Annotated in this window: 16 protein-coding genes (1 of these 16 only partly in view); 2 read left to right on the top strand and 14 right to left on the bottom strand. The window is 63.7% G+C overall.

What is annotated here, in order from left to right; genetic code table 11:
* Positions 1-266: 266 nt before the first annotated feature.
* On the top strand, positions 267-728 hold the full coding sequence (locus U862_RS0103530) for a DUF3574 domain-containing protein (RefSeq protein WP_025109128.1): 462 nt from the start codon (positions 267-269) through the stop codon (positions 726-728).
* On the opposite strand, the gene U862_RS0103525 is transcribed toward U862_RS0103530, so the two are convergent.
* From U862_RS0103525 to ycaC, 10 genes are all read right to left on the bottom strand, one after another.
* Positions 725-2089: an APC family permease gene (locus U862_RS0103525; protein ID WP_025109127.1), complete on the bottom strand. Its 1365-nt coding sequence runs from the start codon at positions 2087-2089 to the stop codon at positions 725-727. The two genes, U862_RS0103530 and U862_RS0103525, sit on opposite strands and share 4 nt — an antisense overlap.
* Positions 2090-2130: 41 nt before the next feature.
* The gene (locus tag U862_RS0103520; RefSeq protein ID WP_025109126.1) at positions 2131-4518 is read right to left on the bottom strand and encodes a TonB-dependent siderophore receptor; all 2388 of its coding nucleotides are present in this window, start codon (positions 4516-4518) and stop codon (positions 2131-2133) included.
* An 851-nt stretch (positions 4519-5369) separates the two neighbouring features.
* The gene (locus U862_RS0103515; protein ID WP_025109125.1) at positions 5370-6425 is read right to left on the bottom strand and encodes a substrate-binding domain-containing protein; all 1056 of its coding nucleotides are present in this window, start codon (positions 6423-6425) and stop codon (positions 5370-5372) included.
* Positions 6426-6450: 25 nt separating this feature from the next.
* Entirely contained in the window at positions 6451-7476 is a 1026-nt protein-coding gene (locus U862_RS0103510; RefSeq protein ID WP_025109124.1) for an ABC transporter permease, read from the bottom strand.
* Positions 7469-9019: a sugar ABC transporter ATP-binding protein gene (locus U862_RS0103505; RefSeq protein ID WP_025109123.1), complete on the bottom strand. Its 1551-nt coding sequence runs from the start codon at positions 9017-9019 to the stop codon at positions 7469-7471. Before U862_RS0103505 ends, U862_RS0103510 begins: the two co-directional genes overlap by 8 nt.
* A gap of 8 nt (positions 9020-9027) precedes the next feature.
* Entirely contained in the window at positions 9028-9699 is a 672-nt protein-coding gene (locus tag U862_RS0103500; protein ID WP_025109129.1) for a methionine ABC transporter permease, read from the bottom strand.
* A complete protein-coding gene (locus U862_RS0103495) occupies positions 9696-10496 on the bottom strand; it encodes a methionine ABC transporter ATP-binding protein (RefSeq protein ID WP_115675146.1) in 801 nt (266 codons plus the stop codon). Before U862_RS0103495 ends, U862_RS0103500 begins: the two co-directional genes overlap by 4 nt.
* Positions 10493-11302 (bottom strand): MetQ/NlpA family ABC transporter substrate-binding protein, encoded by an 810-nt coding sequence (locus U862_RS0103490; protein WP_025109122.1) that lies wholly within the window; start codon positions 11300-11302, stop codon positions 10493-10495. The genes U862_RS0103495 and U862_RS0103490 overlap by 4 nt, the downstream gene beginning before the upstream one ends.
* A 27-nt stretch (positions 11303-11329) precedes the next feature.
* Positions 11330-12382, bottom strand: a complete 1053-nt coding sequence (locus U862_RS0103485; protein WP_025109121.1) for an isopenicillin N synthase family oxygenase — start codon at positions 12380-12382, stop codon at positions 11330-11332.
* Between the two features lie 243 nt (positions 12383-12625).
* On the bottom strand, positions 12626-13258 hold the full coding sequence (gene ycaC / locus U862_RS0103480) for an isochorismate family cysteine hydrolase YcaC (RefSeq protein ID WP_025109120.1): 633 nt from the start codon (positions 13256-13258) through the stop codon (positions 12626-12628).
* Between the two features lie 318 nt (positions 13259-13576).
* Here ycaC and U862_RS0103475 point away from each other — a divergent pair, with 318 nt between their 5' ends.
* Complete coding sequence (locus U862_RS0103475; RefSeq protein WP_025109119.1) at positions 13577-14335, top strand: helix-turn-helix transcriptional regulator; 759 nt, start codon at positions 13577-13579, stop codon at positions 14333-14335.
* Positions 14336-14396: 61 nt separating this feature from the next.
* Here the strand turns inward: U862_RS0103475 and U862_RS0103470 are convergent, their stop codons facing one another.
* The 4 genes from U862_RS0103470 to U862_RS0103455 form a co-directional block, all read right to left on the bottom strand.
* Entirely contained in the window at positions 14397-16355 is a 1959-nt protein-coding gene (locus U862_RS0103470; RefSeq protein ID WP_025109118.1) for a MacB family efflux pump subunit, read from the bottom strand.
* 2 nt (positions 16356-16357) lie between these two features.
* Positions 16358-17506, bottom strand: a complete 1149-nt coding sequence (gene macA, locus U862_RS0103465) for a macrolide transporter subunit MacA (protein WP_025109117.1) — start codon at positions 17504-17506, stop codon at positions 16358-16360.
* A gap of 66 nt (positions 17507-17572) precedes the next feature.
* On the bottom strand, positions 17573-35410 hold the full coding sequence (locus U862_RS0103460) for a non-ribosomal peptide synthase/polyketide synthase (RefSeq protein ID WP_025109116.1): 17838 nt from the start codon (positions 35408-35410) through the stop codon (positions 17573-17575).
* Positions 35407-42099: the 3' portion of a non-ribosomal peptide synthetase gene (locus U862_RS0103455; protein WP_025109115.1), read on the bottom strand. Its footprint extends 6366 nt past the window's final position; 6693 of the gene's 13059 nt are visible here — the last part of the coding sequence; its start codon lies off the right edge, out of view; the stop codon is at positions 35407-35409. The genes U862_RS0103460 and U862_RS0103455 overlap by 4 nt, the downstream gene beginning before the upstream one ends.

The following is a 42099-nucleotide window of genomic DNA, read 5'->3' as shown; positions in this document are numbered from 1 at the left end:
CGTCGGCACATCCGGCATCGTGTTGACTGACCCGGCGCTTTCGCGAGCAAGCCCGCTCCCACAGTGTTCGTGTCGGTCGCCAGACTTGTGTTCGCAGTGAATCGCTTGGAAGCCGCGATTCTGGAACAAGGTATCGCTCAAGCCCGGACAGATGACTTTTCTTATTCCAGAAATCGAGCACAGAACCATTTTTTAATCTTTTATCGCTATTAACCTCGCCTTCTATAATTGCGCGTCGGCACTCAACTCATCAAAAGGGATGTTCCATGCAAAGACGCCTGTTATTGGCTGCGCTGTTCCTCGCTGTCGCCGGGTGCGCCAGTCCTCCTGCGGTTTCCGTGCACACCAAAGACCCCGTCAGTTCGACCCTGCAAGGCGACGCCACGCGTCCGGCGCAGGCACAGTGGATTCGCACCGAGTTGTACTTCTCGGTGGGCACGGTGGATGGCAAGGAAGGTGCGGTCAGCCCCGCGCGCTGGCGCGAGTTTCTCGATAAGGAAGTCACCTCGAGGTTTCCCGACGGGTTCACCGTCTTCGATGCCTACGGACAGTGGCGCGATCATGGGGCAAAGGAGCCTGAGCGCCTGAGCACCAAGGTCATCGTGATTTTGCACGAAAACAATCCGCAGAATGACGGCAATATCGAGGCGATTCGGCTGGCGTACAAACGCATTACCGGAGACTTGTCGGTACTGCGCCTGTCGCAACCGGCGCACGTTTCGTTTTAATCAGCGACAGGTCCAAGAGCTTGCCGAGGCGTCGACGCCAGGCGGCTCAATCCCGCCAACAGCAACGCGCCCACCAGCAACACGCCAATCCCCAGAAACGCGCCCCAGCCCACCACTGTCACGCTCGAATAGAGCATGTACAGGCACAGACCGAAAAACAGCAGCGGCAACAGCGGATACAACGGCACCCGAACCGGCCGCGGCACCTCGGGAAAGCGCCGCCGCAAAATGATCAAGGCCAGGCTGCTCAAGCTGAGAAACAGCCAGTACACCGGTGTCAGGTACTCGACCATGGTGTTGAAACCGCTCTGGGTGAAACTGCCGAACAGCACCAGCAACAACGCGACTGCGCCCTCCGCCAGCAAAGCCTTGCGCGGCACGCCGTCGCGTTCATTCCACTCGCCGAAGCGGCGCAATTGCGGTACATCGCGGGCGGCGGCGTAGGTGGTGCGGGCGCCGACCAGCAAGGTCGAATTGATAGTGGCGATGGCCGCGATACCGACCATCAGCAGAATCAACAGCACGCCCGGCGCACCGAACGCCCGGTTCAGCAGTTCCACCGCGGGCGCGTTGCTCGCGGCCAGTCCGGCAAAACCCAGGCCTTGGACAAACGCCCAGTTCAGCGCCAGGTAGATCGCCATCAGCACCGTCAGTGCACCGAGCATCGCAATGAATATGCCGCGTCGACCGTCGCGCACTTCCGCCGACAACGTTGCCGCATCGCTCCAGCCGCCGAATGCGAGAAACACGAAAATCATCGCCGCCGATAACCCGGCCATGCCAGTGTTTTCCGGCGTGACCGATACGCTCGGAGCCGCTGCTTCGATCCCCTGCCACGCCAGCCACACACCTGCGCTGGCAATGCTCAAAAAGCCCAGGGCCAACAAGCCCACCAGCAAGGTCTGAGTGATGAACCCGATGTGTTTGCCGGTGAGATTGAGCAGCACCAGCGCCGCTATTATTCCACCGGCAAACAGTCCCGGGCCGTATCGACCGAGCGGCACCACGGCGTTGAAGTAATCGGCAAACATGAACGCCGACAAGGCAATCCACCCGGTGTGCATCACCGAAAAACGCGACCAGGCGAACAGGAGCCCCATGCGCTCGCCATAGGCGGTGCGCAGAAAGTGATAGTCGCCACCCGGATGCGGAAAGGCCGTGGCCATTTCGGCGAAGCACAAGGCTCCGGCCATCGACGCCAGACCGCCGAGGACCCAGACCCAGTAAAAACAGGAAGGCCCGACGTTCAGTGCCACGGTCGGCGCAGTCTTGAGGATGTCGGTAGTGATCACCATGCCCAGCGTGATCAACAACGCCTGCAACACCGGCAAATGGCGCTTGGGGCCGTTCGAGTGGCTCATAAACAGTCCTGCAGAAAATCCGCCGTCCATGGCGGTTCGGCTCAGAAGCCGTAGGTGGCGCTGGCGTAGTAATAAGCACCGTTGGTGCCGATCGGCGACAGCACGTCATACGGCAGGTTGCCACCGTAGTTGATCGCCGAGCCGGAGCGTTCCGGGTAATTGTCGGTGAGGTTGTTGCCGCCCAGCGCCACGCTGAATTTCGGGGTGAATTTGTAGGTCACCTCGGCGTCCAGTTGCCACACCGCGCCATAGGTCTGCTCCGGTTGCGAGTCACCGAAATCGAACACCCGGGTGGTCTCGCCCTGACGGGTCAGACGACCGAGCAGGCCCCAGTGTTCGCTGGCCCAGTTGGCCGTGAACACGAAACGATCCTTGGGCGCGGCGTCGGTCAGGGTGTTGGTTTCTTCGACGCCGACCAGAGCGTCGCCACCGATGCCCAACGCGCTGAGCTGCGACGGCGTGCCTTTGGTGTGGGTGACGCTGGTGTGGTTATAGGTGTATGCGGTGGTCAAGCCGAGTTGTCCGTCATACAGCGGCTGGTGGTAGTTGAGCACCAGTTCGGCGCCGTGGGTGCTGGTGTCGGCGGCGTTGGTGAAGAAATTGACGTCGTGCACCCCCGGCACGCCGAAGGTGTCATTGATGTATTGCTCCATGGCGTCGCTGCCGATGCGCTGCGACAGGGTGATGCGGTCCTTGACGTCGATGCGGAACACGTCGAGCGAGGCGTCGAAACGTTCGTTCAACTGGAAGGTCAGGCCGAGGCTGAAGTTCTTCGAGGTTTCCGGATCGAGCTTTTGCGCCCCCAGCGCACGGGCGATCGGGTCGTTGACCGAGAGCACGCGAATGTCAGTCAGGGTGCCGCCTTCGCCGAAATTACTGGTGGTGTTCTGGAAACCGCTTTGGGCCAGCGACGGCGCGCGGAAGTTGTTCGACACCGCGCCGCGCAACGCCCACTGTTCGGTCAGTTTGTAGCGGCCACTGAGCTTGCCGGTGAGTTTGCTGCCGGCATCGTCGTAATGTTCCCAGCGAGTTGCGGCGTCGACGAAGAAGCGGTCAGTGAGATCACCCGAGACCTCGGCGTAAGTGGCAAACACGTTGCGGTCCAGGTCCGACTCTTCGCTGGGGCGCAAGCCATTCGCGCCGTCAGCGCCGGAGCCGATGTAAGAGGCTTCGTCGCCGGCGTAGGTCAGGTAGTTTTCGTAGCGGTATTCGCCGCCCAGAGCCAACACAAACGAGCGCCCGCCGAGGCGCAATTCTCGGCTGAAGTCGAGGTTGGTGGTGGTTTGGCGCAGCTCGTAATCGCCAGTGTCGAACTTCGTCGGCGAATCTTCTCCGAGGCTGACGTTGAGGGTGCGGCGGGTGGACCCGTCAAACCGGTTGCGGCCATGGGTGACGCTGCTGTCGAAATCCCAGTCTTCGCCGATCATGCCTTTGAAACCGGCCGTGGCGGAGATGTCCTTGTTGTCGCCCAGCGACTGCGGCAGATAGCCGTTGGGATAGAATTGCGGCTGCTCGTAGGGGTAGCGATAGAACTCGGCGCCGGTGGTATGGCGCTGGTTGTAGGTGCCGAAGCTGTAAGCCTTGCCGCCGGCCAGCGGTACCTCGCTGTTGAACCACAGGTTGACGTCCCGCGCCAGACCGTCACCCATCACGTAGTTGCGCTGCTCGGGGGTATCGGCGAAACCGTCGAAACCGGCGCGGTTGGTCGGGTTGCGGTTTTTGTACTCGGTGCCGCCGCGAATGAAACCGCCCTCTTCGCCCAGGCGCGTGCCGATCTTGGCGGTGGTCACGCTGTTCTGGCCGTCGGTGGTGGTGCGGCCGATCGCATCCTGATGGGTGTGATAGGCACCGTAACTGGTGGACACTTCACCACCTTCGGGGGCGTCGTCGAGGATGATGTTGATCACCCCGGCAATCGCATCGGAGCCGTACTGCGCCCCGGCACCGTCGCGCAGTACTTCGATGCGTTTGATCGCGCTGATGGGGATTGAGTTGAAGTCCACCGGCGCCGTGCCGCGGCCGATTTTTGATGAGTCGTTGACCACCGCCGAAGTGTGGCGGCGCTTGCCATTGACCAGCACCAGAACTTGATCCGGGCTCATGCCACGCAGCTGCGCGGCGCGCACATGGTCAGCGCCACCGGAGTTGGACTGACGCGGCATGCTGAAGGACGGCAGCAACGTCTGCAGCGCCTGGCCCAGCTCACCGTCGGCAGCGCCAGTGGACTTGAGGTCGGCGGCGGTCAACACGTCCACCGGCACCGGTGAGTCCAGCACCGTGCGCGCAGTGCCACGGGTGCCGGTGACCAGCACGGTACCCAGCCGTGTGTCATCGTCAACACGCGTGGACGTGTCCTCGGCTTGCGCCGGAAGTTGCCAGATCGCACCGACAACCGCGATGGCGAGTAATGAACGGGAACGCTGATGCATGTTACGGCTCCTTTATCGCAGCTAATACCCGGCCGTTGCCGACAATAAGAGTTCGGCAATCAATGCGCGGCAATGTCTGCTGTAGTTTTAGAAATCAGGAAGGCGGTGAAGGCTGTTTTAACGTGGTTAGTGGGTGAAACGCAGAATCCCCAAAGTAAGTCATTCCCCCTTGAATGCTGATGCTAGACGAGCCGCTGCCGGGCGCAAAAGAACCAATAACACTTAGGTTAGATCAGCGCAGTTAGTTGTTTTAAGGGCAACACAAGTGTTGCCAGAACAACAGCAATTCAACTAACCAACAACTAACTCAAGCATAACCACCACACCTGTGGGAGCGAGCCTGCTCGCGAAAGCGGTGTATCAGTCTCCGAATATGCCGACTGGACTGGCCTCTTCGCGAGCAGGCTCGCTCCCACAGTTTTTATTGGGGGGGAACACAGATTATCCGTACGACATAGATCCAATGTGGGAGCGAGCCTGCTCGCGAAAGCGGTGTGTCAGTCTCCGAATATGCCGCCTGGAATGGCCTCTTCGCGAGCAGGCTCGCTCCCACAGTTTTTATTGGGGGGAACACAAATTATCCGTACGACATAGATCCAATGTGGGAGCGAGCCTGCTCGCGAAAGCGGTGTGTCAGTCAGTGAATATGCCGACTGGAATGGCCTCTTCGCGAGCAGGCTCGCTCCCACAGTTTTTATTGGGGGGGAACACAGATTATCCGTACGACATAGATCCAATGTGGGAGCGAGCCTGCTCGCGAAAGCGGTGTATCAGTCACTGAAGATGTTGACTGGAATGGCCTCTTCGCGAGCAGGCTCGCTCCCACGGAATCTGTCGTTGGATGATAGTTTTCAGTTGGCCACAGGTATCCACTCGGCCCGCGCCACATTGGCGGTATCACCGAAGGCCGGGAGTTTCTGCGCCAGGTCGCGGACGTTTTTCACGTCCAGGTCCAGCAACTGCTGACGGGTGATCAAGGTCGGTGGCACCAGCACCTGATGCCCCGGATTTTCGCCGGCAATCAACATCGCCAGACTGCGCACGCTGATCGCCCCCGCTACTTGCGGATTGACCGCCGCGGTCGCCGCCCAGGCGCTGTCCGGTTCTTTCATGATCTGGATGTCGGCGGTGGAAATGTCGGCGCTGTAGATCTTCACCTTGCGCCCCAACCCGGCCTCGTCGACAGCAATCTTCGCGCCTTTGGCAAACTCGTCGAACGGCGCGAAGATCACGCTGATCCCCGGATTGGCGCGTAACACCGCGCTGGCCTGATCCGCCACCGAGTTGGCAATCGGCGGGTTGAGCGTGCCGAATCGCGCCTTTTCAATGATGCCCGGATTAGCCTTCTTCACCTGACTCCAGATCTCGTCGCGACGCTCCATCGGCGTGAAGCCGCTGATGTACACGTAACCGGCGTCGAACCGTGTGCCGTTGTCCTTCACCGCCTGCTCCAGCGCCAGTCGCGCCAGCGCGTGGTGATCCTGCTCGACCTGCGTCACTTGCGGGCTGTTCAGGTCGACGTCGAACGCCACCACCTTGATGCCTTTGGCGATCGCCCGGTCAATCGGTCCCTTGAGGGTTTCCGCCAACCCCAGTTGCACAATGATCCCGTCGACCCCGAGATCGATCGCCTGATCGATCATCTCGCCCTGACTCGCCGCCTGCTGCCGCGCATCGAATACCCGCAGGTTGGCTCCCAGCGCTTCGGTCTGTTTCTCCACGCCGCGCAGATACGCCTCGGGAAAGTCCCCGGAAAACAGATAACCGACCAGAGCGATCTGCACCTGGCCCTTGTCAAACGGTGCCGGCGCACCCGGTAAGGCCTTGGCCTGAGCGCTCAAGGCCAACGCCGAGAGCATGGCGCCGGCGAGGCAATGGCGCGCGAACTGTTTGAGTGAACCATGCATACGACTTTCCTTGAACGATGTCGACTCAGCGCGCCCGATGCGCGAGGCCGAAGGTGAACATCAGGGCCAGCACCAGCACCAGTCCCTTGACGAAATCCTGCGCGTAATACGGCGCGTTGAGCATGGTCAGGCCATTGAGCAGCGAGGCCACCAGCAATGCCCCGACCAGCGTGCCGAAAGCGTTTGGCTTCTTCGCGCCAAGCACGGCAAAACCGATCAGCGCCGCACCGAGCGCGTCCAGCACCAGACCATTGCCGGAGCTGACGTCGCCCCGACCCAAACGAGCAGCCAACAACAAACCGCCGAGCGATGCGAGCAGCGCCGACAGCACGTAAGCGAGCAACTTGAAGCGCTGCACCGGTGCCCCCGCCAGCCGCGCCGCCTGCTCATTACCGCCGATCGCATAAAACAAACGCCCGACGCGCGTGCGCTCGAGAAACAACCACACCGCCAGCGCCACCAGCGCAGTGATCAACACCGGCACCGGCACCACCTCCCACAGCCGTCCGCGACCCAGGGCGAGAAACGCCGCACTGAAGGCCCCTTCAGTTTCCTCGCCACTGGGCAAAGTCATGCCCACCGCAATCGAGCGCCCACCGGTGGGAATCAGTTGCACCCCGATCACCAGAAACATGCTGCCCAGCGTCGCGAGAATGTCCGGCACCCGCAGCTTGACGATCAGCCAGCCATTGAGCAGTCCGACCAATGCGCCGCCGGCCAGACTGATCAGCACCGCCGGCACCGCACCCCAACCGAGCACCACCATGACGTAGCTGGCGATCATCAGGCTCATCGCAGCCACCGCACCGATCGACAAATCCAGCCCGCCAACGGCCATGGTCAACGTCACACCAAGCGCCAGCAGCGCAACAATCGATACCGACTGCAAGATGCTGAACAGGTTGCCAACGCGTAAAAACGCTGGCTCCGCGACGCTGAAAAACACCACGATCAGCGCCAGCAGCCACAACAGGCCATAGCGGATCAACGCTTGCAGCAAGCGCTCGGCGGGTGCCGCTGCGCTCGATAACAGTGAACTCGAATCAGGCACTCGCTCTGCTCCTTGGCGTGGCATGAAAGGGATGTTCGATCACCTCGGTGCCGGCCAGCGCGGCGACCAGCGTGGCGCGTTGCAGACCGGCGCGCGGGAAGTCGGCGACCACCGCGTGATCACGCAACAAAAGAATTCGATCAGCGATTTCCAGGGCTTCGTCGACATCCGCGCAAATCACCAGCGTCGCCCGGCCGACGGCACTGTCGCGCAGCAGTTGGCCGATCTCACGGCGGGCCCGGACATCAACGCCCTGAAACGGCTCGTCGAGAATCAACACCCGCCCTGCCCCAAGCAACCAGCGACCCAGCACGACCTTCTGTTGATTGCCGCCGGACAGCGCGCTCATCGGCACTTCGATTCCAGCGGTCTTGATCCCCAGCGCCGCAACTTGCGCCTCGACCGCCGCTGCTTCAGCGCGGTTGCGAATGAAACCGGCGCGGGTGAAGCGCTGCAGAAACGGCAGCGTCAGTGTGCGGCGCAAAGAAAAATCAGGCACCAGCGACTGGCTGGCCCGGTCCTGCGCCGCGAGAAACACGCCGCGATGAATGGCTTCCCTTGGCGAGTTCGGCTGCCAGTCCACGCCATCCAGTTGCAGGCTGCCAGCCACAGCTTCACGCAGGCCGAACAACACTTCGGCAATCTCGCTTTTGCCGGCGCCGAGCAACCCGGTCAGCACCACCACCTCACCTTCGTGCAGGTCGAAATCGAACCGTTGCGAGCGTGGCAAAATCTGCAGGCCGCGCACACCCAGGACTTTTCGCCCCACAGTCCCTGGCCTGTAGACATGCCCGTCAAGCGCCTGCCCGAGCATCGCGTGCACCGCTTCGGGCAACTGCCGCGCGCTGAACTCCCCGGCCAGACGCCCGTCACGCAAGACAATGGCGCGATCCGCCACTCGTTGCAGATCGGACAGGCGATGAGAGATGTAGATGATCGCCACTCCACGGCTGCGCAAGGTGTCGATCAGACCGAACAGGCGCTGCGCCTCGGCGTCGGACAACGCCGCCGTCGGCTCATCCAGGATCAGCAGGCGCGGCTGCAAGGCAAAGGCCCGTGCCAGCACCACCAACTGCCGTTCGGCCTGGCCCAGATGATCAATGGTTTGCTCCAGCGGCAACACCAGCCCGAGCCCGGCGGCGATGCTCGCAGCGCGTTCCAGCAGGCGCTTGCGATTGAGCCAGAAGTCGGCGTCGGGTTTGCACAACTCATCGAGCAGCAGGTTTTCCGCCACACTCAAACCGGGGGCAATGCCCTCGTTGATCTGTTGATGCACCGCGACAATTCCCACCCGCCGCGCCGACAGCGGCGAGCTGAACTGCCGGAGCTGCCCATCAACATGAATCGCGCCAGCATCGGCACGTTGGCTGCCGGCCAGAATCTTCACCAGCGTCGATTTGCCCGCACCGTTGGCACCGAGCAACGCCACCACTTCGGCAGGATGAATCTGCAGGCTGACGCTATCCAGCGCGCGGTTCGAACCGAAGGTCTTGCTCAGTTCGCGCACTTGAATCAGCGGCTTTTGAGCCACGACGACACTCATACGATTCCTTAACGTCGATGGGCCAGCGACCGCACCAGCCGGTCTCCGAGGCTTTGCACGCCCTGAACCAGAATGACCAGCACCACCACGGTGGCGACCATCACTTCATTGTTGAAACGCTGGTAGCCATAACGGATCGCCAGATCGCCCAGACCACCACCGCCAATCACCCCGGCCATGGAAGAAAAACCGATCAGCATCACCAGCGTCAGGGTGATCCCCGCCAGCAACGCAGGCAGCGCTTCGGGCAGCAACACTTTGCAAATCACGTGGCGGATGTCGCCGCCCATAGCGAGGATCGCTTCGATCCGGCCCTTGTCAACTTCATCCAGCGCGTTCTCGACGATCCGCGCAAAAAACGGAAACGCGCCAATGGTGATCGGCACCACCGCCGCCGTGCTGCCCAGTGTCGTACCGACCACCAGCCGGGTCAGCGGAATCAGCGCGATCAGCATCACCACGAACGGCAGCGAGCGCCCCAGGTTGACCAGCGAACCCAGTGCCGCATTCAGCCGTGGCAGCGGCCACAGTCCGTCGCGCCGGCTGACAAACAGCAACACCCCCAGCGGCAGACCGATCAGCAGCGTGAACAGCCCGGCGAGCAGCACCATGTACAGGGTTTCGCCGGTGGCGTTGAACACCAGTTGCAGGATTTCATCCCAATTGATTGTGCGGTTCATGACTGGGCCGCCCGTACGCCGTATTGCTTGAGGAAGCTCAGCCCCGGCGCGGCATGCCCCAACGGCAGGCCACAGGTCGGACGCAGCGAGGCGCCCAGCAGCGACTGCGGATCCGCCAGCAGTCGCGGCACCGGCCCGGCCTCGACCAGTCGCCCGCCAGCCATGGAGGCGGCGTGATCACAGATCGATTTGACCACGTCCAGCTCATGGGTGATCAGCACGATGGTCAAGCCCAGTTGCCGATTGATGTCGCGCAACAGGTCGAGAATCGATGCGGTGGTGTCCGGGTCCAGCGCGCTGGTGGCTTCGTCCGACAGCAGATACGCCGGCTCTGCTGCCAGCGCGCGGGCAATCCCCACGCGTTGCTTCTGGCCACCGGACAACTGCGAGGGAAAGGCTTGCGCCTTGTCACTCAAGCCGACCAGTTCCAGCAGTTCGCGCACCCGTACATGGCGCCACGGTTTGCCGACGTTGGCGATCTCCAGCGGCACCGCAATGTTGTCGAACACGGTGCGCGAGTGCAGCAGGTTGAAGCCCTGGAAAATCATGCCGATGCGCTGACGCTGGCGGCGCAGGTCGCTGGCGGACAGCGTCAGCAAGTCCACGCCGTCGATCAGGATGCGTCCGCTGTCCGGGCGTTCGAGCAGATTAAGGCAACGCAGCAGGGTCGATTTGCCCGCACCGCTACGCCCGAGAATGCCGTAGATCGCGCCGTCGGGAATGTTCAGCGACACCTGATCGAGTGCCGGCGCGGTGGAGGCCGGATACGTTTTGCTGACCTGCTCGACGACGATCATGGCGTGGCATCCACCACTGGGATCACCGAGCCATTGAAGGTGTCGGTGATGTATTTCGCCACTTGCGGCGAAGTCAGGTCCCTGGCCAGTTGCGCGATCCGTGGATCGTTCTGCAATTTCGGCGTGGTTACCAGAATGTTGGCGTACGGATTGTGCTCAGCCTTCTCCAGCCCCAGCGCATCCCTGGCCGGCACCAGCCCGGCTTCCAGCGCGTAGTTGCCGTTGATCACGGCGAGGTCGACATCGTCCAGCGCCCGGGGAATCTGCGGCGATTCGATTTCAAGGATCTTCAGCTGTTTGGGGTTCTCGGCGATGTCCTTGGGCGTCGCCTGATCGGCCGCCGGGTCCTTGAAACCGGGCTTGAGTTTGATCAGGCCGTTGTCCTGCAAAAGGTACAGCGCACGGCTCAGGTTGGTGACGTTGTTGGGGACGGCCACGGTGCCTTTTTCCGGCACTTGGGCGAAGTTTTTGTGCCGGCGTGAATAAATCCCCAACGGCTCGATATGCACCGTGGCCGCCACCGCCAGTTGCTGCCCCAGCGCCTGCTCCTGGGATTTGAGGTACGGCAGATGCTGGAAGTAATTGGCATCGACATCGCCGTGCACCAGCAACTCGTTGGAGTTCACGCCGTTGGGGATCTCGATGACCTTGAGGTTGAGTTGCGGATCGATCTTCTGGATGTAGGCGAGGATCTGCGCGTGCGGCACCGGGTCCGCCGCCACCCGCAATGGCTCCAGCGCCTGAGCGCCAAACGAAGTCACCAGCGCGCCAAGCACGGCCAGGGTCAAACCTGCTTGTTTCAACATGGGCGTAATCCTTGAGCGAGTGATGAATCAGGCGTTGGCGGTCTTGCGAACCGGTGCAGCGGGCATCAGTGCGTCGGCATAAAAGCGTCGGGCGACGTCGGGATGCGAGCGCAACCGGCCCTTGAGGTAGTTCCAGCCGACATCGCGAAACAACGGATTGAGCGGATCACTCGCCGGGCCGCGTGCTTCACGCAGCAGCACGGTGGGCAAGGGATACAGCGGCACCACGGCGTCGAGTTGCGCGCCGAGGAAAAACGCGATGGACAGACGTTCGCTGCCTTCAGGTGGCGACACCACCCGATGCACGGTGGCGCGCAGATAACCGTTGGTGGCCAGCTCCAGCAGTTCGCCGATGTTCACCACCAGCGTGTTGTCTCGGGGCAGCGCATCGATCCAGCGCCCCTCCTCGACTTCCACTTGCAGCCCCGCCTGCTGGTCTTGCAGCAAAAAGCTCAGGAACCCCGAATCCTTATGCGCGCCAACCCCCTGATGACTGGCCTCACGTGCCTGCCCCGGATAGCGCATCAGCTTGATGTGTTCGTTGGGCTTGTCGCCGTACAAGCGGTCGAAGGCATCGGCCGGCAGCGACAGCGCCTCGGCAAACGCCCGCAACAGACGCAGCGACATACGCGTCATCGCCTGCTGCCAGTCGAGCAGCAACGGCTTGAGTTGCGGCAGGGCCTGCGGCCATTGGTTGGGCCCCTGCAACCGCGTCCAGAAAGGGCTGTCCGGCGACCACGGCAACGCTTCGCGCTCGGCACCAAGATCGAACTGCTCGCGCAGGTCAGGTTGCCCGCGAGTGATTTCGGAAGCGGCACGGTTGTAACCACGAAAGTGCGGCGAATTGATCATGCCGACAGCGGCTTTATCGCTTTGCGGCAAGGCAAAGAACTGCCGCGCCTGATCCTGGACCTGCCTGAGCAAGGCACCGTCGATGCCATGCCCGGCCAGGTAAAAGAACCCGACGTCACGGGCGGCATGGCGCAGGTCTTCGAGAAATTGCCGGCGCTGCTGCGCCGAGCCGTCGAGCAGCGAAAGATCAAGAATAGGCAGCGTGTTGATGACTGATGCGTGCGGCATGATTCACTCCCGTGTGAATCAAACCTGAAGAGCCTGTGATCGATTCAGCGTGTGCCGTCATGGCAATCGGGAGGTCTATCGGTTTGATGCTTTGGTTCGTCTGTGAGCCAAAACTAAACGATATTAAAAACACCGAACAAATATCTTTTTTGCATTAGCTTAGCGCTGGGGATGATCAGCGCTGCGGGTGTCGAAAAAACAAAAGCCTGCTCTCCAAAGCAGGCTTTAGTCTGGCACCAACGCTTACTTCTGCGCTGCGGTAATCGCCGAGTAACTGTTCATCAGGTTGCGATAGTTCGGGATCCGCTGCGACAGCAGATTGCCCAGCCCTTCGATGTCGTTGCGCCAGTCGCGGTGCAGTTCGCAGGCGACCGAGAACCAGTTCATCATTTGTGCGCCGGCCTGGGTCATGCGGTTCCAGGCGGCTTGCTGGACGGTGGTGTTGAAGGTGCCGGAGGCGTCGGTGACAACGAATACGTCGAAGCCTTCCGCCAGTGCCGACAGGGTCGGGAACGCTACGCAGACGTCGGTCACGACCCCGGCGATGATGATCTGTTTGCGGCCGGTAGCCTTGATCGCCTTGACGAAGTCTTCGTTGTCCCAGGCGTTGATCTGGCCTGGGCGGGCGATGTACGGTGCGTCGGGGAACATTTCCTTGAGTTCCGGGACCAGCGGGCCGTTGGGGCCTTGTTCGAAACTGGTGGTGAGGATGGTCGGCAGGTTGAAGAATTTTGCCAGGTCGGCCAAGGCCAGAACGTTGTTCTTGAACTCGTTCGGCGAGAAGTCCTGAACCAGAGAAATCAGGCCAGTCTGGTGGTCGACCAACAGGACTACGGCGTCGTCTTTGTTCAGGCGGTTGTAGGTTGCAGTGCTCATGGTTGAATCCCTTTTCTTGGTTGTGATGGTTGGGGTTGCGTTGAACATGGGCACAGATTACGGACACGACCTGATCGGATAAATCTGTTGAAACGCGTTTTACTGTCAACTCAAAAGGGACAATCGGGCAAAGAGATGCAGGCGCTGCCTACAAAAATCCCGAGGGTCGGCGGTTATGAGCTAATAACACCTTCATTAAACCGTCTTCCAAACGTTGTACTAGGATAGGATCCAATTCCTGAAGTTTGCCTCGGCCAAGGAATACGGTCGACGCAGGCCAGGAATGGATTGTTTCACCTGTAATCATGGATGACGCTTATGAACTCACACCTGTTCCCCCACATCGGTAAAGTCATCGCCAGCACCGGCAGCCGGCACTTTCCGCGGATGCTGCATGACCTGATCCAGACCCAACTGGCGGTGGACGCCACGCATATTCGCCAGGTGCGCGTTGAGCCGGTGGGCCGCACCGCAAGTCACAATCAGCCGGACATCGGCAAAGACCCGGCCCTGCTGGCCGAGACAGTGTTCTCCGAACACAGTGCCGCACGCTCCGCTGAGCCGGCCGCCGCATTACCGGCGGCCAGTACCGACGCCTCGCAACTGCACCTCACCCGGCGCAAGGACGGCTACCGCTATGTGATCTCGGTGTATCGCAACGATCAGTCGCAGCGCTTCTCGGCCCAGGAGCGAAGTTTGTTGCAGGATATTTCCCCAGTGCTGTTACCGATGGTGGAAAAACACATCCATGCGCTGCAACCGGTACGGCCCGGCGCAGACGATCAATTGATCCACGCCGACGGCACGCAACCGGGCCTGGAAAACCTGCGCCAACGCTTTGCCGAGCGCCTCGAGCAACTGGGTCTGAGCCTGTCCAATCGCGAAACCGAGGTGTGCATCGGTCTGCTTGCCGGGCGCACCGCACCGGAGCTGGCCGGGCAGTTGCAGTTGAAGGTCAATACGGTGGAAAGCTATCTCAAGCGCGCCGCGATCAAATTGGGCATCAGCGGCCGGCATTCGTTGATGCGCTGGATGTATTCACCCGAGGACACCAGCCACGCCACCACGGCGGCCTGAGCCCTCGACCGAACGCAAAAACCGCCGCCCTCCCCGGGCAGCGGTTTTTTTCGGGCGTCGTTCAGTCCCGGGCCAGCGCCTCGATCGGATCAAGACGCGAGGCGTTGCGCGCCGGTACGAAGCCGAAAACGATGCCGATCAAGGTCGAGCAGATCACCGCCGTGATCACCGAGGCCAGCGAGAAGACCATTTCCCACTCCTTGATGAACACCGAAAACAGGTGCCCGATGGCGTACGACAGGGAAATGCCGATCGCCCCGCCCAGCAGGCAGACCATCACCGCCTCCACCAGAAACTGCTGGCGAATGTCCGACTGACGCGCACCGACCGCCATGCGAATGCCGATCTCCCGCGTGCGCTCGGTGACCGACACCAGCATGATGTTCATCACCCCGATGCCACCGACCACCAGCGAAATCACCGCGATCAGCGACAGCAGCAACGCCAGCGAGCGGCTGGTTTTCTGCACGGTCTGCATCACGCTGTCGAGATTGTTGGTGTAGAAGTCCTTAATACCGTGGCGTTGCAGCATGAGTCGGTTGACGTGCTCTTCCACCACTTTGCTCGACTGACCGTCCTTCATCCGCACGCTGATGCTGTCGAGAAACCGCTGGCCCAACAGGCGCCCGGCGGCGGTTTCGTAAGGCACCCAGACGTTCAGGGTCTTGCCCGAGGCAAACAGGTTTTTATTCTCCGCCGCGACCCCGATCACCGTGCACGGCAGGTTGCCGATCAGGATCACCTGGCCCAGCGGATCGACGCCCTCGGCAAACAACCGATGCCGGGTGTTGTAATCGATCACCACCACCTGCGCCTGACGTCGGGCATCGTTTTCACTGAAGGTGATGCCCGCCTCCAGCTTGATCCCGCGTACCTGGAAATACTGGTCGCTGACACCGTTGATCTGTGCGTCGAGGTCGATGTTGCGATAACGCAGGAGCATACTGCGGCCGACCACCGGGGTGGCGCTGTCGACGTAATACAGCTGATTCAGCGCGGTAACGTCGGCCGGCACCAGCGTCTCGATCGAGGCCGCGCGCTTGTCGCCGAAACTGGTGCCGGAATAGATATCGATGGTGTTGCTGCCGATCGCCGAAATGTCCTTGAGCACGTAGCGTTTGGCGCCCTCGCCGATGGCCGAAATCGACACCACCGAAGTGATGCCGATGACAATCCCGAGCATGGTCAGCAAGGTGCGCATGCGGTGCGACACCAGCGCCACCCAAGCCATGTTGAACGCCTCCTTGAACAGGCCCAGGCTGGCCACCAGCCGGCGGGTCGCCGGTGGTTTCGGCGCGACGTCCTCTTCGCTCGGCAGTTGCCCGCTGTCGCGCACGTTGAGGCGGTCACTGAGGATTTCGCCGTCGCTGACCTCGATGATGCGTTCGGCGTTGGCCGCGACTTTCGGGTCGTGGGTCACCAGAATCACCGTGTGCCCCGCCGCATGCAGCTCCAGCAGGATGCGCATCACTTCCTTGCCGCTGGCCGTGTCGAGGGCGCCGGTGGGTTCGTCGGCGAGGATCACTTCACCGCCGTTCATCAAGGCCCGGGCGATACTCACCCGTTGCTGTTGGCCCCCGGAGAGCTGACTTGGACGGTGCGTCAGGTGCCCCTCCAGCCCCAGCCGCGCCAGCAACTCGCGAGCGCGGGCGTGACGCTGCGGTGCAGGCGTGCCGGCGTAGATTGCCGGCATCTCGACGTTGTGCATCGCGCTCAGGTGCGGCAGCAAGTGATAACGCTGGAAGATGAAGCCGAAGTAATCGCGGCGCAGTTCGGCCAGCGCCTGATCGTCGAGGTCGCGGGTCTCCTGACCGTTGATCTTGTAGCTGCCAGCGGTGGCGTAATCGAGGCAACCAAGGATGTTCATCAAGGTCGATTTGCCGGAACCGGAAGCACCGATAATCGCCACCATTTCTCCGGCTTCGATCGTCAGATTGATGTTTTTCAGCGCCAGGAACTCGCGATCGCCAGCGGTGAAACTGCGGGTGATGCCGGTCAGTTGCAGCAGCGGTTGCGTCATGCTCAAGCCCCCGCCACGGCAGGTAACGGATCACCGATCACGACCCGGTCGCCTTCACTCAGGCCCTGATTGATCTGCACTTTGACGTTGTTGTTGATCCCGGTCTGCACGTTGCGCGACTGCGCCTGGCCCCTGGCATCCAGGACCCGCACCGTAAAGCTGCCATCGGCATTGCGCGGCCCGAGCGCCGCCACCGGCACCGTCAGCACCGATTGCGCGGTGTCGAGGACGATGCGCACCTGCGCGGTCATCGAAATGCGCAAGCGGTGGTCGGGGTTGGGCACCTCAAACAACGCGTTGTAGAACACTGCGCTGTTTTGTTTCGGCGTACCGGCCGGCGGCGTTTCGAGGAAATTCTGCGGCGCCGGTTCAGTGCCGCGCAGCTTGCCGTAATAGCGTTTGTCCTCCCCCAGAATGGTGAAATACACCGCCTGCCCCGGCGCGATGTGAATCACATCGGCTTCCGATACCTGAGCCTTGATGGTCATGGTGTCCAGGTCCGCCAGTTTCAGCAGGATCGGCGCCAACTGGTTCGCGATCACCGTCTGGCCTTCCTGAGTGACGATCCCGACCACGTCGCCATCGATCGGCGCGACAATCCGCGTATACGCAAGGTTGACCTTGGCGGTGTCGATCTGGATGTGTGCGCTCTTGATCTGCGCGTCCAGTGACAACAGGTTGGCCTGCTGCACTTCGTAGTTCGATTGCGCGGTTTCGAAATCCTGACGCGAGATCGACGCGTCTTCCTGCAGGTTCTGATAGCGCTCGTAGATCGCCTTGGTCTGCCTGAGCTGAGCCTGTGTCGCGCGCTTTTGCGCCTGCAGGTTTTCCTCATCGACCTGCGCTTGTCGCAGGGTGTTCTGCAGTACCAGCGGATCGATTTCCGCCAGCCACTGGCCCTTCTTCACCTTGTCACCGACCTTGACCTTGAGCGACTTCAACTGCCCCGACACCTGAGCGCCGACGTCCACCTGCTTGATGCCCTCCAGCAAGCCGGTGGCGAGTACGGTGTTTTCGATGTCCGTACGCTCGACCGGCGCCGTCTGGTATTTCGGTGCCTCGGCGGGGGCCTGCACCGTGTACAGCACCAATCCGGCCACCGCCGCCAACGCCAACCCCATACCGACTTTGCGCAACTTCGACTTTTCCATAAATAACCACAAGTCCGTTCAGGGATGAACCCGGCCAGCGGCCGGGTCTTGATAGAAAAACACCATTCAGGACAGCACTTGGCCGACCGCGACCGACAGGCCGTCGTGCCACCACGCCGCGAAACTGAAGACGTTGGGCGCCTTGAGAATCGTGAAGTGGTTGCCCGGTCCGTACCACACCGCCAGATCGTCGACCTGACGCTGCCAGCCCTCGAGCACCGCCGCCTGTTCGCGCTGATTGCCCCACTCGTCCAGCGTCGGGTCATCGACCAGTACCAGCCGCACCGGCCCGGTATAGGCCAGACGCGGTTGATAGACCGTGCGCAAGGCGCTGGAGAAGGTGCGTACCGGGCCGTGCATCGCGTTGGGCGCCGCCCGCTCCGACAACACCCCGGCGCGCACCATGCCTTCGTGCAGCAAGCGCAATTGCGTGGTGTCATCGGCGTTGGCGAACAGTGCAGGATCGATGCCCAGCGATTTGCCGCAGGACAACTGCAGTGTGTCGATCAGCCGTTGCAGCGCGGCAGTGGCCGTGTACGGTTTGCCGGCCGTGCCGTCGCCGCCCGGCGCCTCGCTGTCGATCAACGTCAGCGAAGCCACCTCACGTCCTGCCGCCTGCAACTGCGCGGCCATTGCATGCGCCACCCAGCCACCGAAGGAATGGCCGATCAGATGCACCGGCCCTTGCGGGTAGATCTGCGCGATCGCCTGCAGGTAGAACGCCGCGGCCGCCTCCACTTCGCTGTGCGGCACACTGACGCCGTCCAGCCCCCGGGGTTGCAGGCCGATGATCGGCCATTCCGGGCCGATGGCTTCGGTCAGGTGAATGAACCCGGTGACACTGTCACCCGCCCCCGGCACACAGAAAATCGGCGCATGCCCTACGTGTCCGGTCTGGATCGTCAGCAGCGGTTGATACGGCGTCGGCTCCGGCGCCACCAGAGTTTCCAGCGCCTGGGTAATCGCCTGACCGAGGGCCTGGATATGCGGCTGTTTCATCATCGTGCGGTGATCGCCGGGGATGTCGATGCAACGCAGCAACGTCGGGTCGAAACGCTCTTCCCAGCCACGGGTCGGGCTCGGCAAGGACTGCCCGTCCATCAACGCCTGGGCGCGGAACAGGTGGATCGTCTGGCTCGCCGGGCTGACCCGGTAATGTGCCAGCGCCAGGCGATGCGCCGCTTCGCGGTCAAAGTAGTGCCAGGCATCCGCCGCGCTGACCGTCGCCAGTTCCGGGTCGGTCAGTTGTTGCGCCTGGCAACGCTGGAACAGCTCAATGAAATCCAGCTGTTCGACCTGCGCTTCCAGCGCTTGCACTGCCGCCAGTGCCGCCTCGCCTTCGGCACCGAGCATCATCGAACGCCCACGGCAATGGCCGAGCAACTGACGTTTGTCCAGCCCTTCACCGCTCCACATCGCCTTGTCCTGGGCCAGCGGATTGGGTGCATAGCTGTCGAGCATGCCGATGAACGCCACCGGTTCATCGAGGCCAAGCAATTGCTGCGCGACCTCATGCGCCAGCACGCCGCCAAACGACCAGCCGGCCAGACGATACGGCCCGTGCGGCTGCACCGCGCGGATGATCCCGACCATGCGCTGCGCCATGCACTCGAGGGTGCGCAATTGCGCTTGCCCAAGGGGAACGCCGGGCAAGCCGTAGATCGGGAACTCGCCGCCAATGTGCTGGGCCAGCGTCGGGAAATACACGTCGCGGCCGCTGAACTCATGCATCAGGAACAACGGCGTACCGTGCTCCCCGGCGCGCACCACGACCAGCCCGTCCGGCTGCCCGCCCGCCTCGTCCTGACTCAGCAGCGTGGCGGCAGATTCGACGCTCGGATGCTGGAACAGCTCGGCCAACGACAGTTTCAGCCCGGCCCTTTGCATCAGATTGACCAGCCGCACCGCCAGCAACGAATGGCCCCCGAGTTCGAAGAAGTTGTCGTGCCGCCCGACCTGTTCAACACCGAGCACCTCGCCCCAGATCTGCGCCAGCGTGGTTTCGACGTCACCCTGCGGCGCCACGTAAGGCCGGTTGATCACCGCGTCCGCCCCCGGTTCCGGCAGGGCCTTGCGGTCGATCTTGTCGTTTGGTGTCAGCGGCAAGGCGTCGAGCCGCACGAACGCACCGGGCACCATGTACTCCGGCAAACGCTCCAGCACGTGGGCGCGCAAGGTCTCCAGGCTGGGTTCATCTACGCCAGAGCGCACGCTGTACCAGGCCACCAGACGTTCGTCGCGCACCATCACCACCGCTTCGCGAATTGCCGGATGCTCGATCAGCCGCGCCTCGATTTCTCCTGGCTCCAGACGCAAGCCACGCAGCTTGATCTGGAAGTCGTTGCGGCCGAGAAACTCTAGATTTCCGTCGTTGTTGTAACGCACCAGATCGCCGGTGCGGTACAGCCGATCACCCGCTACAAACGGGCTGTCGATGAAACGCTCGGCCTGCATCTCGGGCAAGCCGTGATAACCGCGCGCCACGCCGACACCGCCAATGTGCAACTGACCGCTGACGCCTTGCGGCACCGGTTGGTCGTAAGCATCGAGCACGTACAGGCGCGTGTTGCTCAACGCTTTGCCAATCGGCACCACGCTGTCCGGCACCGGCATTGCCGGTTCCAGCGTCCAGCCGGTGCTGTCGACCGTGGTTTCGGTCGGGCCATAGACGTTGTGCAAACGCACCCACGGCAGCCGCGCGCGCACCTGCCGCGCCAGTGCGGCACTGAGTTCGCCGCCGCCATTAAGCACGTCGGTGAGGCTGGTGCATTGCTCGACACCCTCCTGCTCGATGAACTGCTGCAGCAACGCCGGGACGAACTTGACCACCGTCACCTGTTGCTGGCGGATGGTCTGCACCACGTACGCCGAATCGCGGTTGCCGTCGGGCCGCGCCAACACCAGACGCATGCCGGAGCACAGCGGCCAGAAGATCTCCCACACCGAACTGTCGAAGCTGAACGGCGCCTTTTGCAGCAGTGCGCCGTGTTCGGTTGGCGGACTGAGCTGCGAACCCCAGTGCACCATGTTGCAGGCGCTGCGGTGCTCGATCATCACGCCCTTCGGCAGGCCCGTAGAACCCGAGGTGTAGATCATGTAAGCGAGGTTCGAAGCGCTCAGGCCCGGCACCTGCGAGTCAAGCTCCGGCAGGGTCTGCCAGGTGCTGTGGTCAAGGTCGATCAGCGTGGCTGCCGCGTTATCGAACAACCCGCGAGTCGCCGTCTGCACCAGCACCGCCGTCGGCGCGCTGTCCTTGAGCATGTAGGCCAGACGCTCCGTCGGGTAGCTCGGGTCCAACGGCACATAGGCGCCGCCCGCCTTGAGGATGCCGAGCAGACCGACCACCAGATCCAGCCCGCGCTCGACGCAGATCGCCACTCGCGCGTCCGGCTGCACACCAAGTTCGCGCAGGTGATGGGCCAGGCGGTTGGCGCGTTCGTTGAGTTCGCGATAGCTCAGGCGCTGTTCCGCCGTCTGCACGGCGACCGCGTCAGGTCGGCGCCGCACTTGTGCTTCGAACATCACATGCAGCGGTTGCTCCAGCGGGCACTCGACTTGCGTCGCATTGAAGTCCACCAACAAGCGCTGACGCTCGTCCGCCGCCAGCAACGGTACTTGCGCCAGCACAACCTGATCATCGTTGACCAGCGTCGCCAGCAGTTGCTGGAAGTAGCCGACAAAGCGGCGAATGGTCGCTTCGTCGAACAGCGCCGTGGCGTAGTTCAGCGCCCCGCGAATCCCGCTCGGGTGCTCACCGAGGGTCAACGACAGGTCGAATTTGACGAATCGGCTCGGCCCGGCCACGCCTTCAAGGCTCAGTTCACCCAGGGTCAGGGCCGGCCCGTCGTTGTTGTCCCAACTGAGCAGCGTCTGGAACAACGCGCTGTGGGACAGGCTGCGCAGCGGCTTACAGATTTCCACCACCTGTTCGAACGGCAAGTCCTGATGCGCCTGCGCTTGCAGGGTTTGCGCCTTGACCCGCGCCAGCAACGCCTCGCCGCTCGGCTCGTCCGAGGTGTCGATGCGCAAGGCCAGGGTGTTGACGAACATGCCGATCAAGCCTTCGATCTCGGCGCGAGTGCGGTTGGCCACCGGCGAACCGATCACCACCTCGGGCTGGCCGGACAGGCGACTGAGGGTCATCGCCCACGCGCTCATGATCACCATGTACGGCGTGACTGCGCGGCGCTGACACAGGGTCTTGAGCCCGGCACTCAGCTGTTCGCCCAGCTGTATTTCGACACTGCCACCACTGTGGTCCTGCTGCGCCGGACGCGGTCGGTCGGTGGGCAGGGTCAGCAACGCCGGCGCGCCGGCCAGGGCCTGTTGCCAGTAATCGCTCTGGCGTTGCAGCACCTCGCCGCTGAGCCAGCGGCGTTGCCACACCGCGTAGTCGGTGTATTGCAGCGCCAGTGGCGGCAACGGATCGGGCTGGCCGTGACTGAACGCCTGATACAACGCCGCCAGTTCACGGGTCAGCACGCCCATCGACCAGCCGTCGGAGACGATGTGGTGCAGGGTCAGCAACAGCACGTGGTGATCGTCCGCCAGCCGCACCAGACGACCGCGCATCAACGGATCGTCCTGCAAATTGAACGGCGCGCAGGCCTCGGCCTCGGCCAGTCTGTGCAGGGCCTCGTCGGCCTGCGGATAGCCACGCAAGTCTTCGACACGCAGGACCACACCGGTGTCCACCGGCAGGATCTGCACTTGGGCCTCATCGTCAAGCTGATGGAAACGGCTGCGCAGGGTTTCGTGGCGCGCAACGATCCGCGCCAGCGCCCGTTGCAGCGCGTCTTCGTCCAGCCGGCCGCGCAGGCGCAAGCCGACCGGGATGTTGTAGGCGCTATTACCGCCACCCATCTGCGCCAGGAACCACAGGCGTTGCTGAGCGAACGACAGCGGCAGCACTTGATCACGCGGCGCCGGCAGGATATCCGGCAGCGTGCTGCGTCCGGCACGGCTGAGCACGTCCGCCACGGCGGCCAGTTCCGGGTTGGCGAACAGCTCACCCAGCGCCAGCTCGATCCCCAGTTGTTGGCGCACCTGCGACAACATGCGCATCGCCAGCAGCGAATGCCCACCCAGTTCAAAGAAGTTGTCGTGACGACCGACCTGCGCAACCTGCAACACCTCGGCCCAGACCCGGGCCAGACTGGCTTCCAGCGCCGTGACCGGGGCCTCGTAAGCGCGACTGAGCAGCGCATCCTCGGTCGGCGCGGGCAACGCTTTGCGATCGACCTTGCCGTTGTTGTTCAGCGGCAACGTCGCAAGTTGCACCCAGGCACTCGGCACCATGTATTCCGGCAACCGCGCCTGCAATTGCGCGTGCAGGTCGGCGCTGTCCAGCGGCTGATCGTGCACGGTGTAATAGGCCACCAGACGCGGGGTTGCCTGGCCGTCGCGACGTGCCAGCACCACCGCTTCCTTGACCCCGGCGCAACTGAGCAAGCGGCTCTCGATTTCTCCCAGTTCGATGCGGAAACCCCGGATCTTCACCTGATCGTCATTGCGCCCGATGCAATCGAGTTGCCCCGGCGCCAGCCAGCGTGCGAGGTCGCCGGTGCGATAGAGCAACGCGCCAGGCCGGTCGCTGAACGGATCGCGCAGGAACTTCTCGGCGGTCAGGTCCGGGCGGTTCAGGTAACCCAGCGCCACGCCCTGCCCGCCAATGTACAACTCGCCGGTCACACCCATCGGCACCGGTTGCTGGTGCGCGTCGAGCACATACACCTGGGTGTTGGAAATCGGCCCGCCAATCGGCACGCTCTCGGCGTTTTCAGCCACCTCAAGCACCTCGAAGGTGGTGGCGTAGGTGGTGGTTTCGGTCGGGCCGTAGCAATGCACGATACGTAGTAGCGGCGCAGCAGCCCGCAGCGTGCGGAACGCCGCCGGTTCACCGCGCTCACCACCGCACAGCAGGATGCGCAAGCCTTTGAGCGCCTGCGGAATCAGTTGCACGTACTGGTTGAACAGCGCGGTGGTGACGAACAGGATCGTCGCCCCGGAGTTGCTCAGTTCGCGGCCAAAAGCGTTCGGATCGAGCAAGGTCTGGTGATCGATCACCACCACGCGCCCGCCGTTGAGCAACGGGCCCCAGATGTCCATGGTGCTGGCGTCGAACGCCGGGTTGGAAGCGAACACCACACGGTCCTGCGCGTTGAAATCGGCATAACCGTTGTTCAGCAACAGACGCCCGATGCCACGGTGCGGAACCATCACGCCTTTCGGGGTGCCGGTGGAGCCGGAGGTGTACATGATGTACGCCAGCGCCTCCGAGCTTTGCGCCAGGTTCGGGTTGTGCGTCGGCTGGCCGCTGAGCTTGAGCCGGTCAAGGTCGATGCGTGGCGCGGCGTAATCGATGGTTTCACTGCTGAGGGTCAGCAACGCCACTGCGCGGCAGTCCTCGACCATGAACGCCTGACGCTCGCTCGGCGCATTGATGTCCAGCGGCACATAGGCCGCCGCGCACTTGGCAATCGCCAGTTGCGCCACCAGCAGTTCCAGCGAGCGCGGCAACAGGATCGCCACGTGGTCGCCCGGCTGCACGCCTTGGCCGATCAAGTGATGCGCCAGGCGGTTGGCCTGGGCGTTCAGTTCAAAGTAGCTCAGCGAATGCTCGCCATGCACCGCCGCCACAGCCTTTGGATGCGCTGCGGCCTGCTGCTGGAATACCCCGTGCACGGTCAGCGTCTGCGGGTACTCGCGCGCGGTGGCGTTGAACCCGCACAGCAAGCGCTGACGCTCATCCTCGGCGAGTAACTGCACCCGCTCCAGCACCGCCTGATCATCACTGACCATCGCCGCCAGCAAGCACTGCAAGTAGCCGACATAACGCTGGATGGTCGACTGATCGAACAACGCCGTGGCGTATTCCAGCGAACCGCGAATCACCCCGTTGGCTTCGCCCAGGGTCAGGGTCAAATCAAACTTGGCGACCTGCCCCGGGGCGGCCACACCTTCGAGGCTCAGGTCGCCCAGTGCGAGGTTCGGTCCGACGCTGCTGTCCCAGCTCAGTGTGGTCTGAAACAGCGGGCTATGCGCCAGGCTACGTACCGGTCGTGCGATTTCCACCACCTGTTCGAACGGCAAGTCCTGATGCGCCTGGGCTTGCAGGGTTTGCGCCTTGACCCGCGCCAGCAGCGTGGCCACACTCGGCTCACCCGAGGTGTCGATGCGCAAGGCCAGGGTGTTGACGAACATGCCGATCAGACCTTCGATCTCGGCCCGGGTACGGTTGGCCACCGGCGAGCCGATCACCACATCGGACTGCCCGGACAGGCGACTCAGCAGCAGCGACCAGGCACTCATCACGGTCATGAACAGGGTCACGCCGTGACGCTGACTCAAGGCTTTGAGCCCGGCGCTCAGACGTTCGTCCAGCAGCACCTCGACCGTGCTGCCGGCGTAATCCTGTTGCACCGGACGCGGACGGTCGGTGGGCAGGGTCAGCAAGGCCGGCGCACCGTCGAGGGTCTGTTGCCAGTATTGGCTTTGGCGCTGCAGCACTTCACCGCTGAGCCAGCGCCGTTGCCACACGGCGTAGTCGCCGTATTGCAGCGCCAGCGGTGGCAACGGATCGGGCTGGCCCTGACTGAAGGCCTGGTACAACGCCATCAGTTCGCGGGTCAGAACGCCCATCGACCAGCCGTCGGCGACAATGTGATGCACCGTCAGCAACAGCACATGGTGTTCGTCGGCCAGTTTTACCAGCCGCCCGCGGATCAGCGGGTCGTGCTGCAGGTCGAACGCCGTCGCGGCTTCTTGCGCAAGCAGCGCCTGCAACGTCGCTTCGGCCTGAGGGTCTTGGCGCAGGTCTTCCACCTGCAACAGCAGGCCGCTATCAACCGGCGCAATCGTCACCTGCGCCTGATCGTCAAGGCTGATGAAACGGCTGCGCAAGGTTTCGTGTCGCGCCACGATCTGCCCCAGCGAGTGTTGCAGCGCTTCGCCATTGAGCCGCCCGCGCAGGCGCAGGCCAATCGGAATGTTGTACGCCGAGTTGCCGCCAGCCATTTGCGCCAGGAACCACAGGCGCTGCTGGGCGAACGACAGCGGCAGCGCCTGATCACGCGGTGCCGGCACAATCTCCGGCAGCGTGCTGCGCCCGGCGCGGTTCAGCACTTCGGCCACCGCGCTCAGGTGCGGATCGGCAAACAATTCACTCAAAGGCAGCTCGACGCCCAGACGCTGGCGCACCTGCGACAGCATGCGCATCGCCAGCAACGAATGCCCGCCGAGTTCGAAGAAGTTGTCATGCCGCCCGACCTGCCCGGTTTGCAGGACCTCGGCCCAGATCTGCGCCAGTGCAATTTCCAGCTCGCCCTGCGGCGCAGCATATTCGCGGGTGAACAGCGCCGCCTCATCCGGTTTGGGCAAGGCTTTGCGATCGACCTTGCCGTTGTTGTTCAACGGCAGGCTGTCGAGGGCCACCCACGCACTCGGCACCATGTACTCCGGCAGCCGCGCCTGCAAATGCTCGCGCAGAGTGGCAATGTCCACAGCGCCATCGTGGGCGGTGTAGTAAGCCACCAGCCGCAGCGGCTCCTGAGCATCACGGCGCGCCAGCACCACGGCTTCCTTGATGCCCGGATAGCCCAGCAGACGGCTCTCGATTTCCCCCAGTTCGATGCGAAAACCCCGGATCTTCACCTGATCGTCATTGCGCCCGATGCAATCGAGTTGCCCCGGTGCCAGCCAGCGTGCGAGGTCGCCGGTGCGATAGAGCAACGCGCCAGGCCGGTCGCTGAACGGATCGCGCAGGAACTTCTCGGCGGTCAGGTCCGGGCGGTTCAGGTAACCCAGCGCCACGCCCTGTCCGCCAATGTACAACTCGCCGGTCACGCCCATCGGCACCGGTTGCTGGTGCGCGTCGAGCACATACACCTGGGTGTTGGAAATCGGCCCGCCAATCGGCACGCTCTCGGCGTTTTCAGCCACCTCAAGAACCTCGAAGGTGGTGGCGTAGGTAGTGGTTTCGGTCGGGCCGTAGCAATGCACGATGCGTAGTTGCGGCGCAGCAGCCCGCAGCGTGCGGAACGCCGCCGGATCACCGCGCTCACCACCGCACAGCAGGATGCGCAAGCCTTTGAGCGCCTGCGGAATCAGTTGCACGTACTGGTTGAACAGCGCGGTGGTGACGAACAGGATCGTCGCCCCGGAGTTGCTCAGTTCGCGGCCAAAAGCGTTCGGATCGAGCAAGGTCTGGTGATCGATCACCACCACGCGCCCGCCGTTGAGCAGCGGGCCCCAGATGTCCATGGTGCTGGCGTCGAACGCCGGGTTGGAAGCGAACACCACACGGTCCTGCGCGTTGAAATCGGCATAACCGTTGTTCAGCACCAGACGCCCGATGCCACGGTGCGGAACCATCACGCCTTTCGGGGTGCCGGTGGAGCCGGAGGTGTACATGATGTACGCCAGCGCCTCCGAGCTTTGCGCCAGGTTCGGGTTGTGCGTCGGCTGGCCGCTGAGCTTGAGCCGGTCAAGGTCGATGCGTGGCGCGGCGTAATAGATGGTTTCACTGCTGAGGGTCAGCAGCGCCACTGCGCGGCAGTCCTCGACCATGAACGCCTGACGCTCGCTCGGCGCATTGATGTCCAGCGGCACATAGGTCGCCGCGCACTTGGCAATCGCCAGTTGCGCCACCAGCAGTTCCAGCGAGCGCGGCAACAGGATCGCCACGTGGTCGCCCGGCTGCACGCCTTGGCCGATCAAGTGATGCGCCAGGCGGTTGGCCTGGGCGTTCAGTTCGCCATAACTCAAGGTTTGTCCGCCATGCACGGCGGCGATGGCTTGTGGGTCGGCCAGCACTTGCCTTTCGAACAGGGCATGTACGGTCAGCGTCTGCGGGTATTCACGCGTGCTGGCGTTGAACTCGACCAGCAGTTGCCGGCGCTCGTCCTGCGACAGAATCGACAGCTGATCAACGCTCGACTGCGGCGCCTGTTCCAGCGCGCGCAACAGATTGCCCACGGCCAGTTGCATGTACTCGCAGATGCGCCCGGCGTCGATGCCGTCGCCGGCCATTGCGGTGAAACTGAAGCCTTCGCCCAGGTCATCGACACTCAGGCTCAGCCGGTAGTTGGTGCGTTCCTCGGCATTGAGCAACTGCATGCCTTGCCACGCGCTTGCTGCAGCCCGGGAAGACGCGCCGGCAGTCGCGCTGTGGCGATAGTTGAACAAGGTGCTGAACAACGGCGTGCCGGCAGGCATGGCGCTGCAATGTTGGGCCAGAGCCAATTGCGCATGCTCGTGTTGCAGCAGCGCGTTCAATCGTTGGTGGGTGGCGAGCGCGGCGTCCTTGACCGAGCGCTGGCCCAGATCAATGCGCAATGGCAAGGTGTTGATGAACACCCCCAGCGCCCGCTCGGCGCCCTCGCCCGCTTGCAAGCGGCCCAGCAGCACGGTGCCGAACACCACCGTTTCACCCCCGGACAGTTGTCCCAGCACCTGCGCCCAGGCCAAATGCATCAGGCTCGCCGCACTGATGCCCAGACGCCGGGCCTTGGCCCTGACGCGCTGACTCAGGTCCAGGTCGAGCGAGCGCCGGGCTTCTTCACCGAGACCTTGCGCAACACTGCTTTGGCCATACGGCACGCTCGGTTCGCTGACGTCTCCAAGCATTTCGCGGAAGAAACTTTCGTGCGCCTGAGCGCTCAACCCGGCACGGGTGTGCGCCACATAATTGCGGTACGCCACCGGTTCGGCCAGACGCTGCGCCTGACCAAGCAGGAACGCCTGCATTTCGTGTTGCAGCACTTCCAGTGCCACGTGGTCCATCACCAGGTGATGGAACAGCAGGATCGCCACCACACGCTGATTGACCGTGTCCGGCGCGTGGACCACACGCAACAGCGGTGCCTGATCGATCGGCATCCGATAGTGACCGGCGTCAAAGCGGCTGCGCAGTTGCTCCAGCGCATCAGCATTCGCCGCGTCCAGCAGCACGCCCTCACACGCCAGCGGCGCGTGGCGCCAGACCACCTGCACCGGCTCCTCCAGCCCGTCCCAGAACAGCGAAGTACGCAGAATGTCGTGACGCTCGATCACCTGCTGCAAAGCCTGGATGAAGGCTTCAAGACGTTGCTCGTCGGCGAAGGCAAACTGCGCTTGCAGCACATAAGGGTCGCCCTGAGGCGCCGACAGGTGATGGAAAAAGATCCCCGCCTGCAGCGGGGCCAACGGATAAATGTCCTGCACGTTGGTGACGCCGCCCGGGATGCTGGCGACGATGCGGTCAATGGCGGCCTGGTCGAGTGCCACCAGCGGCAGCAGCTCGGGGGTGATGCGCGGGCAATCCGCCGCAATGCGGTTGGCCGGCACGTCAGCCTGCGGCTCGCCACCGACAGCCGCGGCCAGTGCAGACAGGGTCGGCTGGTTGAACAACACGCGAACGTCTGCCGTCAGCCCTGCACGACGCATTTTCGCCACCAGGTTGACCGCCAGCAGCGAATGCCCGCCCAGTTCAAAGAAATGATCGTGGCGCCCTACGCGCTCGACGTTGAGCAGCTCGGCCCAAAGCGCGGCGAGCACGGTTTCCACGTCACCGACCGGTGCTTCGTATGCGCGACCCGGTAGCGACGCCAGATCCGGCACAGGCAGTGCCTTGCGGTCGAGTTTGCCATTGGGGCTCAGTGGCAATGTGTCGAGGTGCACGAACACGGCAGGCACCATGTAATCCGGCAACTGCTCCAACAGATGGCTGCGCAACGCGTCGATGTCCAACGGCTCACCGGTGTAGTACGCCACCAGACGCTTGTCACCGGGCACGTCTTCGCGGGCCAGCACAGCGGCTTCCTGCACGCCGTCGAGCTGGGTCAGGCGTGCCTGGATTTCACCCAGTTCGATGCGCAGGCCACGGATCTTCACCTGATCGTCGTTGCGCCCCAGGTACTCGATGTTGCCGTCGGCCAGATAGCGCGCGACGTCGCCGGTGCGGTACAGGCGCCCATTGGCCTGGAAAGGATCGTCGAGGAAGCGTTCGACGTTCAGTTCCGGGCGGTTCAGATAACCGCGGGCCACCTGCACACCACCGATGTACAGCTCGCCGACCACGCCGTGCGGCACCGGTTGCTGCTGTGCGTCGAGGATGTACAGACGGGTGTTGGCAATCGGTTTGCCGATCGGTGTGTTGTCCGGGGTCTGCTCCAGCGGCCCGGCGCAGTTCCACGCGGTCACGTCTACGGCGGCTTCGGTCGGGCCGTAGAGGTTATGCAATTCGCTGCCCGGCAATTGCCGTTTGAAACGCCGCACTACACTGCCCGGCAACGCTTCGCCGCTGCACATCACCTGACGCAAGCCACCGCAGCGTACGGTGTCGGCGTGGGCGAGGAACACGTCGAGCATCGACGGTACAAAGTGCAGCGTGGTGATGTGTTCACGCTCGATGATTTCGCTCAGATACTGCGGGTCCTTGTGCCCGCCCGGCTGCGCCATGACCAGTCGCGCACCGGTCATCAACGGCCAGAAGAACTCCCACACCGACACGTCAAAGCTGAACGGGGTTTTCTGCAGAACGGTATCGGCCGCTGTCAGTTGATAGGCGTCCTGCATCCACAGCAGGCGGTTGACCACCCCGCTATGCTCGTTGATCACGCCTTTCGGCTGACCGGTGGAGCCGGAGGTGTAGATGACGTAGGCGGTGTGCTGCGGGGTCAGTCGAGCGACCGCGAGATTATCCGTCGGCAGCAACTGCCAGTGCGGCTGATCCAGATCGATCAGCGGCACCGCGCCCTCGCCCAGCAATGCGCGGGTCGAACCCTGCACCAGCACCGCCAATGGCGCGCTGTCCTCCAGCATGTAGGCCAGGCGCTCCAGCGGGTACGCCGGATCCAGCGGTACGTAGCCGCCGCCGGCCTTGAGGATCGCCAACAGCCCGACCACCATGTCCAGACCACGCTCGACGCAGATTCCGACCCGTGAATCCGGCTGCACACCCAATCCACGCAGGTGCCGCGCCAGTTGATTGGCCCGGGCATTGAGCTCGGCAAAACTCAGGCGCAACTGATCACTTTGCAACGCGATGGCCTGCGGCGTGCGTGCCACTTGCGCCTCGAACAGACCATGAATGGTCTGTTCGAGGTTGTAATCCACCGCCGTGGCATTGAACCCCTCCAGCAAACGCTGCTGCTCTTCCTGCGCCAGCAGCGGCGCATGTTCCAGCACGGCCTGATCGTTGGCGACCATTGCCTGCAACAGGCGCTGGAAGTAACCGACAAAACGCTGCACGGTTGCCTCGTCGAACAGCGCCGTGGCGTACTCCAGCGAGCCACGAATCGCCCCGCTGGATTCGCCCAGACTCAGCGACAGGTCGAACTTGGCAAAGTGGCTCGGTTCGGCCACGCCTTCCAGTGTCAGTTCACCAAGGGCCAGTGCCGGGCTTTCGAGGCCGTCCCAGCTCAGCAACGTCTGAAACACCGGGCTGTGCGCCAGGCTGCGCACCGGCCGGGTGATTTCCACCACCTGCTCGAACGGCAGGTCCTGATGCGCCTGCGCTTGCAGGGTTTGCGCCTTGACCCGCGCCAGCAGCGCTTCGACGCTGAGGTCGCCCGACGTATCGATGCGCAGGGCCAGGGTGTTGACGAACATGCCGATCAGGCCTTCGATCTCGGCGCGGGTGCGATTGGCCACTGGCGAGCCGATGACCACGTCCGACTGCCCGGACAAGCGGCTGAGCAACATCGCCCAGGCACTCATCAGCGTCATGTACAAGGTCACGCCATGGCGCTGGCCCAAGGCCTTGAGCGCGGCGCTCAAACGCTCATCGAGCAGCACTTCGACGCTGCTGCCGGCATAGTCCTGCTGCGCCGGACGCGCACGGTCGGTCGGCAGCATCAGCAGCGCCGGAGCGCCGGCGAGCGTCTGTTGCCAGTACTCGCTCTGACGTTGCAGCACTTCGCCGCTGAGCCAGCGCCGCTGCCATACCGCGTAGTCGGTGTATTGCAGCGCCAGTGGCGGCAACGGGTCCGGCTGACCGTGACTGAACGCCTGATACAGCGCCATCAGTTCGCGGGTCAGTACCCCCATCGACCAGCCATCGGAGATGATGTGGTGCAGGGTCAGCAACAGCACATGGTGATCGTCGGCCAACCGCACCAGCCGTCCGCGAATCAGCGGATCGTCCTGCAAGTCGAACGGCCCTGAGGCTTCGCCCTGAATCAGTGCTTGCAGGGTTTCGTCGGGCTGCGGGTGCTGGCGCAGGTCTTCGACCCGCAGCAGCAGGCCGGTATCCACCGGGGCGATCAGCACCTGGGCTTCGTCGTTGAATTGGGCGAAGCGGCTGCGCAGGGTTTCGTGGCGGGCGACGATGCGCGCCAGTGCGCGTTGCAGCGCCGCGTCGTCGAGACGGCCACGCAGGCGCAGGGCCACGGGAATGTTGTAGGCGGTGTTGGCGCCTTCCATTTGTGCGAGGAACCACAAGCGCTGCTGGGCGAACGACAACGGCAAGGCGCCGTCACGCGGTACCGGCAGGATCTGCGGTTGCGCACAGCGTCCGGCCTCGCTCAGCACAGAAGCGACCGCCGCCAGTTCGGCGTTGGCAAACAGATCACTCAGTGCCAACTCGACACCCAGCCGTTGCCGCACCTGCGAGACCATGCGCATCGCCAGCAGCGAGTGGCCGCCCAGTTCGAAAAAGTGATCCTGACGCCCCACCCGCTCGACCTGCAGCACATCAGCCCAGATCTGCGCCAGCGCGGTTTCCACCTCGCCTTCGGGCGCCACGTACTCGCGGGTGAACAACGCTGCCAGATCGGGCGCCGGCAAGGCCCGGCGATCAACCTTGCCATTGGCGGTCAGCGGCAGCGCGGCAAGTTTGACGAACGCTGCCGGCACCATGTATTCCGGCAACCGGCTGAGCAATTGCGCACGCAACTCGCCCACCGGCAGCGCCTCGACCTGCGCCTGTTCGGTGAAATACGCCACCAGTCGCGGCTGCCCGGGCTGGTCTTCGCGGGCCAGCAGCACCGCTTCCTGAATCCCCGGCAACTGGTTGAGGCAGGTTTCGATTTCCCCCAGTTCGATGCGCACGCCACGGATTTTCACCTGATCGTCGTTGCGCCCCAGGTACTCGATCGTGCCGTCTTCGCGCCAGCGCGCGAGGTCACCCGTGCGGTACATCCGCGCGTTGGCAGCCGTACTGAACGGGTCGTGCAGGAAGCGCTCGGCGGTCATTTCCGGGCGGTTCAGGTAGCCACGGGCGACGCCGGCACCGCCGACGTACAACTCACCGGCAACGCCGATCGGCACCGGGCGTTGCTGCTCGTCGAGCAGGTACACCGTGGCGTTGCTCACCGGTTTGCCGATGTGCAGCGCATCGCCACTTTCCACCAGGCCCGAGGTCGCGACCACCGTAGCCTCGGTCGGGCCGTAATTGTTGATCACGTCGAAATGCTGGTGGCGGTTGAACTGCCGCAAGCGATCGCCGCCGATCAGCAGCGTGCGCAAGGTCGGGTGTTCGAGGTGCTGGCTGAAGGCGTATTCGGCCACCGGCGTTGGCAGGAAGCTCACGTCCAGTGGCTGCGCGCACCACCAGGCCAGCAGCGCGTCGATGTCTTCAACGCCCTCGTGGGTCGGCGCCAGATGCAGGGTCGCGCCCGCGCACAGCGCCGGCCAGACTTCCCAGGCCATGGCGTCGAAACCGAAACCGGCCAGGCTCGAGGTGTGGCGCCCGGCACACAGGTCGAACGCTGTGCAGTGCCAATCGACCAGATTACTCAAGGTGTGATGCTCGACCATCACGCCCTTGGGCAAGCCGGTGGAGCCGGAGGTGTAGATCACGTAGGCCAGGTGCCGAGGCGTCAGGCCCGGCACTTGTGGGTCAGGCGCCGCACTCGACGGCCAGGTGCAGCGGTCGAGTTCAATCACCGGCACGGCCAGCGCCGGCAAGCGCTCGCGCAGATTGCTTTGGATCAGGACCACCACTGGCGCGCTGTCGCCCAGCAGATAGTTCAGGCGCTCGGCCGGGTGTGCCGGGTCAATCGGCACATAACCGGCGCCAGCCTTGAGAATCGCCACCAGGCCGATCAAAGTGTCCAGGCCCCGACGCGCGACGATCGCCACGCGGGCGTCCGGGCGTACGCCCAGATCGATCAGGTGCAAGGCCAGGGCATTGGCGTGCTGATTCAACTCGGCGTAGGTCAGCGTCTGCCCCTGAAACTCTGCCGCGATGGCTTGCGGGCGCTCGGCCACCTGAGCCTCGATCCGCTGTGCGATGGTCAGTGGTTGCGGATAGTCGGCCCGGGTGGCATTGAACGCGACGAGCACTCGCTCGCGCTCCGCTTCGGGCAGAATCGACAATTGATCGAGCGGTGTCTGCGGCGCCTGCTGCAGCGCCAGCGTGAGGTTTTCCAGCGCGCACATCATGTAGGCGCAAACCCGCTGCGGATCGATCTGGCGACTCGCCAACAGGTTCAGGCTGAAGCTGTCGCCATAGTCATCGATACTCAGCGCCAACGGATAGTTGGTGCGTTCCTCCGAATGCAGCATGCCAATGCCTTCCCAGGCGGCGTGCGCCTCGGCGTCGGTTGCGCGGGCGTTGTGACGGTAATTGAGCAAGGTACTGAACAGTGGCGTCGGCGCGCTGACCCCGCTGCATCGCTGGGCCAGTGCCAGCGGTGCATGTTCGTGGCGCATCAGGGTCGTCAGGCGTGCATGCGTGGCCTTCACCGCGGCGCGCACGTCTTGTCCGTTCACATCCACCCGCAGCGGCAAGGTGTTGATGAAAATGCCCAGCGCCCGCTCGGTGGCCTCGGCGCCCTGCAGACGGCCCATCAGCACCGTGCCGAACACCACTTGCGGCTTGCCGGCGACCACCGCCAGCACTTGCGCCCAGGCCAGGTGAAACAGGCTCGCGGCACTCACGCCGAGCTGCCGCGCCTGCTCCCGCAGTCCCTCGCCCAGCGCCGCCGTCAGCGGCAGGCACAGCTCGGCAATGTCATGCCCTTCACCCTGCACGTCGTGCAGACCGAACGGCAGCGTCGGCTCGTCGATGTCACCCAGCATCTCGCGAAAGAACGCCTCATGCTGCGCTTCACTGATCCCCAGCCGCGCCTGCGCCACATAATTGCGAAACGGCACCGGTTGGCCCAACTGTGCGAGCCGCCCGGACAGGCAAGCCTGCATTTCCTGGCTGAGCACCGCCAGTGCCGAGTGGTCCATGGCCATGTGGTGAAACAGCAGAATGCCGACCACTCGCTGACCGATATCGTCCCAGGCATGCACCAGGCGCAGCAGCGGCGCCCGGGTCACGTCGAGGCGAAACCGCCGCGCATCGAAGCGTTGCTGCAACTGCGTGAGCACGTCGCCATCGGCGCTGTCGAGCAGCACCTCCTCGACCGGCAATTGCGCCTGGCGCACCACCACTTGCAGCGGCGTATCCAGGCCATCCCAGACCATCGCGGTGCGCAGGATGTCATGCCGGTCGATGACGGCCTGCAACGCACCGATGAACGCCTGCAAGCGTTCGCGCCCGGCGAACTCGAACTGCGCCTGCATCACGTAGGGGTCGCCCTGGGTGGCACTGATGTGGTGATAGAGCATGCCTTCCTGCAACGGTGCCAACGGATAAATATCCTGCACATTGGCGGCACCGCCCGGCACCCCGTCGACGATACGCGACAGGGTCGGCTGATCGACCTCGGCCAGCGTCACCATCGCCGGGGTGATGTGTTTGCTGCCGGGCACGATGCCATTGGCCGGCACCTCGACCTGACCGGTGCGCGCCGCCGAATATTCACCGGCCGAGATCAGCTCGATCAGCGCCGGTTTGTGCTCACGCAACGCCGCCAGCAGTGCCGGATCGCTCAAGGCCTGTTTGTTGCCGTTCACCCGCAACTGGTCGTCCGTGACCGTCAACTGGATGTCTTTTGCCTTCAGTGTCGCCAACAGTTCGAGCACATTCACAGGACGATCTCCATTCTTTCTGTAATTGCGGCGTAGCCGGCCAGGGTCGGTTGTTCGAACAACGCCCTGACATCAGCTTCCATGCCTTCCTGACGCAAGCGGCCGATCAGGCTGACCGCGAGCAATGAGTGACCACCCAGTTCAAAGAAATGATCGTTACGCCCTACCCGCTCCACGTTGAGCAACTCGGCCCACAGCCGTGCGAGGAGGATTTCCACTTCACCGACCGGTGCTTCGTATTCACGGCTGAGGGCCGCGGTCTGATCAGGCAGCGGTAAGGCATTGCGGTCGAGTTTGCCGTTGGGGCTCAGTGGCCAGGCATTGAGGTGCACGAACAGCGCCGGCACCATGTAGTCCGGCAGATGCTCGAGCAGATGGCTGCGCAACGACTCGATTTCCAGCCGTTCGCCGGTGTAGTACGCCACCAGTCGCTGGCCACCCGTGGCCTCCTCGCGGGCCAGCACCAGGGCATCCTGCACGCCGCTGATCTGGCTCAGGCGCGCCTGGATTTCTCCCGGTTCGATGCGCAGGCCGCGAATCTTCACCTGATCATCGTTGCGCCCCAGGTATTGCACGCTGCCATCGGGCAGATAACGACCGACGTCCCCGGTGCGATACAGACGCGCGCCCGGTGTTGCGCTGAACGGGTCGTCGAGGAAGCGTTCAGCACTCAATTGCGCCCGGTTGAGGTAACCGCGCGCCACCTGCACGCCACCCAGATACAGCTCGCCGATCACGCCTTGCGGCACCGGCTGGCGCTGCGCATCGAGAATGTACAGGCGGGTATTGGCGACCGGTTTGCCGATCGGTGGCAGGTCGCCCGTCAGTGGTGTGTGCGGCTCGAGCGTCCACAGCGTGCTGTCGACAGTGGCTTCGGTCGGCCCGTAGACGTTGTGCAGGCGCACCTGCGGCAGACGCTCGCGCACGCTGTGCACCAGCGCCGCCGTCAACTCGCCTCCGCCGCAGAAAATGTCGGTCAGACTGCGGCACTCGACGACGTCCCGGGCTTCGAGGAACTGCTGCAGCAAGGCCGGCACGAACTGGATCACGCTGATCTGTTGCTCGCGAATCACTTCGCTCAGGTAGTCAGGATCACGCTGCCCGTCCGGGCGTGCCAGCACCAGACGCAGGCCAGAAGTCAGCGGCCAGAACAGCTCCCACACCGAGGCATCGAAACTCAACGGAGTCTTGTGCAGCAACGCACCTTGCGCAGAGGTCGGGCAGGTGCGCGCGCTCCATTGCACCAGGTTGCACAGGCCCCGGTGCTCGACCATCACCCCTTTCGGCGTGCCGGTGGAGCCGGAGGTGTAGATCACGTAGGCGAGGTTCGCCGCACTGAGCCCCGGCACCTGCGGATCGCTGTCCTGGTGGCCCTGCCAGTCGTGCTGATCCAGATCCAGCAGCGGCACACCGAAATCGCCGAGCAGCGTGCGGGTCGAGCCGTGCACCAGTGCCACCCGCGGCGCACTGTCGCGCAGCATATGGCTCAGGCGCTCGGCCGGGTAACCCGGATCCAGCGGCACATAGGCACCACCCGCCTTGAGGATGCCGAGCAGACCGATCAACAGCTCCAGCCCGCGCTCGACACAGATCGCCACCGGGATGTCCGGCCCGACGCCTTGAAGGCGCAGGTGATGGGCGAGCCGGTTGGCCTGCGCATTGAGTTCGCGATAGCTCAATTGACGCTCACCGGCTTGCGCGGCAATCGCCTGTGGCGTGCGTCGGGCCTGAGCCTCGAACATCCCGTGAATGGTCTGCTGCAGATCGAAATCGACCTCGGTGGCATTGAAGTCCACCAGCAACCTGTGCCGTTCTGGCGCCTGCAACACCGTCAGGCGATTGAGCGACTGTTGCGGGGCTTGCTCCAGCGCCTGGGCCAATGCCGCCAGCGCCATCTGCATGTACCCGCCTATCCGCGCAGCGCCGATGTGCGCCGGGGTCAGCGTGGTCAGGTAAAAACCGTCGCCCAGATCGTCGACACTCAGGCTCAGCGGATAGTTGGTGCGCTCCTCGCTGGAGAGGTTTTCGATACCTTGCCAGGTCAGGCGATTGGCTTGCTGCTGTTGTTCGTTGACGCTGTGCCGGTAATTGAGCATCGCGCTGAACAGTGGCGCCGGCGCCGCCACCCCGCTGCAACGCTGGGCCAGCGCCAGCGACGCATGCTCATGGCCGAGCAACGCGGTGAGTTGCGCATGGGTCGCACGCACGCCGGCCCGCACCGAGGTGTCGCCCAGGTCCACGCGCAACGGCAAGGTGTTGATGAACATCCCCAGGCCGCGATCGGCACCGGTACCGCCCTGCATCCGCCCCAGCAATACCGTGCCGAATACCACACGGTCCTGCCCGCAGGTCGCTGCCAGGACTTGCGCCCAGGCCAGGTGGAACAGGCTCGCGACGCTCACGCCCATCTGCCGCGCCTGACTGCGCAAGCGCAGGGCCAAGGCCTCGGGCACGCTCTGGCGCACTTCCTCGATGTCATTGCCGTCGCCGCGTACATCCAGCAGACCGAACGGCAGCGTCGGCTCGTCGATATCACCGAGCATCGCGCGAAAGAACGTTTCGTGTTCCTGCTCGCTGACGCCCAGACGCGTCTGCGCCACGTAATTGCGGTACGGCACGGCCGGCATCGGCGCTTCGCCCTGCCCGAAGAGAATCGCCTGCATTTCCTGCTGCACCACTTCCAGCGCAGTGTGGTCCATGGCGATGTGATGGAACAGCAGCATGGCGACGACCCGGTCATTGACCGGATCCTGCGCATACACCAGACGAATCAACGGTGCCTGACTGATATCGATGCGGTAATGCCGCGCGTCGAAACGCTCGTACAACTGCGCCAGAACATCACCGGCCGCCGGGTCGAAAGCGACTTCCTGCACTGGCAGTTCAGCGTCGCGCCAAACCACCTGCACTGGCGTTGCCAACCCTTGCCAGACCACCCCGGTACGCAGGATGTCGTGCCGGCTCATGACCTGGCGCAGAGCGGCAGCGAAAGCCTGGAAACGCTCAAGGCTGTCGAAGGCCAGGCGCGATTGCAACAGGTACGGATCGCCGCGCTCGGCGGTGATGTAGTGATAAAGAATGCCTTCCTGCAACGGCGCCAGCGGATAAATATCCTGCACGTTGGCCGCCCCGCCCGGCACCGTCGCGACGATGCGCTCGAGGCTGTCCTGATCCAGCTGCACCAGCGTCAGCATGTCTGGAGTGATGTGCGTGCACCCCGGCGCAATCAGGTTGGCCGGCACCGCGACTTCGCGACCGCTGCCCACGGCGGCGGCCAGTGCGGCGAGGGTCGGCTGGCTGAACAGCACGCGCACGTCGGTGCTCAGGCCGAGCTGACGCATGCGCTCGATCAGGGTCACTGCCAGCAACGAATGGCCGCCCAGTTCGAAGAAATTGTCGTGTCGCCCGACCTGTTCGACCTGCAACACCTCGGCCCAGACCTGCGCCAGCGCAGTTTCCACCGAGCCTTGCGGCGCCTCATATTCGCGGCTGAGCCAGGCGTCCTGATCCGGTTCGGGCAAGGCCTTGCGGTCGAGTTTGCCGTTGGCGGTGAGCGGCAGCGCTGGCAGGCGCACGTAAGCGGCGGGCACCAGTGCCTGCGGCAAGCGTGCTTGCAGATGCAGCCGCAGGTCTTCGATGTCGACCGCCGTGCGCGCAGTGAACCAGGCAATCAGGCGCGCCTCGCGCACCAGCACCACCGCATCCTGCACCGCCGGATGGCTGGACAGCGCGGCGTCGATTTCCCCCAGTTCCACACGCACGCCGCGCAGTTTGACCTGATCGTCATTACGCCCCAGGTACTCGATGTTGCCATCGGCCAGCCAGCGCGCCAGGTCGCCGGTGCGGTACATGCGCGCCTGCGGTTCGTCGCTGAACGGGTCTTCGAGGAAGCGTTCGGCAGTCAGCTCAGGACGGTTCAGGTAACCCCGGGCCACGCCCGCGCCACCGACGTACAACTCGCCGGCGACCCCGACCGGTACCGGGCGTTGCAAGTCATCAAGCAGATAAACCCTGGCATTGCTCATCGGCCGGCCGATGTGCAGCAACTGTCCGGCATTGACCTGTCCGGAGGTTGCAACCACCGTGGCCTCGGTCGGCCCGTAGTTGTTGATCACCGCAAAGCTTTGCTCGCGATTGAACTGGCGCAGGCGATCGCCGCCGATCAGCAGCGTGCGCAACGTCGGGTGCTGCAGTTCACGGCTGAACGCGTATTCGGCGATTGGCGTCGGCAGGAAACTCACCTGCAATGGCTGCCCGCGCCACCAGTCGAGCAAGTCATCCAGGTGTTCGTTGCTGATCGACGGCGGCGGCAGGTGCAGGGTCGCGCCGACGCACAACGCCGGCCAGACTTCCCAGGCCATCGCGTCGAAACCAAATCCGGCGACGCTGGCGGTGTGGCTGCCGGCGCGCAGGTCGAACGCCTCGCAGTGCCAGTGCACCAGGTTTTCCACGGTCGCGTGTTCGACCATCACACCTTTCGGCTGACCAGTCGAGCCGGAGGTGTAGATCACGTAGGCCAGATGCGCCGGGGTCAGCGTCGGCAGCAGTGGATTGGAGTCCGGCAGGGCCTGCCAGACGGGGTTGTCCAGATCGATCACCGGCACCCGGCCCAGCAGGTCGCGGGTCGAAGCCTGCGCCAGCACCGCCACCGGATCGCTGTCCTGCAACAGGTACGCGATGCGTTCGGCCGGGTATGCCGGATCGACCGGCACATAACCGGCGCCGGCCTTGAGGATTGCCAGCATCGCGACCAGCATCTGCGGGCCGCGTTGCAGGCACACGGCAATCCGGTCGTCCGGTTGCACGCCGAGGCCGAGCAAGTGATGGGCCAGGCGATTGGCCTGCTGATTGAGTTGCGCATAGGTCAGTTGCTGCGCGCCTTGCACCACCGCCAGCGCCTGCGGTTGCTGCTCGGCCTGCACTTGCACCAGGGCCTGAATCGTCGCGCCGCGCGGGTATGCCGCCGCTGTCGGGTTGAAACCGACCAGCAAGTGCTCGTATTCCTCCACCGAAAGAATCGGCAAGCGGTTGAGCGGGCGTTGCGGCGCCTGTTCCAGCGCGTTCACCAGATGCTCAAGCGCGGTGTGCATGTAGCCGCAGATGCGCTGCGCGCCGATCTGCGCCAGCGCCAGCACTGCCAAGGCAAAACCTTCGCCCAGGTCGTCGACGCTGAGGGTCAGCGGGTAGTTGCTGCGCTCTTCGCCACCGAGCAACTGCACACCTTCCCAGATGCCCTGACCGTCACGCGGCTGCGCTTCGGCCGCGCTGTGCCGGTAGTTGAGCAAGGCGCTGAACAGCGGCGCGCCGGACACCGCACTGCAGCGTTGGGCCAGCGCCAGTGGCGCATGCTCGTGGGCCAGCAGCGCGGTCAGCCGTGCGTGGGTAGTCTTGACCGCGCTGCGCACGCCTTCGCTGACGTCCACGCGCAACGGCAAGGTGTTGATGAACACCCCCAGCGTACGGTCGGCGCCCTCGCCGCCCTGCAGGCGGCCCATCAGCACCGTGCCGAACACCACGTCGCGGCGGTTGGCAAGCACGCCCAGCACCTGCGCCCAGGCCAGGTGCATCAGGCTCGCCGGGCTGACACCGAGTAGCCGGGCCTGCTCGCGCAGACGCCAGGTCAGTTCGGCATCGACCGCTTGCTGCGCCTCTTCGATGTCACCGCCATCACCCTGCACGTCGTGCAGACCGAACGGCAGCGTCGGTTCGTCGATATCGCCGAGCATGTCGCGGAAAAATGCCTCGTGTTCCTGCTCACTGGCGCCCAGTCGCGCCTGCGCCACGTAGTTGCGGTACGGCATCGGCGTGCTCAGGCGGTCGGCCTGATCGAACATGAACGCGCGCATTTCCTGCCCCACCACCTCCATGGCGGTATGGTCGAGGATCAAGTGCTGGAACAGCACGATGGCCACCACCCGTTGCTGCGCCGGGTCTTCGGCGTAGACGATGCGCATCAGCGGCGCCTGGGTCAGGTCGAGACGGTTGTGCCGGGCGTCGAAGCGCGCATGCAACTGTTCAAGGACATCGCCCTGCGCCGGGTCCAGCGCCACGTGCTGCACCACCAGCGGCGCCTGGCGCCAGACTACTTGCTGCGGGCTCGCCAACCCTTCCCAGACCACGCTGGTGCGCAGAATGTCGTGACGGGCGATGACTTTTTGCAGGCTGTTGGCGAAACCCTGCAAACGGTCGAGGTTGTCGAACGCCAGCCGCGATTGCAGCAGGTACGGATCGCCCTGCTCGGCGCTCAAGTGGTGGTAAAGAATGCCCTCTTGCAACGGCGCCAGCGGATAGATGTCCTGCACGTTCGCCGCCCCGCCCGGCACCGTGGCGACAATGCGCTCGATGCTCGTCTGATCGAGTTCGGTCAGGGTCAGCATGTCCGGAGTGATGTGCGTGCAGCCATCCGGAATGCGGTTGGCCGGCACTTCGATCTCGCGACCGCTGCCCACGGCGGCGGCCAGTGCGGCGAGGGTCGGCTGGCTGAACAGTACGCGCACATCGGCGCTGAGGCCGAGTTGGCGCATGCGTTCGATCAGGCTCACCGCCAACAGCGAGTGCCCACCCAGTTCAAAGAAGTGGTCGTGGCGGCCGATGCGCTCGACCTTGAGCAGATCACTCCAGATCTGCGCCAGGGCGATTTCGACCTCGCCCTGTGGCGCGGCGAATTCGCGGCTGAGCCGCGCGCCTTC

It is taken from the genome of Pseudomonas sp. H1h, from assembly GCF_000633255.1.
Classification (GTDB): Bacteria; Pseudomonadota; Gammaproteobacteria; order Pseudomonadales; family Pseudomonadaceae; genus Aquipseudomonas.
Note: the sequence above shows the minus strand (reverse complement) of the source record. Positions and strands in the feature narration are given on the sequence as shown.

Coding starts and splice junctions, on each gene's coding strand:
- U862_RS0103475 (WP_025109119.1), top strand. CDS start 13,577: ATGAACTCACACCTGTTCCCCCACATCGGTAAAGTCATCGCCAGCACC.
- U862_RS0103520 (WP_025109126.1), bottom strand. CDS start 4,518: ATGCATCAGCGTTCCCGTTCATTACTCGCCATCGCGGTTGTCGGTGCG.
- U862_RS0103485 (WP_025109121.1), bottom strand. CDS start 12,382: ATGCCGCACGCATCAGTCATCAACACGCTGCCTATTCTTGATCTTTCG.
- U862_RS0103515 (WP_025109125.1), bottom strand. CDS start 6,425: ATGCATGGTTCACTCAAACAGTTCGCGCGCCATTGCCTCGCCGGCGCC.
- macA (WP_025109117.1), bottom strand. CDS start 17,506: ATGGAAAAGTCGAAGTTGCGCAAAGTCGGTATGGGGTTGGCGTTGGCG.
- U862_RS0103530 (WP_025109128.1), top strand. CDS start 267: ATGCAAAGACGCCTGTTATTGGCTGCGCTGTTCCTCGCTGTCGCCGGG.
- U862_RS0103525 (WP_025109127.1), bottom strand. CDS start 2,089: ATGAGCCACTCGAACGGCCCCAAGCGCCATTTGCCGGTGTTGCAGGCG.
- ycaC (WP_025109120.1), bottom strand. CDS start 13,258: ATGAGCACTGCAACCTACAACCGCCTGAACAAAGACGACGCCGTAGTC.
- U862_RS0103470 (WP_025109118.1), bottom strand. CDS start 16,355: ATGACGCAACCGCTGCTGCAACTGACCGGCATCACCCGCAGTTTCACC.
- U862_RS0103490 (WP_025109122.1), bottom strand. CDS start 11,302: ATGTTGAAACAAGCAGGTTTGACCCTGGCCGTGCTTGGCGCGCTGGTG.
- U862_RS0103500 (WP_025109129.1), bottom strand. CDS start 9,699: ATGAACCGCACAATCAATTGGGATGAAATCCTGCAACTGGTGTTCAAC.
- U862_RS0103495 (WP_115675146.1), bottom strand. CDS start 10,496: ATGATCGTCGTCGAGCAGGTCAGCAAAACGTATCCGGCCTCCACCGCG.
- U862_RS0103505 (WP_025109123.1), bottom strand. CDS start 9,019: ATGAGTGTCGTCGTGGCTCAAAAGCCGCTGATTCAAGTGCGCGAACTG.